Origin of the sequence: Colwellia asteriadis (assembly GCF_039523295.1) — a bacterium.
Taxonomy (GTDB): Bacteria; Pseudomonadota; Gammaproteobacteria; order Enterobacterales; family Alteromonadaceae; genus Colwellia; species Colwellia asteriadis.
Map to the genome: position 1 here is coordinate 178730 of NZ_BAAAFA010000001.1, position 57671 is coordinate 236400.

49 protein-coding genes and 1 pseudogene (2 of these 50 running past the window's edge) are annotated in these 57671 nt (G+C 37.9%); 20 read left to right on the forward strand and 30 right to left on the reverse strand.

Annotated elements, in window-relative coordinates; genetic code table 11:
- A protein-coding gene (gene glnE / locus ABD005_RS00730; RefSeq protein ID WP_343813751.1) for a bifunctional [glutamate--ammonia ligase]-adenylyl-L-tyrosine phosphorylase/[glutamate--ammonia-ligase] adenylyltransferase crosses the window boundary here: on the reverse strand, positions 1-101 show its 5' portion. It extends 2755 nt beyond the left edge of the window; 101 of the gene's 2856 nt are visible here — the first part of the coding sequence; the start codon lies at positions 99-101; its stop codon lies beyond the left edge, outside the window.
- A 210-nt stretch (positions 102-311) separates the two neighbouring features.
- On the opposite strand from glnE, the gene ABD005_RS00735 reads away from it, so the two are divergent.
- The 8 genes from ABD005_RS00735 (at position 312) to ABD005_RS00770 (ending at position 6814) form a co-directional block, all read left to right on the forward strand.
- On the forward strand, positions 312-1286 hold the full coding sequence (locus tag ABD005_RS00735; RefSeq protein WP_215979623.1) for a hypothetical protein: 975 nt from the start codon (positions 312-314) through the stop codon (positions 1284-1286).
- Positions 1287-1308: 22 nt separating this feature from the next.
- On the forward strand, positions 1309-2211 hold the full coding sequence (locus ABD005_RS00740; protein ID WP_215979624.1) for a DUF350 domain-containing protein: 903 nt from the start codon (positions 1309-1311) through the stop codon (positions 2209-2211).
- Positions 2212-2359: 148 nt separating this feature from the next.
- Positions 2360-4051 (forward strand): polyamine aminopropyltransferase, encoded by a 1692-nt coding sequence (locus ABD005_RS00745; protein WP_343813756.1) that lies wholly within the window; start codon positions 2360-2362, stop codon positions 4049-4051.
- Between the two features lie 168 nt (positions 4052-4219).
- Positions 4220-4633 (forward strand): YjfI family protein, encoded by a 414-nt coding sequence (locus ABD005_RS00750; RefSeq protein ID WP_215979626.1) that lies wholly within the window; start codon positions 4220-4222, stop codon positions 4631-4633.
- Positions 4634-4682: 49 nt separating this feature from the next.
- Complete coding sequence (locus ABD005_RS00755; RefSeq protein WP_215979627.1) at positions 4683-5375, forward strand: PspA/IM30 family protein; 693 nt, start codon at positions 4683-4685, stop codon at positions 5373-5375.
- A 47-nt stretch (positions 5376-5422) separates the two neighbouring features.
- Positions 5423-6064, forward strand: a complete 642-nt coding sequence (locus tag ABD005_RS00760; RefSeq protein ID WP_343813763.1) for a hypothetical protein — start codon at positions 5423-5425, stop codon at positions 6062-6064.
- A gap of 83 nt (positions 6065-6147) precedes the next feature.
- On the forward strand, positions 6148-6480 hold the full coding sequence (locus tag ABD005_RS00765; RefSeq protein WP_215979629.1) for a hypothetical protein: 333 nt from the start codon (positions 6148-6150) through the stop codon (positions 6478-6480).
- Between the two features lie 94 nt (positions 6481-6574).
- A complete protein-coding gene (locus tag ABD005_RS00770; RefSeq protein ID WP_343813767.1) occupies positions 6575-6814 on the forward strand; it encodes an LPP leucine zipper domain-containing protein in 240 nt (79 codons plus the stop codon).
- A gap of 92 nt (positions 6815-6906) precedes the next feature.
- On the opposite strand, the gene ABD005_RS00775 is transcribed toward ABD005_RS00770, so the two are convergent.
- Positions 6907-7830, reverse strand: coding sequence for a L,D-transpeptidase family protein (locus ABD005_RS00775; RefSeq protein ID WP_343813770.1), 924 nt, complete (start codon positions 7828-7830; stop codon positions 6907-6909).
- A 27-nt stretch (positions 7831-7857) separates the two neighbouring features.
- Positions 7858-9504, reverse strand: coding sequence for a CYTH domain-containing protein (locus tag ABD005_RS00780; RefSeq protein ID WP_343813773.1), 1647 nt, complete (start codon positions 9502-9504; stop codon positions 7858-7860).
- 136 nt (positions 9505-9640) lie between these two features.
- Here ABD005_RS00780 and ABD005_RS00785 point away from each other — a divergent pair, with 136 nt between their 5' ends.
- Both ABD005_RS00785 and ABD005_RS00790 read left to right on the forward strand, forming a co-directional pair.
- On the forward strand, positions 9641-10240 hold the full coding sequence (locus tag ABD005_RS00785) for a TIGR04211 family SH3 domain-containing protein (RefSeq protein ID WP_215979633.1): 600 nt from the start codon (positions 9641-9643) through the stop codon (positions 10238-10240).
- Positions 10241-10302: 62 nt separating this feature from the next.
- Complete coding sequence (locus ABD005_RS00790) at positions 10303-11388, forward strand: glycosyltransferase family 4 protein (protein ID WP_343813778.1); 1086 nt, start codon at positions 10303-10305, stop codon at positions 11386-11388.
- A 60-nt stretch (positions 11389-11448) separates the two neighbouring features.
- On the opposite strand, the gene ABD005_RS00795 is transcribed toward ABD005_RS00790, so the two are convergent.
- A complete protein-coding gene (locus ABD005_RS00795) occupies positions 11449-12495 on the reverse strand; it encodes a CDP-glycerol glycerophosphotransferase family protein (protein WP_215979635.1) in 1047 nt (348 codons plus the stop codon).
- Positions 12496-12746: 251 nt separating this feature from the next.
- On the opposite strand from ABD005_RS00795, the gene ABD005_RS00800 reads away from it, so the two are divergent.
- From ABD005_RS00800 to leuD, 5 genes are all read left to right on the forward strand, one after another.
- Positions 12747-14282 carry a capsule assembly Wzi family protein gene (locus tag ABD005_RS00800; protein WP_343813782.1) on the forward strand — a complete coding sequence of 512 codons (1536 nt, stop codon included), beginning with the start codon at positions 12747-12749 and terminating at the stop codon, positions 14280-14282.
- A 434-nt stretch (positions 14283-14716) separates the two neighbouring features.
- Positions 14717-16279: a 2-isopropylmalate synthase gene (gene leuA / locus ABD005_RS00805; RefSeq protein ID WP_215979637.1), complete on the forward strand. Its 1563-nt coding sequence runs from the start codon at positions 14717-14719 to the stop codon at positions 16277-16279.
- A 33-nt stretch (positions 16280-16312) separates the two neighbouring features.
- Positions 16313-17416: a 3-isopropylmalate dehydrogenase gene (gene leuB / locus ABD005_RS00810; protein WP_343813787.1), complete on the forward strand. Its 1104-nt coding sequence runs from the start codon at positions 16313-16315 to the stop codon at positions 17414-17416.
- Complete coding sequence (gene leuC, locus ABD005_RS00815; RefSeq protein WP_343813790.1) at positions 17417-18832, forward strand: 3-isopropylmalate dehydratase large subunit; 1416 nt, start codon at positions 17417-17419, stop codon at positions 18830-18832. It abuts the gene before it with no gap.
- A gap of 74 nt (positions 18833-18906) precedes the next feature.
- Positions 18907-19518, forward strand: coding sequence for a 3-isopropylmalate dehydratase small subunit (leuD, locus tag ABD005_RS00820; protein ID WP_215979640.1), 612 nt, complete (start codon positions 18907-18909; stop codon positions 19516-19518).
- Positions 19519-19654: 136 nt separating this feature from the next.
- Here leuD and ABD005_RS00825 read toward each other — a convergent pair whose 3' ends face one another.
- From ABD005_RS00825 to ABD005_RS00835, 3 genes are all read right to left on the reverse strand, one after another.
- A complete protein-coding gene (locus tag ABD005_RS00825; RefSeq protein ID WP_215979641.1) occupies positions 19655-21871 on the reverse strand; it encodes a bifunctional diguanylate cyclase/phosphodiesterase in 2217 nt (738 codons plus the stop codon).
- The gene (locus ABD005_RS00830) at positions 21864-23903 is read right to left on the reverse strand and encodes a sensor histidine kinase (RefSeq protein WP_215979642.1); all 2040 of its coding nucleotides are present in this window, start codon (positions 23901-23903) and stop codon (positions 21864-21866) included. The genes ABD005_RS00825 and ABD005_RS00830 overlap by 8 nt, the downstream gene beginning before the upstream one ends.
- Before the next feature lie 159 nt (positions 23904-24062).
- Positions 24063-25718 (reverse strand): AAA family ATPase, encoded by a 1656-nt coding sequence (locus ABD005_RS00835; RefSeq protein ID WP_343813795.1) that lies wholly within the window; start codon positions 25716-25718, stop codon positions 24063-24065.
- A gap of 289 nt (positions 25719-26007) precedes the next feature.
- Here ABD005_RS00835 and ABD005_RS00840 point away from each other — a divergent pair, with 289 nt between their 5' ends.
- The 3 genes from ABD005_RS00840 (at position 26008) to ABD005_RS00850 (ending at position 30327) form a co-directional block, all read left to right on the forward strand.
- Positions 26008-28170 (forward strand): TonB-dependent receptor, encoded by a 2163-nt coding sequence (locus ABD005_RS00840; protein WP_215979644.1) that lies wholly within the window; start codon positions 26008-26010, stop codon positions 28168-28170.
- Positions 28171-28361: 191 nt separating this feature from the next.
- Entirely contained in the window at positions 28362-29609 is a 1248-nt protein-coding gene (locus tag ABD005_RS00845) for a multifunctional CCA addition/repair protein (protein WP_343814846.1), read from the forward strand.
- 136 nt (positions 29610-29745) lie between these two features.
- Positions 29746-30327, forward strand: a complete 582-nt coding sequence (locus ABD005_RS00850; RefSeq protein WP_343813800.1) for a hypothetical protein — start codon at positions 29746-29748, stop codon at positions 30325-30327.
- On the opposite strand, the gene ABD005_RS00855 is transcribed toward ABD005_RS00850, so the two are convergent.
- The 3 genes from ABD005_RS00855 to ABD005_RS00865 all read right to left on the reverse strand — a co-directional run bounded on the left by ABD005_RS00855 (position 30324) and on the right by ABD005_RS00865 (position 31749).
- Positions 30324-30512 (reverse strand): hypothetical protein, encoded by a 189-nt coding sequence (locus ABD005_RS00855; RefSeq protein ID WP_215979646.1) that lies wholly within the window; start codon positions 30510-30512, stop codon positions 30324-30326. The genes ABD005_RS00850 and ABD005_RS00855 overlap by 4 nt on opposite strands.
- A 153-nt stretch (positions 30513-30665) precedes the next feature.
- A complete protein-coding gene (locus ABD005_RS00860; protein WP_343813803.1) occupies positions 30666-31298 on the reverse strand; it encodes an alpha-ketoglutarate-dependent dioxygenase AlkB family protein in 633 nt (210 codons plus the stop codon).
- 43 nt (positions 31299-31341) lie between these two features.
- Positions 31342-31749 (reverse strand): VF530 family protein, encoded by a 408-nt coding sequence (locus ABD005_RS00865; RefSeq protein ID WP_215979648.1) that lies wholly within the window; start codon positions 31747-31749, stop codon positions 31342-31344.
- A gap of 316 nt (positions 31750-32065) precedes the next feature.
- On the opposite strand from ABD005_RS00865, the gene ABD005_RS00870 reads away from it, so the two are divergent.
- On the forward strand, positions 32066-32647 hold the full coding sequence (locus tag ABD005_RS00870; RefSeq protein ID WP_343813808.1) for a bacteriohemerythrin: 582 nt from the start codon (positions 32066-32068) through the stop codon (positions 32645-32647).
- 74 nt (positions 32648-32721) lie between these two features.
- Here the strand turns inward: ABD005_RS00870 and ABD005_RS00875 are convergent.
- A pseudogene (locus ABD005_RS00875) lies at positions 32722-32907 on the reverse strand (hypothetical protein); the annotation flags it as partial.
- A gap of 103 nt (positions 32908-33010) precedes the next feature.
- On the opposite strand from ABD005_RS00875, the gene ABD005_RS00880 reads away from it, so the two are divergent.
- A complete protein-coding gene (locus tag ABD005_RS00880) occupies positions 33011-35140 on the forward strand; it encodes a lipoxygenase family protein (RefSeq protein ID WP_343813814.1) in 2130 nt (709 codons plus the stop codon).
- Between the two features lie 72 nt (positions 35141-35212).
- Here ABD005_RS00880 and ABD005_RS00885 read toward each other — a convergent pair whose 3' ends face one another.
- From ABD005_RS00885 to guaB, 19 genes are all read right to left on the reverse strand, one after another.
- Positions 35213-40240, reverse strand: a complete 5028-nt coding sequence (locus tag ABD005_RS00885) for a diguanylate cyclase (protein ID WP_343813817.1) — start codon at positions 40238-40240, stop codon at positions 35213-35215.
- A gap of 447 nt (positions 40241-40687) precedes the next feature.
- On the reverse strand, positions 40688-41128 hold the full coding sequence (locus ABD005_RS00890; protein ID WP_343813820.1) for a DUF2799 domain-containing protein: 441 nt from the start codon (positions 41126-41128) through the stop codon (positions 40688-40690).
- A gap of 66 nt (positions 41129-41194) precedes the next feature.
- Positions 41195-42577, reverse strand: a complete 1383-nt coding sequence (locus ABD005_RS00895) for a tetratricopeptide repeat protein (protein WP_343813823.1) — start codon at positions 42575-42577, stop codon at positions 41195-41197.
- 5 nt (positions 42578-42582) lie between these two features.
- Positions 42583-43269 carry a hypothetical protein gene (locus ABD005_RS00900; RefSeq protein WP_343813826.1) on the reverse strand — a complete coding sequence of 229 codons (687 nt, stop codon included), beginning with the start codon at positions 43267-43269 and terminating at the stop codon, positions 42583-42585.
- A 4-nt stretch (positions 43270-43273) separates the two neighbouring features.
- Positions 43274-43681, reverse strand: coding sequence for an ExbD/TolR family protein (locus ABD005_RS00905; protein ID WP_343813829.1), 408 nt, complete (start codon positions 43679-43681; stop codon positions 43274-43276).
- On the reverse strand, positions 43681-44070 hold the full coding sequence (locus ABD005_RS00910; RefSeq protein WP_343813832.1) for a MotA/TolQ/ExbB proton channel family protein: 390 nt from the start codon (positions 44068-44070) through the stop codon (positions 43681-43683). The genes ABD005_RS00905 and ABD005_RS00910 overlap by 1 nt, the downstream gene beginning before the upstream one ends.
- A 27-nt stretch (positions 44071-44097) precedes the next feature.
- Positions 44098-45456, reverse strand: a complete 1359-nt coding sequence (locus ABD005_RS00915) for a MotA/TolQ/ExbB proton channel family protein (RefSeq protein WP_343813835.1) — start codon at positions 45454-45456, stop codon at positions 44098-44100.
- On the reverse strand, positions 45456-46250 hold the full coding sequence (locus ABD005_RS00920) for a DUF3450 family protein (protein ID WP_343813838.1): 795 nt from the start codon (positions 46248-46250) through the stop codon (positions 45456-45458). The genes ABD005_RS00915 and ABD005_RS00920 overlap by 1 nt, the downstream gene beginning before the upstream one ends.
- 346 nt (positions 46251-46596) lie before the next feature.
- The gene (locus tag ABD005_RS00925) at positions 46597-48633 is read right to left on the reverse strand and encodes a RecQ family ATP-dependent DNA helicase (protein ID WP_343813841.1); all 2037 of its coding nucleotides are present in this window, start codon (positions 48631-48633) and stop codon (positions 46597-46599) included.
- A 213-nt stretch (positions 48634-48846) separates the two neighbouring features.
- Complete coding sequence (locus ABD005_RS00930) at positions 48847-49452, reverse strand: DVUA0089 family protein (RefSeq protein ID WP_343813844.1); 606 nt, start codon at positions 49450-49452, stop codon at positions 48847-48849.
- 175 nt (positions 49453-49627) lie between these two features.
- On the reverse strand, positions 49628-51205 hold the full coding sequence (locus ABD005_RS00935; RefSeq protein ID WP_343813847.1) for a protein adenylyltransferase SelO: 1578 nt from the start codon (positions 51203-51205) through the stop codon (positions 49628-49630).
- A 139-nt stretch (positions 51206-51344) separates the two neighbouring features.
- Positions 51345-51809 (reverse strand): EVE domain-containing protein, encoded by a 465-nt coding sequence (locus tag ABD005_RS00940; RefSeq protein WP_343813850.1) that lies wholly within the window; start codon positions 51807-51809, stop codon positions 51345-51347.
- A 152-nt stretch (positions 51810-51961) separates the two neighbouring features.
- Positions 51962-52312, reverse strand: a complete 351-nt coding sequence (locus tag ABD005_RS00945; RefSeq protein ID WP_343813853.1) for a RidA family protein — start codon at positions 52310-52312, stop codon at positions 51962-51964.
- A 3-nt stretch (positions 52313-52315) separates the two neighbouring features.
- A complete protein-coding gene (locus tag ABD005_RS00950) occupies positions 52316-52963 on the reverse strand; it encodes a DUF2959 domain-containing protein (protein ID WP_215979663.1) in 648 nt (215 codons plus the stop codon).
- A gap of 175 nt (positions 52964-53138) precedes the next feature.
- The gene (locus tag ABD005_RS00955) at positions 53139-53276 is read right to left on the reverse strand and encodes a hypothetical protein (RefSeq protein ID WP_215979664.1); all 138 of its coding nucleotides are present in this window, start codon (positions 53274-53276) and stop codon (positions 53139-53141) included.
- A gap of 228 nt (positions 53277-53504) precedes the next feature.
- Positions 53505-54482 carry a methylenetetrahydrofolate reductase gene (locus ABD005_RS00960; protein WP_343813859.1) on the reverse strand — a complete coding sequence of 326 codons (978 nt, stop codon included), beginning with the start codon at positions 54480-54482 and terminating at the stop codon, positions 53505-53507.
- 322 nt (positions 54483-54804) lie between these two features.
- The gene (locus tag ABD005_RS00965) at positions 54805-55227 is read right to left on the reverse strand and encodes a hypothetical protein (protein WP_343813862.1); all 423 of its coding nucleotides are present in this window, start codon (positions 55225-55227) and stop codon (positions 54805-54807) included.
- 162 nt (positions 55228-55389) lie between these two features.
- Positions 55390-56979 (reverse strand): glutamine-hydrolyzing GMP synthase, encoded by a 1590-nt coding sequence (gene guaA / locus ABD005_RS00970; RefSeq protein ID WP_343813865.1) that lies wholly within the window; start codon positions 56977-56979, stop codon positions 55390-55392.
- Positions 56980-57239: 260 nt separating this feature from the next.
- Positions 57240-57671: the 3' end of an IMP dehydrogenase gene (gene guaB, locus ABD005_RS00975; protein ID WP_215979668.1), read on the reverse strand. It continues 1041 nt past the right edge of the window; 432 of the gene's 1473 nt are visible here — the last part of the coding sequence; its start codon lies beyond the right edge, outside the window — the gene reads right to left on this strand; it ends in the stop codon at positions 57240-57242.

Consider the following 57671-nt stretch of genomic DNA (forward strand, 5'->3'; position numbering starts at 1 on the left):
TCTACCGACAACTGGCTATACGCCTCATGATGTTGTTCTTCAAAACGCTGCCAGTTTTTTTGTTGTTGATTTTGTAATCGTGATGATAAAACTAAAGACACAAGCACTCCAAATAAGGTCAAGGGTAAAGCTAGACATAATATGTCATTAATGCTATTAATTGAACAACGCCGATTTTTACTGATGAATACTTCAATAGCACAAAGTATTACTATAAATTAAGGCTGACGCTATGTTTAATCACAAATAACGCATTACTTATTTGCTAACTAATCTGATAACATAGCATTTTTAAGGAGATGATGGCATAAATGCAAGCGCTAAAAACACCTTTTTTATTGCTTTTGATCATAGCAACAACATTTAGCTTGTTTGGCTGTGGTGATCCAATAAAAGACCAAATAGAACAACAACTTCCCATTACTGAACAACGTGTCGCTCAATTAGGTAACGCCCTTAGTAATGATCAAGTCCGCAATGCGACATTAATTAAACAATATGCTCGTAAAGTTGAACAATTAAAACCTCAACTTAGTCCATTAATTAATGAATTTTCTAAAGATGCAACGACACAAGGTCCAATGTATAAAGCGTTGCTAGACCGTATTAATACGGTTAAAACGCAGCCACAGATGTTTGAATCAAGCCAAGCACTTTATAATGAGTTACTTAATATTTATCAAGCTGCAGATCCAGTACTTTATTCTGATGCATTAAGTGACCCACTCAATGTGCTCGCCGATATGTCTGATGGTCAATTACCGCGTATCAACTCATTGTCCAAAGCTCAAAGTCAGCAAGCTAATAACGCACAAGATTTCGGTACTGGTGAACAGCTTATTGGTAATCCTAATTACGGCAGTTGGCAAACGGGTAGTAACGGCATGTCATTTTGGGCATGGTACGGTATGTACTCAATGATGGGCGACTTATTTGGTCGTCGTACTTATTATAATGACTGGGGTCGCTCTCGAAACTATAGCTATTATAATGATTATGGCCGCACACGTTATAGTTCACCTAGCCAACTTAAAAGCCAAACGCAACTCGATACACGCACTAAAAAGTCATTTGCCAGTAAAGGGCAAAAGTACAGTAGCCCCTATAGTAAAAATCGAGCTGGCTCGTCAAGCTTATCAAGCCAGAGTAAAACCGCACAAAATAGCGCTAAACGCTTTCGCTCAGATAACGTTAAAAAAAGCAGCTATGCAAGCAAGTCGACTAAAAGTTCAGGCTTTAGAAACTCAAGTACCAACACATCTCGCGGCTTTAGACGCGGGAAATAGTAAAGACAGGAAATAATTACTTATGAATACATTTATTGAACTCGTTGGTGTAAATCAAGATTTGTTCGCCTACCTTGCTATTGATGTTTCAATTGCTATTTTACTCTTAGGAGCCATGCGCTTTCTATCTGGCTTAAGTGCTAAGGTAAATAGTACAGAAGAACTAGCTAAACAAGACAACTTTGCTTTTGGTATCAGTGTTGCGGGTAGTGTTTTAGCCTTAGGCATAGTGCTTACTGGCGCTATTACTGGTGAGGCAGCAAGTAGCTATGCTATGGAAGCTATTGGTATGTTAGCTTATGGCGGCTACGGCTTAATATTAATAAAAGTGGGCCGTATTATTCACGACAAAGTAGCATTACAGCACTTAGACAAAACCGCACTCATTATTGAAAAGAACCTCACCATTGGCATTATTGATGCTGCAGGTGCTATTGCAACTGCTATTATTATCCGCGCAGTATTATTATGGGTTGATGGTTTAGATATTAGCACTTTCATTGCGATTACCAGCGGCTTTATTGTTGCACAAACCGTTTTAGTAATAATCACCCGTTTACGTGAAAAGCAATACGCTAAGAATAATCAAGAAGACTGTTTACAAGAAGCATTAAGTAAAGGGCAACTCGCCTTAGCGATTCGTTATAGCGGCCAAGTAATTAGCACCGCATTAGCCGTTACTGCTGCTAGCCACTTTCTTATTTACAGCCCAGAAACCTTAGTGGTTAATTTACTCGGTTGGTTAATTTTTGGTATTGCCATGACCTTAATTGTTGCCTTGTTAACAGCACTAGCTAAACACATTGTGCTTTGGGGCATTAATTTAGTTGAAGAAGTTGATCAGCAGCACAACATTGGTGTTGCTAGTATTGAAATGGCAACCAGCATTGCTATCGCACTAATTTTAACGGCGCTGATGGCTTAAATAGTCACAAGTTAAATAAAGATAACGGTAGTGCGTAATACAACCGCTACTGTTATCGCTAATAAAAAACTAACAACGTATTAAGCTAATACAGTATAGCGAACCTCGCTTACTTCCCCTCCCCTAAAATAGTATTCATCATATTAAAATGCTTGCAAAAAATACCCGTATTATTGACGACACATTACTAATTCTCACCATGGCTATCTTGGCTGGCTGTGGACTTATTTATGAGTACTTACTTTCACATTATGCTGGGCGTGTCTTAGGTGTCATGGAAAGCACTATCTATACGATGATAGGCTTGATGATAGTTTCTATGGGGTTAGGTGCTTTTGCTGCCAGAAAAGTACGCAGTGCATACAACGGCTTTGTGTGGCTAGAACTTATTATTGCTTTACTTGGCTCAAGTGCAATCTTAATTATTGGTGGTCTAATTGCCGTCACACAAATATTGCCTGAAATTATTGCCAATATGTTTGCTTTACCACCAGACATGAAACCTCAAGGGGGAATATTTCAACAATTAAGTTGGCTGGCTTTTAATAGCCCTTACTTTTTTGGTGTCTTGTTAGGCTTTTTTATCGGCATGGAAATCCCGCTAATTGCCCGCATTAGAGAAGATATTTATCAAAAACATTTAGCTAACAATCTTGGCACTATTTATGGTGCTGACTATATTGGTGCCGGTATTGGCGCTGCTATTTGGGTCATATTTTTACTGAGCATTGATATCAGTAAAGCCGCAGCCTTAACTGCAAGTTTAAACTTAATTGCTGGCGCTGTATTTATCTTACGCTATTGGTCACAGCTTACCTGGCGTAAAACCTTTGTTGCTTTACACTTAGTATTGGCACTGATTATTGGCTTAATGTTTAACTATGGTAATCAGTGGTTAAACCAAATGAATAGCTTACTGTACTTAGATAAAGTAGTTCACTTCGATAAAACCCGTTATCAGCAACTCACCTTTACCGAGCGCCATATGGGGCTGGAACAAAATAATATCATTAATTTTTATCTCAATGGTCGCTTACAGTTCTCTTCTATTGATGAACACATTTATCATGACTATTTAGTTGCCCCAGTACTGGCAGGCTCAGCAAGGCATGACAACATTTTAATTATTGGCGGTGGTGACGGTTTAGCACTGCGTGATATTTTAAAATACTCTCCTAAAAACATCTCTCTTATCGATTTAGACGGTGAATTAATCGATATATTTAAAGAGCCAAAAGAACACGTAAACCCAAGATTAGCGCGACAAATCAGTCAACTAAATGAAAACAGTCTACAAGATGAACGTGTTACAATTTATCGAGAAGATGCTTTTATCGCAATTAACGCACTATTAAAAAACAAACAAGTTTTTGATGCCATTATTGTCGACTTACCTGATCCAAGTCACCCCGATCTTAATAAACTTTACTCTGTTAATTTTTACGCACGCTTAAAGCTATTACTTGCCGGTGACGGTTTAATTGCAGTGCAATCAACCAGCCCATACCACGCTAAAGCGTCTTTCATCTCCATAGGAAAAACCATGGCGGCAGCAAATTACGCTCATGTAGAGCAATATCACGACAACGTACCTAGTTTTGGTGAATGGGGTTGGACTATTGCAGCAAAAACAGGCGCAAGCCCTTTAGCGAGATTAAATAAGTTATCACACCTACCTGTGCAGCATACGTGGTTAAACTTAGCACTTTTAAAAAATGCTTTTATTTTTCCTAATGACTTTTATAAAGATAAAGACGATATTAGAGTCAACACCCTTGGCAGCCATACTATTTACCAGCTTCATCAACAAGCATGGCAAGATCAACAAGGGTTAAATTAAACAATAATAGAGATACATCACAATAACGTAAAAAGCATGATTACATGAAACACACAAAATAAAGTAAATAATTACTAATTGCTCCTTGACATAATATGTCAAGGTGCTAAATTTAACCAAGTCGACATATTATGTCACTGACACTTTTACATTGAGGATAGGAAATAAATGAATATTCATACTATAGCCGATCATTTAAATAGCCTGGCAGATAATTCAGACACTGGAATGAGCTTTGATTGTCAGCCGATTTCAGGCGAAGTAGATGTATTGCAAATTAGCATCTTAGGAAGAGAAGAGTTACCTATTTTTGTTTCAGTAACCGAAGACCAAATTTTATGCATTAGCTACTTATGGGGCGTTGAAGAAGTTAAACCCGAATGCATAGCACCTATGCATGAAAGCATGCTAGAAATGAGCATTCCAATGCCACTATCATCTTTCTCAAAAATTGGTGATAAATATGTCGTATTTGGCGCTTTATCCATAAGCTCAAGCTTAGCTGATGTAGAACACGAATTAACGGTACTAAGTAATAACGCCGTTGAAGTTATTGATGATATGAGTGACTTTTTACTTTAATACAGTAATTGCACCAATAATTAACTTGTCATCCTATTAGGAGTAAACAATGAGTATTTTTAAAAAAATCATGACCGCAGTACGTGGTGGCGCATCAGAAGCTGGTGAAGCAATTATCGATGCCAACGCAACTCGAATTTTTGAACAAGAAATTCGTGATGCAGAAAATCATTTAACTAAAGCAAAGCGCGATTTAACTGGCGTGATGGCTGAGCAAATGGCAGCAAAACGTGAGGTAGACCGTCTACAACGTGAAATTACTGAGCACGAAGGTTATGCTGGACAAGCCCTTGAAAAAGGTGATGAAACATTAGCCCTTGCCGTAGCTGAAAAAATTGCCGCTTTAGAAAGTGACCTATCAGCACAGCAACAAGCACATGATAGTTTCGCTGGCAACGCTGAGCGTTTAAAAGAATTAGTTAAGAAAAGTGAACGTCAAGTTGCTGAACATAAACGTCAACTCTCTATGGTTAAAACCACAGAAAGTGTACAAAAAGCAACGTCAGCAATTACCGATAACTTTTCATCAAGTAACTCTAAACTGCTTAGCGCTAAAGACTCTTTAGAGCGCATTAAAGCTAAGCAACAAAAATTTGATGATAAAATGAAGGCAGCTGAAGTGCTTGAGTCTGAAAACTCTGACACATCACTTGAAGCTCAGCTTAAAGCCGCAGGAATTGGCAACCAAGATAGCAGTGCCAACTCAGTGCTTGATCGCATTAAAGCGAAACAAAAACAATAGTTAAACCAATGGGCACACTCAGTGCCCATTTTTCGTTAGGAAAGCCGATGAATTTTTTAAAGAAAATATTTAATAAAACAGCTGAAGCACCACGTAAACTTAGCCAAGTTAATCAATTATTAACGGGTGATATTATTGTGCTAACAGACAGTTTTGCTTTACCAGAGTCTCTTCGTGGGCAGCAGTTCCAAGTGAAAGCTATTAACAGCTATGAATTTGAACATAATACACAAAGCGAGTGGGCTTTAGTTGGTGCTAACGACTTGGAAATATTTTTATCTCTCGATGTTGATGACAATACCGAGTTAAAATTTTCTTTAAAAATTCATCATGAAGACATTGAAACTTTATTTAATTTAGATGAGTTTTCGCAAGTTTTTGATGAGCCAGGGCAAGCATTTTTAACCAAACAAAAAGACTCGGCTTTAACTGCTAACTGGAGTAGCGAGCAATACCAGCAAAGTGTATTCGCTAAAGTAGGTTATTTTCATCGTAAAGATCATCGCAGTGAAAGCCTTAGTGCCTATGAGGGACAAGACAGCGGTGAACAGTTTGAGCTATACAGTTTATTTAATGAAGATCAAAGTAAAGGGGTTGATGTTGAAGTATGGCAAGATGGCGACACTGAAGTTTGTTTAACCTTATTTCGCCCATTAAGCGATATTGTTGATATGTACCCTGCAACTTAGCTAGACAATAACTAAGCAATAACTAAGTTAAACACCTATTGTAAAATTATAGAAACACGACTTCGTAATTCGAGGAAGTAGTCATGAGCAGAAAAGTCCCCGACAAATGGCAATCATCCGTCAAGGCAATGAAAGCGGTGCAAGTCGCCTTTGATATGGATGAAAAAATACAACTATCTATTCGTAAAGAAGCATTAGAAGCTGGTTTAAGCCCTTCTGATCAAATACGCGATATCTTAGGTCTCCCTATTAATAAAAGACCTAAACGACCGCGTTTAACTGTGAGTTTAGCGCCGAGTGATTACGAAGTACTAGCGGAAAAATACCAGTTAGCTGCCGATCAACAACTTGAGATTAAGAAGAAGTTGATGGACGACCTAATCAACTACGTGAATCAACAACCATCACAGAATTAACTTTACGGCTCTATCCTTTATTGTAAATATTTGTTGATTATTTATTTTGTGTCATAATGTAAATGAAAAAAACTATCACTACAGGGATATCATTATGTTACTAAAAAAAATAGCTATTGCAGCTTTTGCTGTAGCACTTACAGGTTGTGCAAATACTGACGCTTTAGAAGAGAATATCGCAAATTTAACGAACAAAGTTGACGCATTATCAACTCAAGTTGATAGTTTACAAAGTCAACAAGCGGCATTGAGCCAACAAGCAGCAGAAGCTAAAGCTGCCGCTGAAGAAGCTAATGAACGCATTAATAATGTTGTTGCTTCATACAAAAAATAATTGAGCTTTCTCAATTATAATTAATAAAAAAAGCCTTTAATCATTAATTAAAGGCTTTTTTATGTGTATCGATTAACTGCAGATCGGGTTACTTACTGTGGTCTTTTAACTTCACTAGCTATCGGCTCCAGTTCAACGACCAAGCCTTTAGGTTGTTCGATAAAGGGTAGTAATTGATGCCAATGTGCTCGCTCTGTACCAACAAAACGCTGAACAACATCACTTATTTTAACCGTACTTTTATTGCCATCTTCTTCAGTTAAAGGCTGATGTATTTCAATTAGCTTTTTGTGACCGTTTTCATAAGACACTTTTACCGGTTGGTCAATAATTCTCACTTTAGTGTTCAAGGGAATGTTGTCATAAAGCCATTTAATGTCTTCATCATACATTCTTATACAACCTGAACTCGCTCGCATACCAATACCAAAACGCTTATTAGAACCGTGAATTAAATACTCACTGGTGCCTAAACGTAATGCGTATTTACCAAATGGGTTATCTGGCCCCGCGGGTACAACGTCGGCTAGTTTTTTACCGTGCTCGGCAAAATAGCGCTCATGCATCTCTTTGGTTGGTCGCCAAACAGGGTTTTCACGTTTTTCACTAATATAGCTAGTCGCGACTGGCGTCTCTAAACCTTCACGGCCAATTCCAACAGGAAATACTCGCACAGTCTTTTTATCAGGAGAAAAATAGTATAAACGTAACTCTGGTAAGTTAATCACAATGCCAACACGCCTAATAGGCGGGATAAGCATTGCCTTGGGTATGGTAACTTGGCTATTTACAGGCGGTAAGAAAGGGTCTACATTCGGATTTGCCGCCATTAAGGCTAAAAAGCCAACGTTATATTGTTCTGCTATTTGCTGGAAGTAATCGCCTTTAATGACGGTATGGTATTGCTCATGACCGATAAGTCGAGACTTACCTTGCGGTAGTTGATACTCGGTAGCGTTAAGTGTACCAATGGCCATCAATATTACTAAAGATAAATAGATAACTTTCATTTTCATTAAATTCTTTATAAAGCAGCTAAACGCTTAAAACTGCCAGTAAGGCTTTATTGACTCGGCATTATCACGAGAGTGAGTTAACGCCAGCAATAAGTTCTCTATTTTACTATCAAGCCACTTTTCTAGCTTTTCTTCAGGATGCGATAACACCGCTAACTGTTGCTTTAAAATATATAGCGTTTGTAGCTCGCTTATTCCTTGTTTAATGTCTAGCCAGGCTCTGCGGTAACTCTGCATTTTTTCTCGGCTAACTTCACCATCAAATAAAGTACTAAACCAGCTGCCAGCCAACAAGCTCCTAATTAAGATCCCATGAAGCGACATATATGACTGACAAGCCTCAGTAGTCGGCTCTATAGGCACCAAGCTCATCTCTGTTTTAATTGTCTGTAAGCTATAGGTTAATTTCTGCTGAGCGAAATTAAGTAAGCTACTGTCGTTAGACGTATGAAGTGAAACTAGAGACTCATTATTTAATAAAATATTCAGTAATGATAACTGTAAAAGATTAAAGCGCTCACTGTAAAATAGCGCAATAATTTGTGCTGTATCAGGGTAACGACTTTTTTCTAATTGCAGCTTAGTAATTAGCTCATCGCTGTGGGCTATTTTTTTTCGATAACCGCCACTTTTACTCATTAACTCTTGTAAGTGCTCAGCATTATCAGCCCAATTAATAACACGAATAAAGTAACTTAACTCTTTACGAATCTCAATATAGTCAACTGACAGCTCTTGTTCAAACAACCAAAACCCTTGCCGCAATAACGCTAGCAATTCTGCTATTTTTATTAAAGTACTTACTTTAGGCTCAGAGATATAGCATTCCACGTTACGTTGTAACGAGGTTAACGAGTGTGACACACCATGCTGAAATGCTTGACTAATTGAGGTTACGCCTCGCATAGGAATAACTTCAAGCTGTAACTCGACCGGAGTTGTATCAATATTTTCGTTAATAGCTTTCTTTGTTAGTTTCAGGTTATTTTCTTTTGAGATGTTATCTTTTGAAGCATTAAATTGTGCAGCAAGAGTATAGCCTCTAGCAGCCTTACTTAGTTGCCCTGGTCGCATAGCAAGCGTTGCCAATAGTATTTTAGCTAAACTAAATAATGCTTGCTGCTCACCGCTAACTAACTCTAGTTCAATTTCATAAATAGGTAAGGTTTTATCGTAGCCTTCACAACTAACGCTGCCTTCATCAAAGGCTAATTCAATAACGGAGCCTGCTAGCTCAATTAACCAAGTAGTGCGAGTAAAGTGGGTTTCAAAAAGGCTTTGAATATCTTGCTGTAACTTATCAACATCTCCACCACTATCACGCCAAATATTCTCAGGGAAAAGAGATAAATCGACATGCTTAGAGCTAATATCAACATTATACTCCGGACGCTTATGTAAGCCACCTACAACCTGCCCTGCCGTTTTTATGGTTTGCTCAAACTGTAATGGAGCCTCAGGAGTTTTTATACCGCGCACTCTAAGTCCCATATCTAAATGACGTAATTCAAGATTAGGGGTATCGAGGTAATAATTAGCAAGCTGCTTTTGCTGTTGGCTAAAGCTCAATTGCTCACTTAACAGTATATTGGTTATTTCGGTCGTAATATCTGCTTTTGAGTTGGTATTATTTGTTTCACATAACAAATATTTAAGTTCTATTTCGGTCGCCATTGTATTCCGTATCAGCTTTTATCAAACAAGGAGTAGCATACACTTTGTAAGATCAGATACCAAGAGTATCATTTATCCTTGCCATAACAGGCTCAAACACATAGTATCTTGTATTATTTTACACTACGGCGCTGCTATGAAATATTTGTTTAGTTTATTTATCTCTTTTTCACTCATCACTTTTACCTCATTAGCACAAGCAGAAGAGTCATCGGCTCCCTCAACTGGCTACATTTCAGATGATCTTTCTATTTTCATGCATGCTGGCCCTGGTACTAACTATAAAATTTATGGCACCATCACTGCTGGTGCACAAATAACCATTACGGGTAACAGTGCCAAAGATTATAGTGAAATCGTTGATGAAAAAAACAGAACCGCTTGGGTTGAATCAAAATACATAACTACAACACCAGGTTTGCGCTTCACTGTGGAAGAGTTGAATAATCAAGTGAATAATGCAACAAGCTTTACACAACAGTTAGACGGTGAAGTAAATCAACTGAAAAGTACCATCGCCGATTTAGAGCAACAAAATACTTTACTCACGAAAGACGCTGAAAAACTCAATAAAGCGCTAGCAGACACCAGTAGTAAGTTAAAAGATCAAGACACTAATATTAAAAAGCAATGGTTTTTTAATGGCGCAATTGTACTTGGTTTTGGTTTAGTGCTTGGATTAATTTTACCTAAATTCTTCACTCGTCGTCGTGAAGGTATGGGTAGCTGGAAGTAATATATTACTCCGCTCAACTCTCTTGAACGTAGCATTATTTTACGTAATAAAATATTCCTAAAATGAAAATATTAGTTATCCCTAACAGAGGGCGTTCGTATAACGCGGTTCGCCCTGAGGCTGAGTGTTATATTAGCCTAGCCAAAACAGGTCATGATGTTACCATTATGACTTGTCAAACCAATGCCTATTATCAAGATTACTTGAAAGCAGGCTTAAAGGTAATAGAACTCGCTTCCTTAAAAAAATACAGCTTGGCAGTAATCAAACAAGTACATAATTATATCAAAAAGCACAACATTGATATTATGTATGCAACCGAGTCCAATGGTATACCTAATGCGGCTTTTGCCTGCATTGGAACGAATGCTAAAATGGTTGCTTACCGTGGAACCACTGGTGGTATGTATAAGACAGATCCCAGTAACTATTTATGCACCCTGCATCCAAGAATTAATGGTTATATTTGTGTTTCTAATGCGGTGAAAAAACATGTTCTCACTAAAGTAAGAGCAGGCATTAAACAGCGCGTGAGCACTATTTATAAAGGCCATGATACGGCTTGGTATGATCAGCCCCCCGTTACTTTAGAGAGCCTTAGTACGAATTCAACTAACTTTAATATTGTTTGTATTGGTAGCCCTAGACCCTACAAAGGCATGCAATATATGCTTGATGCTATGGCAGAGCTCAAAAACGTGCCAAACATCAAATTAATTTTAGTCGGCGATAATTTTGACTGCGAGCCGTTTAGCTCTGTAATAAAAGCAACAGGAATGAATAAACATATTATTCAAACTGGTTTTCGAAGCGATGTGCCAGAAATAGCTGCCGCTTGTGATGTGTTAGTGCTTCCTTCTGAACGAGAAGGCTTACCTCGAGTTGTATTAGAGTCACTTGCTAGTGGTACACCTGTCATAACTTCAGCTAATGAAGGCGCAATGGAAATTATTGAAGATAATGTTAATGGTTTTATCGTACCTATCGGCGACGGTACAGCCATTGCCGAAAAAATCACACTACTAAAAGAAAATCATCCTCTGCTTAAGCGTTTAAGTGAGCAAGCAAAACAAACTATTGAAACAAAAATGTCCCACCAAAAAACGGCTCAGGATATGGCTAATTTCTTTCAGTCTTGCCTTGATTAAAATAACAAATGATTAAGCTGTTTAGCGCGAGCTTAGCCGAACTAAACTCGCGTGCTGAGCCTAGCGCCAATAATTTAATCGTTTGCGCATTTTAAATTGACGAAAAAAATCAAACGGCTTACGTTTCAAGTTCAATTTCCCTGAAACCACTTCATCTACCGCATCTAATACGCGCTCTGATGACTTACCATCATGATAAGGGTGGGTATTGGCGGTAAAATCGTTTATTTTTTGCATCAACTGGGCAGGTCTATCAAGCGCATATTCAATTGTTTGCTCTAACATGTCTGGGTCATCAATATCTAACAAGTAGCTATCTGGCGCTATATTGTTGAAGGTAACCACTGGCTTATTCAATAATAAAAACATGATCAACACTGATGAAGTATCACATACCATCACATCAGCTTGCTGTAATAGTGGAATGATATTATCTGTTTCAACAAAAGTTAAATATTCACTCGTTAATGTTTTATATTGCGTGACAATTTCTTGAGGCATCTTGGGATGAAATTGCACTAACCACTGCCATTTTCCTGTAGCGCTTAGCGCCTTCACTTTTTCAAACAAGTGTGGTGCACACGATAATTTTTTAGAAAAAGTAGAACACAATAAAATTGTTTTTTTAGCTTGAGGCTTTACGTCATTAGGTGAATATAAACTGTCTAATGCACACCAGCCCGTTTGCGTTACTTTAAAGTGTTTATGTTGTTGCGCTAGCGCTAAAAATGGCTCCGTTGTACTAGGCCCTTGAGTACAATATAAATCAAAGCAGTTTCTTACTTTAAAGTGATCATTATTACCTTTTTTATCGAGCTTTCCAGCATCAAAACCATGAAAAACGGCAACATTAATACCGGGTAAAAATGTCGGAGCTATATTCGCCGGATAGAAAACCGCAACAGGATTAAAGCTCACCACTTCGTTAACGCTCATTAAGCGCACTTCTTCAGGTAGTAAATAGTCAGGGTTAACTTCATCACCCTCTAAAAACCAAGCAACCTTATCACCGCGCGCTAAAATGGCCGCTTGCAATGGTCTTAATATCGCATAAGAGTAATTCTGAGAAATATACAGTAAATAGTGCTTGGCAAGTTTAGTACTCATTAAAAGGCTATCAGTAGCTGGGGTATACCGCTATGATAACGCTATATAAAGATGATGAAAATAAGTATACTCTCTTTTTTGGCTACCCGAATTAACATTACTGAAAGGTAAGCAAACAGTGTGTTAATAAATTACATTTTTTATACATTTATTTGAACGAAAAAAATCAATAACTGTATGAATATCGGTATACTGCCATGCTTGTCATTATCAATATTAACAAAACGAATTGAGTAAGCTTAAATTTTCCCATGATGATCTCTTCGATAAAAAAAAATGCCTTATTATTGACAACTATTGCTAGTGCTAATTTAGTGATGGTTTTTCCCGCGGTGGCCGAGCCATGGATTGACACCTCTGATATTTATTTAAAAGCTAATATTCAATTACTAGCCGATTCTGGTCATATTGTTACGCCAGTCACTACCTACCCTTTGATGTGGCATGATATTAATCGCGATATTAAGTCAGTGACGGTGAGCCACTTAACTAATAGTCAAAAAGAAGCCTACTACTATATTAAGCACCAATTTAACTTAGCTAACCGTAATCAGACACGTGTTAAAGCGCAACTAGGTATTGAAGACACGCGTTTTACCAGTTTCGGTGATACCTATCGGGATACCAATAGTTTACAAGTACAAACCTCCACCATGATTGGTAACTTTGCAACTAACGTTTCATTTAGTTATTACGCAAATGCCGATGAAAACCAAGATAAAGAACGCTGGGATAATACTTATGCTGCCGCTTTTTTTGGTAATTGGGTTATTGCAGCTGGCAAACAAGACCGTTGGTTTGGCCCAAGTTGGGACAGTAGTTTAAGCTTGAGTAATAATGCGCGTCCAATGACAGCGGTTTCGTTAACCCGTAAATCGGCTGAGGCATTTATTATTCCTTTTACCGAGTTTGACATTCCTTGGACAATCACCACTTTTATGGGAAAAATGGATGATAGTCGCGTTATTGATGACGCGCTTTTATGGGGCTTTCGCTTTAACTTAAAACCATTCAATAACTTAGAAATTGGTATTACCCGTATAGCTCAATGGGGTGGCAAAGACCGACCACAAGATTTAGGCACCTTTTGGAATTTATTAATTGGTAAAGATAACTGTTCAGCTGGCGGTTTAGACTGTAGCGCAGAGCAAGAGCCAGGTAACCAACAAGCTGGCTTTGATGCGCGCTATTCTTTTAACCTTTTTGATACGCCTCTTGCACTTTACGGACAATATTTTGCTGAAGATGGTGATAACTCAAGTAGTTGGAGTATGGTAACTAAAGCTAAATATCAAGGTGGGGTTGATATGCATATCAACTTATTTTCGCTACCAACTACGGCTTATATTGAATATACCGACACCTACCAAATTTGCGAAACCCTCAATGGCAGAGCCGATATTGGCGATTGTTATTACGAACACCATATTTATAAAACAGGTATGCGTTATGAGGGAAGAACATTAGGTAATTTATATGATAACGATGCTAAAACAGTTGTTGTAGGTGCTATTTCTCAATTAGGTGCAAATACTCGTATGACGACTAAATTTCGCTACCTTGACTTAAATTACGATAACCACGATAAAGCCCCAACAAACCCACTTATTGGTAACCCATTAACCGCTGTTTCTGAAAAAATGTATATGTTATCTGGCAACTTACAACATAGCTATCAACAATGGCGTTTCACTTTAGGGATTGATGTTAGTCGTTCAAATTTTGTTGACACCAGTATGAATAATAATGAGGTCAACGCATCTTTAACTATAGAATATAATTTATAACGGCTAATCCGCGCGCTATAAAAGAATATGAACTAAATTAGACGATTAAAGCTATTGACACTTATTGAGTAAATGCGCTATTAATATACCACTGAATAAATCTCTCGCTTTAGCGAATATTTATTAAATTATTTTCAGATTAATTACTTGCTGTATCAATTAACAATAAAAACTAACCAATGACTAGATTAATTAAACATACATCACTCAACCTCTTGCTCGCACTTAACATGCGCGGCTAGATTTTTGTTGTTTATTTACTAGATTCTCTTTCGAGAAATACATACAAGTAAAAAGAAAATAAAAACCCGCGCTAACTAACGCGGGTTTTTTTACGTCTATGCGTTCGTTAGCTTAACTAATACCAAACGGATTAATTAGTTCGATTGGTATAGAGACACACAGTACAGATCAAATATTTTAAAGGACACCAGATGAGCATCATAGAAACACCTAACGACAACGTCATTATTTTTGATACTACGTTACGCGATGGCGAGCAAGCCTTAAATGCAAGTTTATCAGTACACGAGAAACTACAAATTGCCTTAGCCATTGAGCGCTTAGGAGTTGATGTAATGGAAGTAGGTTTTCCAGTATCATCACCTGGTGATTTTGATTCAGTACAGCAAATAGCCCGTACCATTAAAAACGCCCGCGTGTGCGGCTTAGCTCGCGCTGTTGAAGCAGATATTGATGCTTGTGGTCAAGCGCTAAAGGTTGCCGATCAATTTCGTATTCATACCTTTATTTCAACTTCTGATGTTCATGTACAACAAAAACTACGTAAAGAGTTTTCTGACGTTGAAGCTATGGCTGTTCATGCGGTAAAACATGCACGTAAATATACCGACGATGTTGAATTTTCATGTGAAGATGCTGGTCGTACACCAATCGACAATTTATGCCGCATGGTAGAAAGCGCGATTAAAGCGGGGGCGACTACAGTAAATATTCCAGATACCGTGGGTTATACCCTACCTTTTGAGTTTCAAGGTATTATTACGAATTTATTTAACCGCGTACCTAATATCGATCAAGCAGTAATTTCTGTACATTGTCATAACGACTTAGGCTTAGCTGTTGCTAACTCAATGGCAGCAGTACAAGCAGGTGCTCGTCAAATTGAATGTACTATTAACGGTATTGGTGAACGCGCTGGTAACTGTTCATTAGAAGAAGTAGCGATGATCATGAAAACCCGTCAAGCATTATTAGGGGTTTCAACTAACATCAACCATCAAGAAATTGCCCGTGTATCAAAGTTAGTTAGTACGGTATGTAATATGCCGGTACAACTTAACAAAGCTATTGTCGGTGGTAACGCCTTTAGTCATTCTTCAGGTATTCACCAAGACGGCATGTTAAAGGCGAGTAATACCTATGAAATTATGACACCAGAAAGTGTCGGTATTGCTAAAACCAAGTTAAACCTAACCTCTCGCAGCGGTCGCCATGTAATTAAGCACCGTATGGAAAGCTTAGGTTACCAAGAAACTGATTATGACATTGAACAGTTATACGCAGACTTTTTAGCCTTAGCCGACAAAAAAGGCCAAGTGTTTGATGATGACTTAGAAGCGATGTTATTTAAATTACAACAACAAGACTTACAAGATCATTACGTTATTGAGCAAATCAACGTCCACGCTGGTAGTGGCGATTTTTCAACGGCAAGCATTAAATTAGCTTCGGGTGGTGAGTCACAAATTGTTTCGGCAACGGGTAATGGCCCTGTTGACTCATTATACCGCGCAATTAAACAAGCAGTTGATATCGACTTTGAAGTTACAGATTACAAAATTTCCAATAAAGGCTCAGGTGAAGATGGTTTAGGCCAAGCTGACTTAGTCATTACATGGCAAGAGCGAAACTTTCATGGCTACGGCTTAGAAACTGATGTTATTCAAGCATCAGGACAAGCACTAATTCATGCGTTAAATAGTATTCGCCGCGCCATGACCATTGCTGATTTGAAGTCAGCAAAACAAGCATAGTTATATAAAAGAATTAAATAAAAGGTTTTCAAAATGTCCAACATAGCAATTTTAGCCGGTGACGGTATCGGTCCAGAAGTCATGGTTGAAGCAAAAAAAGTTTTAGCTGCAGTCGCCAATAAGTTTGATATTGAAATCAATACTAAAGATTACGATATTGGCGGAGCCGCTATTGATAACCATGGTAATGCTTTACCTGATTCGACCATGGCGGGTTGTGAAGCTAGCGATGCCATTTTATTTGGTAGCGTCGGCGGCCCTAAATGGGCTAACTTACCACCAACTGAACAACCTGAGCGCTGTGCATTATTAGGCTTACGTGGTCACTTCGATTTATTTTGTAATATGCGACCAGCAACCTTACAGCCTGCTCTTTCATCGTTATCAACATTACGTAGTGACATTTCATCAAAAGGTTTTGATGTGTTGGTGATTCGTGAATTAACCGGTGATATCTACTTTGGTGAGCCAAAAGGTCGTAAAGGCGAAGGCGAAGAAGAAACAGGTTTTGACTCAATGTTTTATTCACGCCGTGAAATAAAGCGTATTGCTCACCTTGCTTTTCAAGCCGCGCAAAAGCGTAATAATAAAGTAACTTCAGTTGATAAAGCTAACGTATTAGCTACAAGCCAATTATGGCGTCAAGTAGTAGAAGAAGTAGCCGTTGACTATCCTGAAGTTGAATTAGAGCACCTTTATGTTGATAACGCAGCGATGCAATTAGTTCGTGATCCAAACCAATTTGACGTCATGCTATGTCCTAACCTATTTGGCGATATTTTATCAGACATTTGCGCCATGATTACGGGCTCTATGGGCTTATTACCTTCTGCAAGCTTAAATGAACAAGGCTTTGGCATGTACGAGCCGGCAGGTGGCAGCGCTCCAGATATCGCAGGTATGGGTATTGCTAACCCTATCGCACAAATTTTATCAGCAGCCTTAATGCTACGTTATAGCTTAAATGAAGATGCCGCAGCTAAAGCCATTGAAGATGCAGTAGCAGCAGCTTTAGATAATGGGATTTTAACGGCTGATTTATTACCCACAACACAAAGAAGTAATGCAAAAACAACTAGCGAAGTTGGCGACTTTATTTGCCAACAGATTATCGCCCAGAATAAAGAGGAAGCGTAAATGAGCAACGCCACACCTAAAACCATGTATGAAAAATTATGGCAAACTCACTTAGTCGAAGAAAAAGCGGGTGAAACACCGTTACTTTATGTTGATCGTCATTTAATTCATGAAGTGACTTCGCCACAAGCTTTTGCCAACTTACGTTTTCATAATCGCCCAGTACGTCATCCTGAACGTACTATTGCGACCATGGATCATAATATTTCAACGCGCTCAATTAAAATTGATGCTGCTGGTGAAGGCGCAGCAAATCAATTACGCGCATTAGAAAAAAACTGTAAAGAATTTGGCATTCAACTCTTTGGTATGGGTCATAAAAACCAAGGTATTGCCCACGTTATGGGACCTGAGTTAGGTTTAACGTTACCAGGTACTATTATTGTTTGTGGTGACTCACATACCGCAACTCACGGTGCTTTTGGCGCACTAGCCTTTGGTATTGGTACTTCAGAAGTTGAACATGTTTTTGCTACACAAACCTTGCGTCAAAACAAAGCAAAAACGATGAAAATTCAAGTTAATGGTCACGTTGGTGCAGGCATTAGCGCTAAAGATATTATCCTAGCAATTATCGGTAAAACGGGTAGTGCTGGCGCAACGGGTTATGTCGTTGAATACTGTGGTGAAGCCATTGAAGCGTTAAGTATGGAAGAGCGCATGACAGTCTGTAACATGAGTATTGAATTTGGCGCAAAAGCAGGCTTAATTGCACCAGATCAAACCACGTTTGATTATGTTGAAGGTAAAGAATACGCACCTAAAGGCGAAGTATTTGAGCAAGCCGTGATCGACTGGAAAAACTTACGCTCTGATGCTGACGCTATTTTTGATACGGTAATCACCCTTGAAGCTAAAGACATTAAAGCACAAGTAACTTGGGGAACTAATCCAGGACAAGTAGTTAGCGTTGACGGTAGCGTACCTTCGCCAGATAACTTTAGTGATCCGGTTGAACAAGAGTCTTGTAAGCAAGCACTTGAGTACATGGATTTAAAAGCGGGTACCAAAATAACAGACATCCAAGTAAACAAAGTATTTATTGGCTCTTGTACAAACTCGCGTATTGAAGATTTACGTGCTGCAGCAAGTATTGTGCAACGCTACCAAGGTCAAAAAGTTGTAGCTAACGTTGATGCTATTATCGTTCCGGGCTCATACCGTGTAAAAGAACAAGCTGAAAAAGAAGGCTTAGATAAAGTATTTACTGACGCAGGTTTTGAGTGGCGCTTACCCGGATGCTCTATGTGTTTAGGCATGAACGATGACGTACTTGGCGCTGGTGATCGTTGTGCCTCTACCAGTAACCGTAACTTTGAAGGTCGCCAAGGTCGAGGTTCTCGTACACACTTAGTTAGCCCTGAAATGGCTGCTGCTGCTGCAATCACTGGTCACTTTGTTGATTTAAACGCATAACAATTGTCTTTTTGCTATTTAATTACATCAAATAGCTTTAAGAAATAAAGACTTAAAATTTTTTAGGAAGGCAAATGGAAAAATTTAACACTCATACTGGCTTGGTTGTGCCATTAGATATCGCTAACGTTGATACCGATCAAATCATCCCAAAGCAATTTTTACAAAAAACTGAACGTGTTGGTTTTGGTGTTCACTTATTTCATGAAAGAAGATATTTAGATCATGAAGGTACACAAGTGAATCCTGACTTTGTTATGAACAAGCCAGAATATAAAGATGCCAGCATCTTACTCGCACGTGAAAACTTTGGTTGTGGCTCAAGTCGTGAACATGCGCCATGGGCCATTGAAGAATACGGCTTTAAGGTGATTATTGCCCCAAGCTTCGCTGATATTTTTTACGGTAACTGTATTAACATTGGTATTTTACCTATTCAACTGACTGAAGCTGAAGTTGAAGAGCTGTTTCAATTAGCGCCTAATGCACAATTAACCTTAAAGGTTGATCTACCTAACAATAAAGTAAGTTGTGTACTTGCTGACAACTCTGTAAAAGAGTACGCTTTTTCATTAAGCGAGTTTCAACAATACAGCTTAGAAAATGGCGTAGATAGCGTGGGTTGGACATTAAATAAGCTAGATAAAATTAAAGCTTTTGAAGAGCAAATGCCTGCTTGGCAATAAAGTGTAAGTTAACTGCCTGAGCTCAAGCTTTCTAACGATATCGCTATATCTGTCATAAAGCTATAAATAAACTCCAAGTACAATACTGTTCTTGGGGTTTTATTTTATGCGTTCATTTATTATCAAAACACCGTATTTATAAGGCTTTATCTATAATCTCAAGTACAGGCATCGGCTTGAAGTAGAAAAAACCTTGGGCGATATCAACATCATATTGAGTTAGCAAGTCAACCTGCTCTTGTGTTTCAACCCCTTCTACTACCACCTTTTTACTCAAGTCATTGCAAATTTGCAGCATACCTTTTAGCAATGCTAATGCACTACGATCTTCGGTTATATAGCTGATAAAGGCGCGATCTATTTTGATCACATCAAGCGGTAGCTTTAATAAGTAAGCAAGTGACGAATAACCCGCACCAAAATCATCAAGACACAGTACAAAGCCTAGTTCTTTTAACGAGTTCAAGTGTAAAATAGCCATGTCACTTCGTACTAATGAGTTTTCGGTTATCTCTAACTCTATACGACTCAAGTCGGCACTTTCTTCTTTAATTATTTTTTTCAGCTCATCAATAAAATCATGGTGGTGTAATGAATTAGCTGAAATATTCACTGAAATTGGTTTCGTAATTTGTGGGTAATCTTTAACAATATTTAAAGCGCTACGAAATACGTACATATCCAATTCGAAATATAACCCTGCTTGCTCTACTACTGGAATAAAAGCATTAGGTGGCACTAAACCTTTCTGCGGATGCTGCCAGCGTATTAATGCCTCATAACCAACAACATCACCTGTTTTCATTGATGTTTTCGGTTGTAACATTAAAAACAGTTCATTATAGGCAAGTGCTTTCCTAAACTCGGCTAAAATACCTAAACGATGAATGGTTTCTTCCTCAAATTTAGGTTCAAAGGATTGCGCCATACCGCGTTTACTTTCTTTTGCCACTTTCAATGCCATTTTAGCGTGACGAATAAGCATATCAGCATCAAAATCATCATCAGCATTACAATTAGCCTCACCTAAGGTCACCCCTAAACGCATTGAACTACTGCCTAATACAAACGGTCGAGAACATTCAACAATCAATTGCTTGAGCTGCCATGTTGAGTCAGCTATCAATACGGCGAAAACATCTGAATGTAAACGAGCAATACTGGCATTTTTATAAAAAACTCTTTTCAACACTGAAACCATAGAAATAAGAACATCGTTACCGAATTCAAATCCCAGGCTATCGACAATATCGTGAAAATAATCAATATCAATAATATATAAACTTAAAGAGCTTTTAGCTTTCGAGCGTACTTCTCGAGCAAAGTGAATAAGCCCCTCTCTGTTGTAGGCATCTGTTAATGAATCGTAATAAGCTGACCTGTTTAAGTGAGTAAAAAACTTAGCATTTTCTAAGCCAATCGCAATATTCAAGCAGAAAACTTTAAGTAACTCTTCATCAATATCTGATAGATCTAATGTGCCTTCAATAACAACAACCCCTTGCCAATTTGAAGGCGTCGCTAAATAAAGCGCACTAATTTTATCCTCTAAGATATGATGTTTTTTCTCGAGTGCTTGCTGCGCAAGTTGAGGCGCGACGCCAGATAATTCTTCGTATATATCTTTACCAAACAGTTCATCATATTGGCTTGTTGCCGCAACCACTAGAAAGCTATCATTTGTAGACTTTTCTATCGCAAAAGGACCATTAAGTGGCCTTTGTGAAACACAAAATATCCCTTGAGAGGTGAGGTTAAATAGGGCATTCATTTGCTGTAGAACACCACTAGCAAACTCATGAATAGAGCGTTCTTTCATTAAACTCGCTGAAGCATGAATTACATTTTTCAAACCACTTTTTGAGTCTTCTAATGCTTGTAAGTGACTAAATGATCGTATTGCAGTAGCAATAGATGTAAATAGCTTGTCACGTGTTAACTCACTTTTAGTTTTGTAATCATTAATTTCATACTGGGTAATAATTTCTTCTTCAGGTGCATAACCTGGTTGTCCGGTACGGAGAATTATTTGCAAATTTGTTCGCTTCATTTCATGGCGAATTCGTTGAGCTAAAACCAAACCTGCATCTGAGCTTTCCATAACGACATCCAGTAGAACTACAGCACAATCAGGGTGCTCTTCAAGCAGTTTGTAGCCTTCTTCACCACTATAGGCACTAATAAACTTAACATTTCGTCCTTGAATTTTTGTATTGGCTAAAGCAAGTTTAGTTACATCGTGCACAGATTCTTCATCATCAACTATAGCAATGAGCCAAGAATGCTCACTTTCTGTATTATCAATGCTCTCAGATTCATCGTCATCAATAAGATTTAAAATAAAATCACTCATTGTTATCTTCCTTTTTTTCAGGTGCGATTAATGGTAATTTAATTTCAAATATTGTTCCTATCCTGCTTTCCACGTGAATGCTCCCTCCCATTAAATCACTAATAATACTATGCACGATATTTAGCCCTAGACCTGAGCCGCCTTTACCTAGTTTTGTGGTATAAAAAGGATCAAAAAGCTTTTTAATATTCTCTTTCTCAACGCCATTACCGTTATCAGCAAAAAGGATTTTTACTTCTCTTTTAGCTATGACGCTGAAGCGAATATGAATTTCACCTTCAGCCTTACCCTCAAAACCATGCAATACCGCATTATTAAATAAGTTAGTGATAACTTGCCCTAGTGGACCAGGAAAGCTATCCATCATAATATTTTCAGGTCCCTCTACCGACAATTTAATCCCAGTACGTTTGATTTTATGATGTAACGTCGCAACGATTTCATTAATCGTTTCAAGTAGGTTAAATTCACGTCGTTTACTACTTGTTTGATCAACTGCCACTTGCTTAAAGCTATGAATAAGCTCGGCAGCATCTTGTAAGGAGCTCTCCAATAAATTGACTGATTGTTGAGAGTCAGTTTCAAACTTCTCTAAAATACTTCGACTGAGTACGCCAGTTTTAACTTTGGTTAAGAACTGTTTTAAATTAGCAGACAATGTACTTGCCATCGTCACACTAACCCCTAGCGGCGTATTAATTTCGTGGGCAACCCCTGCCACTAAAGTACCTAAAGAAGCCATTTTTTCAGTAGCAACTAACTTTGATTGTGTTTCTTTTAACTGCTTGTAAGACTGCGTAGCATTGTCTCTTTCAGTAAGCAATTCTGTTTGTATTTTCTGCTCACTTGCTCGCAGTTGATCTAACTCACTTAACTCTATTTGAAAATCTTGTAAACTTGCCAAGATGTCGGTGAGCTCATCTTGACGTGTATAATTTCCAAGCTCAATATTGCGCTCCCCCCTACGTAGCTTATCTATTGCCGTTGTTACTTGAGCTAATGGGGTAAAAATAGTTTTACGCGCATAAAAAATAACACTGGTAATTAAGCCAATAATGAATAACGCCGATATGGCTAAAACTATAGAAATATTTCTCGATATTATGGATAAATCTGTCATCGATAATTGTACTTTTTGACGGGCAGCACTTGATAACGTGTCTAGTATATCCTCTGCTACATTAAAGCTCTGGTGCTCTAAATTATCGATTGCTTTAGTTGCAAGCGCTTTGTTATGAGTTTGGTAATGATCAAATATTTCTTTGCCTCCCTCTTTGAGTTCTAAGAATAAGCGCTCTATTTCATTAAGATAAATAACCTCTTGTGGCTTTTGTTCTAGCGGTTTTAACTTAATTAAGTAACTTTCAAACTGTAAGGCGTTATTAAAAAAACTTTGCTTAGCATTAATATCATCAAGAACAAAGCGATCTAAATCAGCTAGCATGTCCCCAGCCTCGTCAACCAACTCTAAATAGTATTGTACGCCTGGTAAATCATCATTAATTACATCTAAGGGGTTATTGCTAGAGCCGACATCAGCAATTTCATCTTCTTTCATTTTGTCTAGCAATTCTTCTAATGGTTTGCCGACATTAATAAGCAAGTTATTTATTTTTCTAGCCGCATTTCGCTCCTGCTCAGGATGATATACCTCAAAAACTTGTGAAACAGCTTGCTTTTTATGGCCTTCAACCAAGCGCATTACTTTATCTACTTCACCGTTTTCTTTGATATTTTTTGGGATTAAATCTCGGAAACGAATAAACTCCTCATAATTGCCAAAGTATTCCTGCTGCTCTTCTTCTTCTCCTAGTAAGTACTCTAATAAATTAGAGTTCATATCACCCAACTCTTCTAACATAGCTAAGCTATTTAATGCCTCAGGTAAGTCGTAATTAACGACCTTATCGGTTGCACTGCTAATTTGAGAACTAAGGTAAATAATCGTTGCAGAAAAAATAAGAATAACAAAAGAGATACCGACTAAAATAACATTAATTTTAGTCGCAATAGACTGGCGTTTGGTAACCATCAAAAGACCTAATACTGTGTAATTAAATTATTGTTATTAAGTTTAGTTAATGATTGGTATTTTGCTCATTTTTGTAAGTTTTTTTATAAATTAACTTAATTTAACCAAATATTTAGAGCTAAATAATGTTAACACACCTCTCAAGCTAACTACCTAGAATTACCAATGTACTAAAGCTGGCATAGTAAATGTTTGTTCTTGGTAAGTTAAAATAACTTGTTGAGGTAATATTTTTTCAAGTATTAAGCCATTTGCAATACTATCACCCTCATAACGATCTCGACCGTTTACATTAACCCAGCCTTGGCCGTCTGAAGAGTAAATATGTTGCGTAAAATGCAAGCTCGGCAACGATTGTTGAAAACTTGCTGATAATTGCGTTAAAGGCTGAGCCTTTTGATATGCTCTATCGACACTCGACAAATGCTCTGCTGGTTCTACAGGTTTATGATTATTGCCATTAGCGCTTTGCTGCGTTTCTTTAACTGCAGCTTGAAACAATGCTAATAACTCAGGTGATGTTCCATCTACCCCTTCAACTTGATAGTCATCTGCTTTTTCTACAGGCGATGCGTTATCGACTGTAGATTGTTCTTCAGCTTTGGCATTTCTAATGCTTTCGTTGCCGCTTTCATCAACAGGTGCAACATTCGCAATATCAGAGCTCTCCTGCTCAACAGATAATAACGCGGCAATTTCACTACTGTTAGAGCTAGTTGACGAACTTGTGTTTTGCACTGCTGAAGGTTCATTGGCTATGTTTTCATTGCTTTTACTGTGTTCACTATAAACGTTTTTAGTGGCTGTTAGCTCTATTAGCGGCTCAGTTATTGTCGCTTCTTCAATAACGGCTTTGTCACTTAATAATGATGGCGTTACCAATAACGGACTCTCACTTTGGCCCAACCAAAAGCTGACTGCACCAATAGCAATAACTCCAGTTATTACGCTGCAAGTAGCTAAAACGGTACCAAGGCTATTAGATTTTTTTTGTCCCGAATAAAGCTCGTCTCCTAAGGTATGCTCTGCTGCTTTTTGAACGGCTTTTTTACTAACAATCGTATCGTTATTATTATAAGCGTGCATTAATGCGCTATGGCATAATAAGTTGATAAGCCTGGGGATTCCTTGTGATAACTGATGTATTTTAGCTAATGCGCCAGCATTAAATAGCACTCGTTGGCAACCAGCAATATATAAGCGATGCTTAACGTACAGTGCTAATTCAGCCTTGGTGAGTGGCATTAGGTGATAACGAGCCGTTATACGCTGCGCTAATTGTCTTAAATCGCGACGTTGTAATAACTGTTGTAGTTCAGGTTGCCCTATTAGAATAACTTGTAATAGTTTTTTAGTATCCGTTTCTAAATTAGTTAGCAGTCTAAGCTGCTCCAACACTTCTACTTGCAAGTGTTGCGCTTCATCAATAATCAATACCGTATTAATATTGGCTTGATGATTTTGTAATAGCTTTTCAAAAATTTTATCGGTCAGCGTTTTTAGACTTGCCGCTGACTTATCGTAGTTTAGCGTTAGCTGATCACAAATAGTCGCCAACAGCTCCAAGCTTGAAAGTGTAGGATTCAAAATAAAAGCAGTTTGGGTATTTTCCGGCAGCTGTTCAAGTAAACAACGACTAATGGTGGTTTTACCTGTACCAACTTCACCGGTAAGTAATGCAAACCCGCCAGTTTCACTTAACCCATAAGTTAAATGTGCTAGTGCCTCTTTATGCCTATCGCTCATAAATAAGTACTTAGGATTAGGAGATATTGAAAAAGGAAGTTCACTTAACGAGAAAAAATTTCGGTACATAACCCTAACTACAAAATAAAAAGACAGGCTAAAAATACTCACTTGTTATATAGATGTCAAAGCATCACCAATACTTAAGGTGATTATCTTAAATAAATACCCTGGCTCGATGTATGGATTCCTTTTGTTTTGGTCGACACCAATCTATGGGTGTCGATTGGTTGAGTCCATACATCGAATTCCGGTTAAATAGTATTTTAGAGTAAATACACAAACCACCATTGCAAATAAAAACAATTACTATTAACATGCGCGTTATATTTTGTAACAACTTAACGAGAGTAGTAACGTGCTAAAAACAACATTAAGTCTAATTGCTTTATTGGTTGCCAATCAGGTACACGGTGCAAGCACCAACAAACAAGAAGAAGTATTAGATAGTGATAACGATCTAAAAAATATCGAACGTATTATTGTCACTGGCAGCCGAATCGCTGAAAGCATTGATGAAGTACCTGCATCTATCACCATTATCACGCAAAAACAAATTGCCGAACAGCTTAAGGTTTCATCAGAAATTCAGAGTTTATTAGCAAATTTAGTACCTGGGATGGCACCAAGTACAGGTACATCAAGTAATTCCGGTCAAACCTTGCGAGGTCGAGCGCCCTTAATAATGATTGATGGGGTACCGCAATCAACTCCATTGAGAAATGGCTCTTTAGGTGTACGCAGCCTAGATGCCAGTGTAATAGAGCGTATTGAAGTTATTAAAGGCGCAACATCAGTTTACGGTAACGGAGCTGCAGGTGGTGTAATAAACTACATCACTAAAAAAGCAAATAGCGACAAAAAACTAAGTGGTCATGCTAGTGTTTCAAGCCGTTTTAGCGCGGTAGAGCTTGATGATTCAGTAGGTACACGTTTTGAGGGTGGCATTAATGGCGAAGTAAACAATTTTACCTATGTATTAAATGCCAGCTACGAAGAAAATGGCCTACAGCGTGATGCCGATGGCGATATCCTAGGATTAAAATACGGTTTATCTGATGCGGTAATGCAGAACTACTTTACCAAGTTGGGTTATCACTTTGATGATGAAAAATCTCTGCAATTTACTTATAACTTCTATCAATCAAAACAAGATGTCGACTTAATTGATAAAGTTGGCAAACTCAGCTTAGGTGAAAAGACTCAAGCCGTGCCACTTGCCCCTGGTCAAACAGTACAAGGTGACCCTCAAGGGCCTAGTAACCATAACGTTATGGTGAAGTATGTGGACGAGGCGTTATTTGAGCAAACACAATTAGTAATTGACTTATATAGCCAAGAAATAGAGAACATATTTTTCTATTCATCAAACTTAGCAAACCAAAGTGAAGGTTACGATGGTGGGCAATCATTAATTAACTCTGAGAAACAAGGTTTACGCGTTACCCTTAATACCCAAGCCGATTTTACTTTTGATAGTGGCAACACTCTTGATACAACATTCATTTATGGTATTGATGCGCTTAATGACGTCACCTCACAACCTATGGTTGATGGACGAATTTGGGTTCCGGAAATGGATATGAGCAACTTAGCTGGCTTTTTCCAAACTAAATTAATCTATAACGATGATTTAGTGCTTAAAATGGGTATTCGACATGAAAATATTGATTTAACTGTAGACAACTACAGCACACTTAAATTGTGCAAAAAGCCAACGCAATGCTCAGTACCTGTTGATGTTACGGGAGACACCTTAAATTATAAAGCAACAACCTACAATATTGGCTTAAAATACAATGCAATAGAAAAATTCAGCCCATTTATTAGCTACTCTCAAGGCGCTGATATTTCAGATACAGGTAGGTTACTGAGAACCGCCACCGTAACAGATATTTCACTCATTCATACAGAAGCGTCAATCATTGACAGCTATGAAGTAGGCTTCACTTCAGATTTTGAAGAACTTCACTTAGAGTTTTCAGCTTACCGAAGTACCTCTGAATTAGGTACAACTAACAAGTTTGACACAGTAACAGGGATTTACGTACCCGTTAGAGCACCACAAGAAATCTGGGGCTATGAAGCATTAGTAAACTATACGATTAGTGATAACTTAGCCTTAAATGCAACTTATAGCTGGATTGAAGGTAAGAATACTGCTGCTGATGTTTACCTTGGTGCAAAACAAATCAATCCCCCTAAAGCAACAATAAACCTAAACTGGCAACCTATAGATAACGCCAGTTTAGCGATTAACTACCTTTATGTAGGTGACAGAAAACGATTTGACCCCATTGATGGTGAATATGTTGGTGATCAAGGACCTATTGATAGCTACCAAATTGTTAACCTAAGTGGTAATTATGATTTCGCGAAACAATGGTCTGCATTTATCGGGGTAGAAAACTTATTTAATCAAGATTACTACCCAACCAAATCACAAGGCTATACTTATGGTGGTTACAACATTAAAGGTTTAGGTACTACTGTCAATATTGGTGTTAATTACCAGTTCTAAGCTAAGAAAAACCAATTATCTTAACTAAGATCTCCGTTAAAAAGCAGTTACCCCTGGTAACTGCTTTTTTATTACCTACGCGATTTTCTTAAGTTCGGGTACACTTAAATTATGATAAAGTAGTCACTTAACAAAAATATTACCCTCACTGGAGTTTAGTTGAAGGCCTTATGATAAATAAAGATACGTCATTGAATACCTACCTTGTTGGCGGCGCTGTTCGCGATAAACTATTAGAGCGCCCGATCAAAGATAGAGATTATTTAGTTGTAGGTGCGAGTATTGAGCAAATGCTTACCTTAGGCTATCAACAAGTAGGTAATGACTTTCCTGTTTTCCTCCACCCTGAAACCAAAGAAGAATACGCTCTAGCCAGAACAGAGCGTAAAGAAAGCCAAGGCTATACTGGTTTTAGTTGCTACTTTGCTCCTGATGTTACTATAGAACAAGACTTACAGCGTCGCGATTTAACGGTCAATGCCATGGCAATGGATAAAGCTGGCCATATTATTGATCCCTACCATGGACAACGGGATCTTAACGACAGAGTACTTCGTCATGTCAGCGATGCATTTATTGAGGACCCACTGCGTGTCTTAAGAGTAGCCCGTTTCGCGGCTCGTTATCATAGCTATGACTTTACCATTGCCAATGAAACGTTGGAATTAATGACTAAAATAAGCCTAAGTGGTGAGTTAACTGCATTAACCCCTGAACGTATTTGGCAAGAAATGCAGCGCAGTTTAACGGAAGACCACCCTGAAATATTCTTCAATGTTTTACACCAATGTAAAGCGTTAGCCGTACTATGGCCTGAGTTAGATGTATTATGGGGCGTACCAAACCCTGCACAGTGGCATCCTGAAATTTGCAGTGGTATACATACAATGATGGTTGTACAACAGGCGGTATTACTTTCACCGAAAACCTCAGTGCGCTTTGCAGCATTGTGTCATGATTTAGGCAAAGGGATAACGCCCGCAGAGCAATGGCCTAGCCATAGAGGACATGAAAAATCGGGACTACCTTTAGTTGAAAAGATTTGCCGTCAATTAAAAGTACCAACCCATTACAAACAACTTGCCCTTAAGGTATGTGAACATCATTTACATTGTCATAAGGCCTTTGAGCTCCGAGCAAGCACCTTATTACGCATATTTAACCAACTCGATGTGTGGCGTAAACCTGAGGAGTTTGATGATTTTATTTTAGCATGTAAAGCCGACTTTCTTGGTCGTTTGGGCTTTGAAGATAAAGCTTACCCACAAGAGGAGTATTTAAAACAAGCTATGCTTGCTGCAAAAAATATTAATGCTAAAGTGTTTGTTGAACAAGGGCTTAAAGGCATTGCGATTAAAGAGGCAATGGCTACAGCAAGGCTAGCAGCTATTCAAGCCGTGAAGGACGAGCAACCTTCAACAACCCAAAATAATCACTAGATACCATTGAGCGTCAAGTGTAACTTGCCGCTCAATAAAACAACAAATTATTGCCTGTAGTTTACAAAACACAACAACTCTTTTATCTCATCTCGCTTATCCTTTAATCACTACCTAATGTGACTTGGTGACGACAATGACTATTCAAACACTCGCTTCTGTAAATACTCAACACTATCCTGTTGGCCAAAATCAAATATCAACTAATACTATGGTGAGTGCACAGCCTAGTATGCAAGATCTACTATCACCTGAGCAGCAAAACACATTGCAATCGTATACTGAAACAAAACGAGAAGAGCACGTTGAGCAAATAAAATCGAATTATAAAACAGCTAAAGATATTGACCTGACTCGCGCTTATTATGCTCAACAACAAAAGTTATTTGATATTTACATAGAAACGGCAACGGATGGTGAAGTAGACACTGACAATCATGATAAAAATAACGTGAGTGCTATTAGCACGTTAACAAGTGCTTATACTGAGCTGTATGACTTACATAAACAAGTAAAAGGTGTTATAGAACAAGTACCTACTATTAATGATAACGTCAACCCGTTAAAGCATAATGTGTCAAACGCTGCTGTTGGGCTAAATGGTGTCACTAGCGAGACGATGAATCACCAAGGACAATCATTAAGCCAGCAACAAACCAACATTTATAACAGTATTATGATGCCAAGCAGTAACTCATACCTACACTTAAGTGCTTAGTGAAGCTGAATTAATAGCTTAAGCAACGCTAATTCAAGTGATAAAAGCGGCTCTAACCATACCCATAATGTTAGTGCTAGAAGGTAAGCAAGGTTGGCGTCGAAAAATACGCCAATCAAGCTTGAAATATAGATAATAGCGCGATTACCGTTTAATAAATAATGACGCTGCTTTTCAATAGTCATGACAATCCCCTTAGGTCATGCGATGCTTAACGCTAAGTGCTTGGTTGCTATCTAGCAAATAGCCAACTGAATTAAGCTAAACTAAAAGCATCGCAATCTACAATTAAATGGCCGTTATGCAAGCTTACTTATTTGAAGCATTTTTTAAGCCAATTAACGCAGCCTGTCATTCACTATGGCTCTAAAAGTAAGGTTTATTCGAGGAGTATGAACTTTTTTTGTCGGAGGTAAACGATGTAGCCAGTGCTTTTGTGTAATGCCTTTCATCACTAATAAGCTACCCGATCTTAAAGGTAAAGCGACAACTTCTTTCGTTTGCTTATGTTTAAACGCAAATTTTCGTTCAGCGCCAAAACTTAAAGAAGCAATAGCTCCCTGCTCTTTTAAGTCTTTTTCGCCATCGCTATGCCAAGCCATTCCCTCTTCACCATTATGATAAAGGTTCGCTAGGCAAGCATTGTATTGCTCCCCAGTTTCAACTTCGACTAAATTTTTTAGCGCTAATAATTCATCAGGAAAAGGCAGTGATCGTTTGGTAATATTTGAATAGGTGTATTCAAATGCTTGACCATTTAAGGTATCCGCATACCAAGCGACTTTTCTTTTTGTTTCAATCAGTTTACCAAAGATCATTGCTTGATCGCATTGCCACGCTAACAACTTAAGTAGCGCTGAGAAATAATGTTCCGCCTGTTCTAACGCTATAACTTCACCATAGTAATTTACCTCGCCATCATAAGGTAAAAGGTTAATAGGCTGAGTTAGTCGCGGGGAGAATAAGTCCATAAGGTATATTTAAGCTAAACTCGAGAGAATGAAGCTTACTCTACTACTTTTTAAAGTGTGCCCAAGGGTCTGCTGGTGCTCTATCGCGGGCTTTTTCGGCCTTTTTAATACGTAAACGCTCAGCATCTTCAAGGCTTAACTCTTTTGGCGGTCTTTGTTCTAAACCATGTGGCACAATACGATCACGCGGCGGTAATAAAAACTGGTCATCACTCGCTTTAGGTAAACTGTGGTATTGATACATATAAAAAGCTTCAACTTTCTCTTGTGCCCACGTGGTCTTCTTTAAAAATTTGATGCTCGACTCAATACTTGGATTGGTTTTAAAGCAGTTCAAATTTAAATAAGCAAATAAGATTTCCCAGCCATAATGATCAACCAATTCGTTGAGTACTGTTTCTAATTTTGTACCGTGCAGTGGGTTGTTTTTATATATCTCTTTATCGCTCATTTATTTTCCTAGTTCACTTTTTACTTAACTCTTTGGTTCGCTTTTTTGGTTAGCTTTATCACTAACGACTATTGCTTTCGAGTTAACACAGTATGTAAGTAATGAATTATACCACTGTTGCTATAAAAGTTGATGTTTAACTCAAGAATAAACGCCACTGTACATTAGAACCTACAGTCTCTTTCTTATTAATTAAGTTATTAATAAGTTAACTTGATTAAAATCAATAAAGTACCACTATAAAGCAATTAATATAAAGACCACTGTAGAGCATAAGCTCTACTTAAACTATATAAAATACAACAAGGTCAATATCGTGAGTATTAATAGCCGTAATAAATCTCTCAGCTTTATCATTATTGTCAGTTTACTTGTCTCTGCCATTATTTTAGGCCTATGGTCAAGCTTAACAAACCCTGTCCCTTGGATATTAATCGTCGCTTTAGCATTGATGCCGCTACTCAGGCAAAAGCATATTGAACAAATAAAATGGAGTGATGATTACAGTATTGGTATTGAATACATCGACCAAGATCATAAAAAACTCTTACACTTATTGAATCAATTTAGTATTGCTTACGATTATGCTCAGTGTGAAGAATTTGAGCGAGAAGCACTAGAAGAGTTAGTCAGCTACACCAAATATCACTTTAAACGAGAAGAGAAATTGATGGCAGATTATGACTACCCAGGTCTTGCTGAGCATCAAGAAGAACATCAAGCAATGATTGATAAAGTCGAAGAATATGCACATATTTATAATGAACAAGGACACGATTCATTAAAACAAGTGACTAATTTGATAACATTCTGGCTTATTAACCATATTAATGAATCTGATAAGGAGTATAGCCGCTACTTACAACAGCTTGGTGCTGACGAGTTTGATAATAACTAAGCCAGAAACGTCCTTATTAATAAAGTTAGTACTATTGCTAACTTTATTGCTTGCTCCTCGCCATTATTTTCGACTTATTGATTAGGGGTTGTTGAGCTTTCGATATTTTTTTCGCAGCTTTTTGTTGGGTATTTATACAAGGCAGAGCCTTTGTTGTGTGGTTGTTCAGGACAATAAGCTCCTGCATTGTCTAATAAGCAACATCCATACAGCGTCACATAACAATTTGATAACGCAGTAAAAATGACCAACAAACGCTGTTAGAAAGATCAACAGCACCTAGCCACACAGCAATATATTTGCGGCAATTTTTGCCAAAAATAATGTATGCTTGCGACAATAAAAACAAAAAAAAGGCTTATTATGCAGAACAATAACATCCCGACACTTCCTCAACACGACTCAACACCCGAAAAACAACAACGTGAGTTTCAACTCGCTTTAGCCAAAACTAAATACAATTATATGACTTCTTACTTAGAAGGTGTTCCTCTTTCTGCCGACGTACCACAAGGAGAAGAGTTTTCATTACGATATAAAGAAAGTGTTATATCAGTATTTATTCAACTTGCTGAAAACTTTAAAAACAACGTTATAAGGTTATTAGAAAAAGAGCTTTGTGATGATATTGATAGTGACATTTTCAAAGATATTAGCGAGAGTTACCAAACCTTAGAAAGTAAATTAAGTGCGCTTCACCCTAAAAAAGACATTAAGTACATTAAAGACTTTATTCATAGCTTGAGTCAGCTGCCGACAGCTATTGAAGATGCCCTCAATATTCCTAAAGATATTATTAAAATGTTAAAAGGAATTGATCAAGTTATTGAGGAGGTAAAAAAGGAAGGGCCTACGGCTCTACTTAAATCGACACTATATGACTTATTAAATAACGATGGCAAACGTGATTACCTGCAAGCCAATTCGTTAGAAGACTACCAAGCACTCTATGCCTCGTTAGATACCCCTCCTCTAACAGTGTCAATAAAAAGTAAACCATGGATGGAAAAAGAAAAAGCCCTTTATGATCAAGACTGGTACTTTGGTTATTTGCAAACTGCTGGCTTTAATACCACTAACTTAATTGCCGTAAGCGCTAGCGATACAAGTGATATGACTATTTCATTGAGTCAATTACTGCAAAAAATGCCAGTTACTGATCACATATTACAGTCTGTGTTAGCAGACAATAATGTTAGTTTACAAACGGCAGTAGCCCAGAATCGGCTTTACGTTTGTGATTACACAATGTTAGAGGGTAAACAAAGTAATGAGTTACACGGAAAACAGCGTTACGTAGCCGCACCTATCGCCTTATTTTACTCAACGGATAAAACTGCTAACGGTTTTCCTGATACAGGTAGTTACCTGCGCCCAATTGCCATTCAATTAGCACAACAATATAACCCAGACACGGCTCCTATATTTACCCCAAATAACTGCTCAGGCGCAAATGATGGTAATGGACTAAAATGGCAAGTAGCTAAAGCTATTGTGAATATTTGCAGTGCAATACAACATGAAAATGTTGCACATTTAGGGGCTTGCCACCTTATTATGGATACAATAATTATTGCCGCACATAGGCAGCTTTCAGAAAAACACCCTATTTTAAAGCTTTTAATTCCGCATTTTCGCTTTACATTAAACATTAACAATGATGCCCTACACAGTTTAGTTATTCCGGGTGGTGTTACCGCCTGTGACGTAGGGTTAACGACAGGCTCCTCTTTTGAAATGATTGCAGAGGCTAGAAGTGCTTGGCGTTGGGATGAGCAGAGCCCTGAACAGTTATTTAAAGCACGCGGTGTTAATACTGAGTCATTACCAGTTTTTGAGTTTCGCGATGACACCATATTGTTATGGCAAGCCATTAAGACGTTCGTTAGAAATTATTTATCTATTTATTATAATAATGACAATGATGCCGTCGCTAATGATGAAGAATTACAAGGCTTTATCTTTGAGTTAACCTCAACAAAATATGCTGATTTTAAAGGCTTAGATGGATTAGTATCAACAGGAAATAGCGAACGTCCCTATAAAATAGATAGTTTTGACTACCTTGTAGAGCTTATCGCACATATTATCTATATTGCTGGACCTCAGCATGCCGCAGTAAATTATGCTCAGTATCCTTTAATGTCTTTTGCTCCTAGCGTAACGGGTTGTCTTTATCATGAACCTCCAGGAACCAACACGGTTATCAATACCATTGAAGATACTTTAACTTGGTGCCCTCCATTAGATATTGCTTTATATACACTATCTTTTGAGTACTTACTTAGCGGTGTACAATACGATGTTTTTGGCAAATATAGTCAAGACCCACGTATTGCCTACTTTAACGATCCTCAGGTGGAAGAAGTGCTGATTGACTTCCAGTGCCAATTAGCGCAAATAGAAGTAGAAATACATCAGCGTAATAAGTTAAGAGCGATACCTTATACTTTCCAATTGCCGTCAATGATTCCAAACAGCACAAGTATTTAAGTAAATAAAAACGGTACTTAGCGCTCTACGCTTAAGTACCGTAAATAACTAACCTGTTCTCGTTTTTATACGTTATGAAGGTGAAGCAAAGTAGTATGAGTTTCGCCCACTTTGTTTTGCTTTATATAAAGCGACATCGGCAGACTTCACCAGCATAGAGGGCTCTAATCCAGGTAAGCTGGTCATAGTAGATATCCCCATACTAATCGTTATATAGGGTGCCGTTGTTGAAAAGGCATGAAGAATATTCAAACTGCGTATCTTATCTTGGCAACGCCGTGCAATGTTTTCAATTGACTCATGATCTGTGTTTGTCATTAAAATAACAAATTCTTCACCACCATAACGTGCAACTAAATCATTTTTACGTGTAACGACTTCACTTAAAGCTTGTGCAACTAATTTAATGCACTTGTCCCCTTCTGGATGACCATAATTATCGTTATAGGCTTTGAAGTAATCAATATCAATCATAATTAGTGACAGTGATCCACCTTCGCGAGAGCTTCTCGACCATTCTTGCTCTAACCTAAGATCAAACTCACGACGGTTAAAAATTCCCGTAAGTCCGTCTTTAATCGCTAGCAATTGTAGCTCTTCTGTACGTTGTGCTACTTTATCTTCGAGTATTTCATAATGACGAGCATTAATTAACGATACTGCAGCTTGTGCAGCAATAAGTTCTACCGTATCTTTATGTTTAGCGGTAAACGCTTGTTCCGTGACATTGTTCTCTAAATAAACAATGGCAACAAGTCGGCCTTGACCTGTAATAGGTAAACACATCAATGATTTAGGTTGATTCAACTGTAAATAGCGATTACTGGAAAAGCGTGAGTCTTCTTTAGGGTTGTCCAGTATTAATGTCTCCAATGTTTTTTGCGTATAACGTATTAAAGTGTCTGGTAATAATGGGTTACCTTGGGCTTCAAGCTCATCAAGGTTCATATTATAAAACTGGCTATGAATAGCAGCAGCGTGATCACTAATACGGCCAACAATCTCTACCGTTAGTTGCCCATCTCCATAAACAATAATCGCCCCTTGCTGTGCTCCGGCATTTTCCATTAACACTGTCATCATTTTTTCTAGTAATGAGTTAACATGGATTTCTTCTGATAAAAGTTGGTTAGCTTTCAAAAGCGAATGCAAGTCTAACGAATTCATTTGCTCTACCGCTTTACTTGCGTTTGTTGATATTGCACTTCCCTTTGGTAAGTTCACAATATTAGCTGAGTCAAAGCTTTGCTCTGGCCAACGCTCATTAATTTGCTGACACTTGGCAAGCGCTCCCCAGCGAGAATACAAATAAAAAGCATCTTTCATACAGCTAAGTGCAAGCCGTTTTTGGCCTAACGAAAATAAATATTTAGCGTAGCATTCACTGGCTAACGCTTCATTATTAATAAAGCCAGCTTCGTTAGCTGCATTAATGGCTTGCGCATAAAAGTCCATTGCAATAACGGCTAAGCCCTCAACACGAGCTACCTCTGCGCTAAGCAATAAATGTTTATGTAAATAATTTTTAGGACTATCAACTGACCATACTTTAAAGCGCTCGGTAATTTCTTTGGCCTTATCTAACAACACTTCTGCATCATCATGATTGAGTAAAATCAATGCTTGATAAAATAATCCTTCAACCATACTAGGGCTATCAGGAAGAAACATTCCGACAATATCAATATTCTCCAGTGCCTTATTCTGTAACGCTTTATCGTCAATAATAAAGGCATGACGAATAATTGCGCCGGTATAAAAGGCTAAATCCATTGAGGGTGTATTAGCTTTATCACCAAAAAACTGGGTAACATTAAAGTCATCACTATCAAAAGAGTTTATTGAATGTGTTTTACCTTGCAGCGCCAATAACGCTTGATATGTCCCCACTAGTACATAATTCTCAGTCGCTGGCTGCTGCTTTTTACGTAAAAAGGCCAAGCCTTGTTCAATGTCTTCTTGTAATTCATTCAGAGGAACACCCGCAATAAATTTATTACAGGACTTAAAAAGCACGCTATATCCAGAATAAACAAAGTTTATACCCTCTTGCCCCCAAGAAATAACTTGCTCTAAAAATGGATAAGAATTTTCAATAGCTTCACACCAATGCAAATAACTTGATGAAAAGTAACCATAGATCATAGATCTGTGATATTTGCTTTCCCACAAGTCTGAAACACTCTTTGCTAATTTACTCATCTGATAACAAGCGGGATACACTTCTCCCATCATTGACATAACTGTCGCATAAGATGCGTAACCAATGGAGCTTAACTGACATTGACCGTACTTAAGTGACAGTATGACCATTTGACAGGCATTGACAGCATAGGATCTTGTTCGACCCGATAAATATGTCGCCATCGTCATCGCATTGTGCAATTCCATTCGTAACAAGTGCTGTTTGTTAGTCATTTTTTCTGCGGTGAGTATGTCTTGCTCAGAGCATTGAGCTAGTAATTCTTGAGTAGCAATAAAGGTATCTTTCAATTGAGCTTGAGCTACGTCTTCATTTTCTGGAAAGTCTATCTTGAGTATTGCTAAACCGCCGACGAGTAAAGAAATAGCGTCTTGAAACTCCCCCATAGACTGGCACTGCTCGGTTCTTAACAAAATTAATGCTATTTTTTCTTCCTGTGTAGAAACATGAACAATAGTTTGCTCGTATAAAGTTTTAGCTGCCGCTACATTACCAGCCAAGAACTCAACATCAATTAATGCTTTATATATTGAAAAGGTTTGCTCAGCTTCATATTGCCAACTATTAACAGGTAATAACTCAGTAGCTTTACGTAAGTAGGCAACAGCACTTGCATAGGTGGCGGCTCCCTTACTTTTTAAACCCGCTCTATAGTTAAGGGTAGCTAACTGTCTTAACTCATCAACATCATCAATCAGCGCAACACTACCATTGAGCAAGTTAAGTAAAGTAAAAAGGTTAGTTTCAATTTCATCTTCGGTTGAGTCTGCTAACCAGTGACGACCAATATGCAATAACAGTTCATCCCGACCAGCTTCTGGCGTCAGCAAATAAGCAGCTTGCTGCACTCGGTCATGCAAGAATCGGTATTGCGATTTAATTAAGCTACTCTCGTCATCAATATGCTGATAATGCTCATCAAGCGGAATAATAAAGCCAGCTTCAAGTAGTGGCCATAATATTTTTGCTGTGTTATTAGTGTTATATTGGCACGCAGACAAGAGCTGTTTAAAACTAAACCTATGCCCTAAGTGGGCAGCAATAGAGGCAAGTAATTGTGATTTATTATCAAGCTGTTGTAAGCGCATAATCATTAATTCAACAACGTTATCAGTCATATCCCGTTGTTGAATTTGCTCAATATCCCACCACCATTTACCATGCTGATGCTGGTAACTAATGTCTCCTTCCTGATAAAGCGCTAATAAGAATTGATTGAGAAAAAATGGGTTACCTTGGGTTTTATCTAAGCATATTCTAGCTAATGTTTTAGCGTCACTCAGTGAGCAATGTAAGGTATCGGTTAATAACCGCTGTATATGCTGTAGTTTAAGCGGTGTTAAACTCACTTGTATTAACGCATCATTTTTGCTCATGTTACTTAATGCGGTCATTAATGGGTGAGATTCATCAACCTCATTATCGCGATAGGCACCGACAACATAAAGACCAGTAGGATTAGAGTCAGTAACTTCTTGCTGCAACAACTTGAGCGTTGGCATATCTACCCATTGCAAGTCATCTAAAAAGATAACCAAGGGTTGTTCACTTGAGTATAATGCGCCAACAAAATCAGTAAACACCATATTCAATCGTAATTCAGCTTCAGCAGGCGGTAATTGAATTAAAGGAGGAGCGCTACCAATAATAAGCTCTAAAGACGGTAGTAACTCGGTAATGATGGCAGCATTATCACCTAATACTAATTGCAGCTTGTTACGCCAGTTAAATTGACTCTCTTTACTTTCGCTTAATATTTTTTGCAAAAATTGCTGCAATGCATCAATCAGAACAAAGAATGGCTGACCGCTATTGTATTGATCGCATTTGCCGGAAATAAAAACGCCTTCATTGGCAATAATGCTTTTTTGTAACTCATGTACCAATGCCGACTTACCAATACCGGAGTAACCACTTACCATAGCTAACTCTGCACGTTTAATACATGAGCGCTGGTACCCCTCTAAGATAATAGATAATTCTTTATCTCGACCATATAACTTAGGCGAAATGTGAAAGTGTAATGAAATGTCTGATTGAGCCAAAGTGAACAACTCTATCATGTCATTCTTTTGCCATTGTTGATAACACTGGTGTAAATCAACCTGTAACCCACGAGCACTCTGATAACGATTTTCAGGTGACTTTGCCATTAATTTAGCAACTATTGCCGACAGCACCTCTGGAATAGTTTGATCAACCTCACTTAATGGCTCAGCTATACGAGCAATATGGCAATGTAATAAAGTCATAACATTATCTGACTTAAAAGGAACTTTGCCGCTAAACAAGTGATAAAGGGTAATTCCTAATGAGTAAAAATCACTTCGGTAATCAACCTTTAAATTAGTACGCCCCGTTTGCTCTGGAGAAAGATAAGCAAAATCCCCGTGTACGTTATTATGATTTAGCGGTACTTGCCTGTAACTGAGGCGTATTGCTTTAGAAAAATCGCATAACTTAATTTTAAAGCTATCAATATCAACTAAAATATTTGCTGGAGTAATATCTCTATGAATTAATTTATGTCGATGAATATCACCAAGCGCAGAAGCCAGCTGACAAGCAATATGCAAACGCTGGGTAAAGGTTAGCTGATTTTTTTCTATCAGGCTGGCAAGGGTTTCAGATGAAAAGTCTTCGAGTAGTAAAGCATTACTATTTTTGTGTTTTACCAATCCGTAGGCTTTAACCACCCAATCAGAGCTTATCGACTGTAAAATGTTATATTCATTCTTCCAACAAGCGTCTAACGCAATAGAGGGGTAATCGGTATTTTGGTACTTAAGAATTGCGGTATTGCTACTCAAGCTTTCATCATCATTGATCACTTGTGCTACAACTATATTTTCATCAGAAGATATAATCTTCTTGATAGTAGAATTCGATAAATTCATTGAGTATCTTACCTGCGTATTACAACCCCTCTAAAATAGTTTTATATGCTGCTAACAAAGCTCAGAAGCTCACAATGCTAGCGCAGTATGTACTATTATTAATTTAGAGACTTAACATCAATTAAAAAGATAGCCCATTATTGAGAGTTTCATCACCTTTAAAGTCAATTAATTTGAATTTTATGAGATAAGTACTTCAATAAAGAGCATAGCTTAAGAGTATAGAGCAGTTACTTTTTAAAAATAAGTATTCATTAGAATATTATGAAAATAGATAGTAGGGCTAGTTATCAATTTCGTAAGGTATTGGTGACTAGCCTTAATATGTCTTGAGTGAAGAATAGAAAATAGGAAGTTTTATGGGCTTGACGCTAACACGTTAAACCCATTAAGGACTAGAAATAATAACAAAACTACTGAGCTGCAATATGAAGTAACTCAAGTACGTTACTTTAAGCCACCAGACTTTTGCGCCTGGCGAGCATCTGCTAGTTCAGCTTGCTTTCTGACTTGATCTTTTTTCTCAACTAGCGCTCTACCACCTGCAATATAGCCTCGTTCAAATTCTTTTCTCAATTCAAATGGGCATATTTGATTATCAGGCAAGCCCGACTCAGCTCTATCAAAACCTTTTTCGTATGTGCAATACTCAACAATACCTTTGGTGTAACCATCAAGGTAATTAGACTTCGCTGTTTCTGTTAAGGCTGACTGACACTGCTCTTCATAACGGTTAAATGTTCGTACAGATTTACCTGATAAAGCGACTTCATAACCAACAGTATTCCAGTCATTAGTACAATCTATTGTTGTTTGTGTAGTTTCAGTTGTTGACTGACATGCGCTTAAAGAAAGGGCAGCGATAATAGCCACAATTATTTTTTTCATTTTTATTTCCCTAATATTTTATTAATTTATATTGGTGACCTTTAATACTTAACCTAAATCGTAAGTCTAACTCGTTGTTTTACTCTCTGTACGAATAATGCTTTTAATGATTTGCATTTGTTCTGGTAAATAATGAAGATCTGGAAAACGACCATAAGCTTTTTGCAATACGGACAATGCAGCCTGATGCTCTTGTTTGTCTAAATACAGCTGGGCCTTACCTAGTAATGCTTGTTTCGCTTTGGCAGGTAATACTTCTGCTCGATTAAATAATAATTCTGCAATAATAAAGTCTTCTCGCTCTACAGAAAAGAATGCAAAATTAATTAAGGCATCACCATTAGTAGGGTCTTTCTCAAGCGCTGTTTGGTAATAATTTTTAGCCTTTTGATATTGTTTGTTTTGGTTCGCAATTGTCGCCTTATGATTAAAATAGATACTTTGCTCATTAACACTCATTTTATTCACTTTATCAGCCAAATTAACAAGTAGTTTATCGGCTTGTTGCCACATTTTCGCCTGCTTCAACCAAATAAGGTATTCATTTAACATTACCATATCTAATGCAGACTTATCTAAGTGCTGACTTATCAATACTAAAGCACGATCATAGCTGTGCATTTGTAAGTGCAGTTGAGCCGCTGTTTTAAGGTTATTGCCTGTATCATCACCCAGCAAAATAGCCATTTCAATACTCGCAAGCGCTTGCTTCATATTATTAGAGTCTATCGCTAAAACAGCCTGATTAAGCCAAAGCTCTTTATCTGCAGGATTTTTTTCGATTAACTGCGCAAGTAACGCTTGGGCTGACTCATACATTTTGGCTTCAGACAACGCAGTTAATAATCCCTGCTGCCATTGTACTTCTTCAGGCTGTAATGTCATCGCTTGCTGGTACGAAGTAATGGCACTAAATGCGCCATACAGTTTTAAATTTAAATAGGCTAGCTGACCATGCACCATGGCATCATTTGAACCTAAAGCAATCGCTTCAGAAAAGTAATGGCGTGCTAATTTATATTGCTCTTGAATAAGGTAAAGTTGCCCTAAATCACGATGTACACGCACTAGCTGTGGTTTACGTGATAAAACCGCTAAAAAAGTTTTCTCTGCTTTTGCAAATTGCTTTAACGAAAAATAAATTTGAGCTTTCAAGGTTAGCATTGCAGGGCTTAACTCAAGATCATAATAACCTTCAAGCTCTTTAAGTACCTCTGCCTCTTGCCCGTTATCTAACAAGGTTTTTAAACGCTCTGCCGTTTCATATTCTTCAGGGGCGATTGTCGCTTCTCGTTCGCTATAAGGACCGCTAAAGGCGGGTAAAACAAAGGTAGGTTTAGCTAAGGTTATTTTTAAATCGCTTATATTACTACTTGCCATAGTGTTCGTTGTAAAAACGATGCTAAGCAATGAGATAGATATAAATAGCTTGTGTGTTATGTTCAACATATTAACTACCTAGAATAATTAAAGTTAATGGTGTAAAGATACAACGCTTGCACTGGCTTGCCATTTTTTTTCGGGATAGAAAAACGAACATGCTCTATCCAAGTTCTTATCGTTTCAACCATTTCAGGATAAACAGGGTCAACAATTTTCTTAATGTGAGCAATACCTTTTTGATCAATCACAATTTCGACAACCGTTGGTATTCGAGTAATGCCACGTTTAATAATTGACCATGGGGGTTGTATATAACGCGATGAAATAATTTTAGGTAACTCATCTAAGCTTTTCACCTCAACTAAACCAAAATCAACAGAAATCGTTTTCGTTAAATCTAAAGAGCTAACATCAAACTTTGGCAGCGCTACTTTAGCGACTTTTAGTGTCGCTATTTTCGGTTTTTTAGCATAATCAATCGTAGGTCCTGCCCCCATACTTGTTAGGTCAATACTCGGGGTGCTGGCTTCAGTTTTTGTTTGCTCCATTTCAACTGGCGGAGGAGGTGGCGGTAAAGGTAGAGCAACTTCAACCTGTCTTACGGTCACTGTTTCTTCTTGCTCAAAGTCGTTACTTTGCATATAAACCATCATCATCACTAAAGCAGCAACTAGCAGTACACTGAACAGCCACGGTAAAACTTTAAGCAATAACCTACTGAGCTTTTCGCTTTTATTTGCTGCGTTATTAGTTTCCATCGTGCTACTCATTTACCGTAGCAATACTGACATTTTTAATGCCCGCAAGTTTTGCTTGATCAATAACCTGCACCAATAAGTCAGTTGGAACCGTTTTATCTGCCTGAATAACCAAGGGCTTTACTTTTGTTCTAATCGCTTGTGTAATTGTAGAGCGAACCCCTTTGACACCAATATTGTTACTTGCATAAACCACTTCACCATTAGCACTAATTGCAATCATTAAAACCGACTTTTGCAATTGCTTAGTCGAAACGGCTGTTGGTTTATCAACATCAATCCCCGTTTCTTTAACAAATACCGTGGTGACAATAAAAAAGATTAACAAAATAAACACAACATCTAACAATGGCGCTAAATCTAACTCTTGCCCTTTGGCTTCTTCCATTTTGCTTTCAATAAATGATTTCATTAGTTCAACGCCGCCCAGCGATTCATTTTTGCGTGTAAATAAGACAACATCAACAGCCCCGGTATCACCATAATTAACCCAAGTTGCGTGGTGAACATTGCTTCAGCTATACCACCACTGATAACTTCTTGGATATTAAAACCGTTTTCTTGTGACATTCTAAAAAAAGTCGCTAACAAGCCCATTATCGTGCCTAGCAACCCTAACAAAGGTAAAGAAGCCAGTGTAGTTTTGATACAAGTAACCCAATACTGCGTTCGTTTATACCAAATACTACTGGCCTTATTAATGAAGCACAGCTCAATTAATAGGCCGTAACAGAACATTGCTACCGCCAAAATAGCCCAAATAACCGCACTGTCTAGTAAGAATAAATAATCAGCAAGCATCTACCCTACTCCTTGTTAATAACCCCATTATGCAAAATCAATTTTACTTAATTTAATCGCATTGGTTTCTAATTTTGCGGTATAGCTTTTGGTTCTTCGACTTAATAACGCACTAATAATGAGTGATGGAATAGCAACGATAAGTCCTAATTCAGTCGTAATTAATGCTTCAGATATACCACCTGAAACGGTAGAAGCATCGCCCGTACCAAAAATAGTCATCATCATAAATGTGCTGATCATGCCAGATACGGTACCCAGTAAACCTAATAACGGTGCAATAGCAGCACTGGTTGCAACAGCACCAATAAAACGCTCTACTTTATGCTTATATTCCATTAGGTATGCCACAAGTAAATCATCTCGTTCTTGCGAAATAGGCGTTTTATAAGCAATATCGAATAACTTTTGTTGAGCACCTTTGCTTGATAATGCCAAGGCAGATAAGTTTTCTTGTAGGCGGGCATGAGAGATATCATCACTGGCATCATATTCATTGATCAATGATTTGATTTTATCAATTAAAGACATATCAATTTTAGGTAACCTTATCAATTGAACGCCTTTAATAATCGACACTATGAACGACAATAAACCAAAGAATAAAATAGGTAGCGCCCAAACACCGCCTTTTTCTATGTGCCCTAATACACCTTCTTCTTTTTCTAGTAACTTGTAAGCATTACCTAAGGTAGGATCAAAGGTTAATAAACCCGCCCCAGAAGATTGAATAGAACCAAGTTCTTCAATAGCTTGCTCATTAAATATATTAGCTAGCACTCGCGGTTCGCTTGCAATAGCTCGTGAAATTGGGCCACCGGTTAATGCCTTAGTATCATAAGCAACCTCAACAGGCCCAAGTGTTAAACTCATTACTTTTTCAACCGCCCCTGCGCCGCTAATAACCTGCTGTTCTTGCCACGCTGGCATAAGTTTGGCTTTTAATTGCGCTGACATTACGGCGAGTGCCTTAATATCAACAACCGGTTCACCGTTTTTTTGATTTAGTTTATCAAGCGCTAAATTAGAGCTTTCTGCAAAACTGGTCAGTAGTTGCTTTTGATAATTACTTTGAGTTGACCACTGATTAACGCGTTTTTCTAGCTGTGCCACACTCATTAATTGCTCATCTGCAATACGCTGTAAAACAGCAGCTTTCTCACGCAAAGCTTTAACATCATGTTGACGAACAGCTATTTTTTTAGCCAGCGATGTCGCTTTTTTATTTATGCTGTTTTGAGTCGTATCTAATGATTTTTTAGCGATTGTAATACGCTCAACTAACTCCTTCGAAAGATTGTCGTCGGCGTAGCTTGAGTAACTAAAAAGCAGTCCTGATACTGTAAAAACACGAATAAGCTTACTGCGGTTTATTTTATTAAACATTAGCTTACATCCTTTTCTTTTAGCACTTTCACAGGTAATTTAATAAATTCTGCTGAGGTAGGGTTTTCTAAAATATACTTAACCTCTAATAAGTCTTGGGCATTTAATATTCTGCCAAGCTCCGTTGAAGCTGCTTGATTGTGCCACCATTGCCATTGCATCTGATTAGCTCGACCGTAACCGTAATGCAGACCGTCATCACTAACATACCAACCTTGCGATAACCCTAAGTATATTTGAGTAACCAGTAAATTTTGCGCCTCCCCATTAGCAAGCGGTACTTCCATTGATGTGCGGTTTAAAGCGACTTGCTCATCAAACTCATTCGCTAACTTGTATAACGTTAAAATCCGCTCAAGCTTTTCACTGTCGGTTGCGCCAGATTGTGTTAATAACAAAAGCTTTTCTTGCCATTTTTTTTGTAACGGAGGTGGTAAACGATTGATAAATGAGCGACTAAATAAAGTCGCTTGTTGAATGCTTTCTTTAACTTCTCGCTGCTCTTGCTCTAATAGGCTTTGTTGTTCACTTAATTCAAAACGACGCTTATCCACATCACTTTTTTCGGTATCTGTTTTTTTTAATAAACTTTCAAGCGTCGACTTTTCTGAGCCTAATAAGCTATAGGTTTGCTTTAGCTGTTGCTCTCGAGTATTCCAGTCAAGTTGCAACTTTCCTTTTTGACTTTCAATGGTTAACCATTGCTCCATGAGCTTATTTAAACTTTGAGGCTCAGCAGACATCACCGAAAAAGAAAGCAGTCCAATTGATAAAACGCAACCTAAAATCTTCATTGTATATCCTGTAATTCAGTAAGCTTATTTAAATCCTTTAGCACTTATGGAAAGAATATTGAATAACTAAAAGCACCTGACAGCGCTGTCATATTTAAAGACTAATAGAATCAATACGGATTTCTTTCTTAATCTGGAAGTTATATTAAAGACATTATCTAGAAGTAATAAAATTAATCTTCTTATTTATTATAATGATATATGTAACCAAAAAGCTAAACAGAACAAAAAACAAACATTACATTAACATATAATTTTTAATTTAGTAGACAATAAATCAACAAAAAGCAAAAAAATATTTAATTAAATATTGAAAAAGCAATGATGTTCATAAGTGACACAACCTTTAAAGTTGCTTTATTTTTGTACGTATATCTAAATAACGTTGTTGTTCGCACGAAGCAAAGCCTGACAACTGTTTCACTTTATTTCGGCCAAACAGTGGCTCGGTCATACCCGCTAAAAATCGGCAATAGCTTGATAATGAAAGCGGCTGTGAAGTTTTACCTGCTAAACAGCTAGCAAGCGCTTGCATTGAGTTTTTCAACGTTTCATCACTTGGCCAAGGCTTTTTAGCTTGTGAATAGTGCAATTTAGCAACCTGACCTCGACAGACACTACAATGCCCACAACCTTGACTATTAAGTTGCTCCCCCTCAAAAACATTATCATCAAAATAGCGTGATAAATTCATACTTAAGCAAGTATCTAACTCAAAAAAACGAATTAACGCGGCAATGCGTTTTATTTCTTTGTCTTCTTTATCTTTAAAATATGCAGTGAGCTCTTGGCTTAAACTAGGGTTAGCTAATTCATGCTGATTTACTTTAAATACTTCAGTCATGCCTTTGGTTTCAAGTACAATTAATTGTTGCTCTTGCAAATACTCTAACGCGGCAATAACGCGGTTTCGCTCGATTGATTGGTCTTTTAATAAATCATCAAAATTAAGGCTACCCCACACTTTTTTAAAATCAGTAGCGTTAAAAATACGCGTTAAAAACTCTTGCCGTTGTGGGTTAAACAAATTAAGAATGTCAGCTTTGGGTTGCAGTAATTTAATCTTAAAATCAGCGAAGTAGGCATAACGTGGTTCAATAACACCGCACAGCTCTAATTGCACCAGTAATGTTTTTAAAGGTAATTGTTTGATGTTAGCACTATTTGACAACGGCAATAATTGCAACTCCCACTTGCTTTCATAAGTATTACTCACCGTTTCTGCTTTAATGGCATCAAGCACTACCTCAATACTGTTTTGCTCAGGGGTATCGCCATAAACAAAGTTCTCAACGGTATGTAAACCATCTAAATTAGCTAAGGTAATACAGTGCGATAGCTTACCATCTCGCCCTGCTCTGCCTATTTCTTGGCTGTAGTTTTCAATAGATTTAGGTAAGTCGTAATGAATAACAAAGCGAATATCACTTTTATCAATACCCATGCCAAAAGCAATAGTTGCGACAATGACCTGAATATTACCTAACATAAAATCTTGCTGTATTTGTGCGCGGGTATCACTATCAAAACCTGCGTGATAAGCACAAGCATTGATACCTTGTTGCTGTAAATACTGAGCAACCACTTCAGCACTATGTTGCAAAGTAACATACACTATACCCGCACCTTGCTGACTTTTAACTAACTGTTCAAGTGTATTATTTTTTTGAGCTGACGACACCGACACAACACTAAGATCAAGGTTAGCTCGGTAAAAGCCGGTTTGCACTATATGCTCTGGTTGTATGGCAAACTTATTAGCCATATCCAATTTTACTTTTTTAGTTGCTGTTGCGGTTAGTAACAACACCAAAGGAATGTTAAGTGCTTTACAGTAACTAGGTAACTTCAAATAATCCGGTCTGAAATTATGCCCCCACTCTGAAATACAATGAGCTTCATCAACCACCAACATCGACACGGGAACCGATTCAATAAACTGTCTAAAACGTTCATTTTTGAAACGCTCTACAGAAACCATTAATACTTTTATGCTACCGTCACGTACACTTGCCATAACCTCTTGGGCTTCACTACCCTTTAAGGTTGAATCAATACTCGCGGCTTTAATACCTTTTTTTTCCAAAAAGGCCAATTGATCTTTAATAAGCGCTAATAACGGCGAAACCACTAAGGTTAAATGAGGTAATTGCAAAGCAGTTAATTGATAACATAAACTTTTACCTGATCCGGTAGGGAAAATAGCCAGTGACGATTGCCCGTTTAATAACTGCGTTATAGTTTGCTCTTGACCCGGGCGAAAGTGGCTAAAACCAAAATATTGTTGTAATAACGAGGTTAACGGTATCGCTGAATTATTTTGGCTTACTTGGTTTGTTTGATGTTCTTGCGGGTTGTGTTGAGAAGAAGAAGAGTCAGTCATGGTAATATGCACCGAAATGCTATCAGCTAATTAAGTGGCATTATCATACCCTGCTTACGTTAAAAATTCTCAGCTCTGTTCATCTGATAACTTTCGCTAGCCTTATGCTTAAAAAAGCCATAAAAAAACCTTGTGAAAAATCACAAGGCTTCAACTTTTTTATCTAGCATATTCGTTAATTTTATTAATTATTATGCTTAAATAGCTATCTACTTATTTGCTAAAACGGCGTCCAGCAAAGCCTAATAAACCTAGCGCTAAAATAGCTAAAGTAGTTGGCTCAGAAACAGGGGTAGGTGTAGTACCGACACCAATACCACCCACATTTGCTAAATTTTCACCTGAGATATCAAATGAATAGAATGACGTTCTACCATTAAAGTTGTTTTGGTTCGACATAGTCCACTCACCCGTAACCAAATCACCTGATAAAAAATCACTATTAAACTGAGTAAGTACCGCAGTATAAGAGCCTGCATTTAGTACTAATGAAATATAAGAATCCCATGCATTACCACTTGATGCAGAAACAACAGTTGAGCTATCATCATCACTTTGCAATAAAGTACTCGCCGCATCAAAAATGAATAACTGCGGATCAAAACCGCCGTCCGCAACAGTAGTACCAGCAGCATTAACACCACCAGCATAACTATGACTTAAAAAGCTAATAGTTGCGGTATCAGTTACGTCAAATTGAATGTAAAAACGGCTTTCATCGTTATCAAAATTACCGGTAAAAGAGTGCGCACTCATCAAGGTTGCGTTTGCTTGTGTCGCCATAAAGAACATTAGGGCAACTAATAATATTTTTTTCATTGTATTAAATCCATTAATAAGTTGTGTCTAAACCGTTGAATTACGGTAAAAAATAAAAAGCAAAAAACAAGCCAATTAAAATAAACAAATAAAAACAAAGGGTTAAGAAACAACGTATGCGATAAAATAAATATATGTAAAAATAATAGACACTTACAGAAGTTTTGAGGTTCTCTTAAGTACCACAAAAAGTATGATAATTAATATCTCCATCAGCAGGGGCATCTTGATAGTTGACTGTTTCGACTAAATTCACATAAGGCTGACGTAATACGGCTAAAAACTGCTGTAACGCTGTCAAGTTGCCACTTTCTTGCGTTGTTTTTAATACCCGCTCAACATGATGGTTTCTAGGAATAACTAGAGGGTTACTTTTTCCCATCAAGACTTTGGCACCAGCAATATCATCGCCAATACGTGCGTACCAGCGAGCAGTCCAACTGAGCCAATCATCGGTGTCGGCACTTTCATCAGCGGTATCTTTTTTGTGGAGTAACTCATTAACATTTTGAGCAGTTAAATTATTATTTAAGGAGGTAAAAGTGCCCGTATAATCTCTTCCATCACGCTGCATCAATTCAAGTAAGTCATTAATGAGCGTAACATCACTCTCTTGAGGTATGGCAATACCTATTTTTTTGGCCATCATGGCTAAATAGCCTACTTTAAACTGCTCAGAAAATTGCACTAATAATGGCTCTAAAAGTGCAATAGCTTCACTATGCTCATCATCACTGTCTGTAAGTTCAGCCCCTTCGTCAACCAAGCACTTTTCAATAACAGGAATTAAACACTCAGCAAAGCGCGCCATATTCCATTGCATAATGCCAGCTTGTTTACCAAATGCATAACGGCCTCGTCTATCAATTGAGCTAAAAACTGTATCACCATGATAGTGATTCATCATAGCGCACGGGCCGTAATCTATTGTCTCTCCTGAAATGGCAGTATTATCAGTATTCATAACCCCATGAATGAAACCAACCCGTAACCAAGAGAGTACCAGTGTTAACTGTTTATTAAGTACCGCAGATACAAAGTCAACCACCTGTTTTGCACTTAGCTCTCGTTCATCAGGCTTATTATCCTGCGTAATATTTTGTGCTGGTTTTTCGGGTAAAATATCAGGAAAATGACGTTCAATGGCGTAACGGGTTAACTGAATGAGTGAAGCTGTATCTCTGCGGGCAGAAAAATACTGAAAAGTGCCGACCCGAATATGGCTTGCAGCAACCCGAGTAACTACCGCACCTGGTAATGGTTGCTCTCGATAAACAGCTTCACCTGTTGCAACTACTGCCAAACAACGTGTTGTTGGTACGCCAAGCGCATGCATAGCTTCGCTCATGATAAATTCACGCAATGCTGGGCCTAAAGCACAACGCCCATCACCTTGTCTTGAGAAAGCGCTCACACCAGAGCCTTTCAATTGAATATCCCATTGCTTACCCTTGGTATCAGTAATATCACCTAATAAGTGTGCCCTACCGTCTCCTAATTGTGGGTTAAACTGTCCAAACTGATGTCCTGAGTAAGCCTGTGCTACTGGCTGACTTCCCTCAACGAGTTCATTACCTGAAAAATACAATGCAAGCTGCTCATTCTCTTGCTGGGCGTCCACTTCAATAGCAAGTTGTTTTGCTAACGGCTCATTCCATAATAACAATTCAGGCTTTCGTACAGGGGTTGGTAAACTCTGCTGGGAAAAAGCACGACCTAGAGATAAATACGTATTGGAGAGTTTTAATGGCATGAAATACTCACTATAAAATGGATGTTTGGTAGGTAGAAATATTTACCAAGTTGCTCTTGTTTATTGTTTATTGTTTATTGTTTGTTGTTTGTTGATAACTTATTTGCTGAATACGCAATTAATACAATACGACGCCACACTAATGCTGACTATTATCGTACAGTATATGCCACTCAACTTCACTAACGGGCATAATAGAAAGGCGATGACCTTTTTTCACTAAACCAATATCATTAATACCAGCGAGAGATTTTATTTTTTGTAATGACAATATTTCGCTAAACTTTTCTTTTAGCTGAATATCAACCATAACCCAACGTGGATTGTCTGGACTTGATTTAGGATCAAAGTATTTAGACTCAGGATCGAATTGGCTATGATCCGGGTAGCTTTCTTTAACAACTTCGGCAATGCCAGCTATACCAAGCTGCTTACAGCTCGAGTGGTAAAAAAACACTTGTTCACCAAGCTTAACCTCATCACGGAGGAAATTACGCGCCTGATAATTACGAATACCGTCCCAATGTTCCTGTTGGTTTGGTTTTGCGGCTAGATCATCAATGCTAAAAGCATCGGGCTCTGATTTGAATAACCAGTATTTCATAAGGTTTACTCAATATAGAATGATTGAGAGAGGAAAAATAGAGTTAAGTTTAGCCAACATTGAACAGCAAACATTGAATAAACCTAACTTAATCTGACTACATAATAATTTAGCTGATAAATAGATGTTACCCTAGGCTAAATGCAGAAGAATTATTTCTCAGCAGCAACGACTGAAATTTCAACCAATAGTGCATCACGCGCCATTTTAGCGGCAACACAAGCACGTGCTGGCGCATGCCCTTCAGGTATCCATGCATCCCAAACAGCATTCATATCAGCAAAGTAGCTCATATCTTTAACATAAATAGTGGCTGATAAGATATGTTCTCTATCACTCCCTGCTTGTATTAATAAATCATCAACTTTATCAAGCATGGTTTGGGTTTGCTCAGTAATACCTTTAGTTGCATCTGCTGCCACTTGACCACATAAATAAATAGTCCCATTATGTTTCACGATACGGCTCATACGCTGTTTAGTTTCTTGTCTTTCGATAGACATTAATTACTTCTCCAATAAATCAATAAATTTTTGCGATTGCTCTATAGCAACGTTCATATCTTTAATTAGCACACTAACATTTTTTTCAATTGATACCATTTCGCCTTGCAGTGCACCTACAGCTTTAGCATTAAGGTTGTGCTTTAGAAACAAGCTATTATCTTTTAACGCTGACAATACTGGCGCCATTTTGCTTTCTGCTTTTCGCATCGATTTAATTAAAGTATTGTAGCGGCGTTCGGTTTCTTTCAGTTTTGAGGCACTTTGACGTTTTAAGCTACTACTCGATATTTGATCTATTTCTTCTTGCCATTCATCAAATAGAGCGTGTGAAACATCTTCTATTTTTTCTATGCGTGAGCTAACACGCTCTGCTGCTTCCGCCGACTTTTCATATTGCTCCTGAGTGATACTGTATTGCTCTTCCAGTTGGCCGCCATCAAAGTTTATCAACGCAGTCATTTCTTCTAACGCTGATTTAAACTGTGCCTGAGCCTCTTCTTGTGACTCTTTAGCTGCTTCAACACGGTCAACCATAATATCACGCTTGTGAATTCCAACTTTCTCCATTGCAGAATAATAAGCGCTAGAGCAACCCGCCAGTGATAAAACGGTAAACATAATGCACAATGTTTGACTCAATTTTTTCATAATTTACTCCCTCGAATACCATAAAACCTGATACTGATAATATACAGTGTTACTAATAGATAGGTAACACTTCTGTATAATACGTATATACTCGCCACCATTCAAAGTATTGGTTAAATTATATCTAACCATTATGGATGAATATCAATGTTACTTAAGTTAACCGTAAATATAATCACATAGCCAAAGACGTCAATAACAACAAAGGGGCGCAAAATGCTATTGCGTCCAGAATAAGTGCTAAAGATGAATCTATATTAGCTTGCTCTTGTGCAGTTCTTTCGTTAACCCATGTTGAAAAGAATGTATTCATAACTATCTCCATTTGTTACTTATGTAATTTGTTTAGATGTAACTTGTTTAAGTGAAACGACTATAAACATTCAAATGGTAGGTTTGTTAGGTAATGTGCTTAACGGCTAAGAAAAATGATGAGCGGTTAGTATAGGTAATTACTGTGAGCTTTAAGCTGACTCTATCAACGTGTAAAAGCTAAAAAGATCACTAAATAGTGAGCTTTTTAGCATAGTTAACTTACTCGCTATTTTTTATTTAAAGCAGCGAGTTCTTTTTTAGCTAAGAAGTTATCCATTTTTGAGCGTAATAACTTGTACAATAAAATAGAGCCGTCAATTTCTTCTTTACGGTTAGTTAAACTTTCAATATTAAGCCCTAATGGTAAATCGTAAGGTAATACTGCATCTAAAATTTGCTGTAAACTATTCACACAAATACGAATAGATTCATACAAGGGTTTCTCTGCATTTAAAATGCGTAAGCTAGTTGCTTCAGGTACGTTCACCCCTAACCAATCGATAAACTCTAAGGTTTTTTCGCTACCACAAGGTGAAAAAGTTAAAATTAATCGTTGTGGTTTAAGCCCTTGCTTTTGGCATTCAATGGCGTAGCGCGTTAGTAAGTCTATTGTCGCCTGAGGATCATAAATGGCTTGTGAAATGAAAAAACTACACCCTTGTTTATGCTTAGCAATTAAACGCTCATGCTCATCTTTTTTACTAGCATGACGCTCAGCAATGGTTACTCCACCAATAAAAAATTCATTAGGATTGTTAACTAAGGTTTTATAAGCGCCAGCTAACGATAATGAAATTTCATTCTTTTTTGACGGGCTGCCAACTAATACAACATCTTTTACGCCATATTCATCCCAAGCTTCATTGGCCCAGTTATTAAAGTCTTCGCTGTTCGATTGCACTACGCTTTTATACGTGATTACTGGTCGATGAGACTTTTTATTGAGTAAAGAAGAGTAAAGGCGCGCATCGTGAGTAGACTTAAACGGAAAAGGTCGAGGCTTACTAATACGTGAATTTTCATCTTGAATGTCATAAACAATCAAACCATCAAAGTCGATATCGCTTACACGCTCAAGTAATTTATCCGCAATGTCAGCGACTTTATCAAGTGGCGTATCACTTTTAGGCGGTGTAGTGCCAATAAAGTAAACACCTCGGTTAATATCGTTATATCTAGCTTTAAGCTCTGATTGTGTAGTCAAAATGCTCTTCTTTAATTTTCTTTAGACGTTTAGATGGCTATATAATCATGCAAATAGTTTATTTTGTCAACCATTGATATTTTATAAGTTATATTCGTCTACTTAACCTGCGCTCATACATCAAGCTCAGGTTACTTAATATTGCTATGCTTGAGCATTGAGTAGTTATGCCCAAGTATTATTATGCTCGATAAAATATTCACTAATATATTTATAACCGCCCATAAAAAAGCCCAGTATTTATGATTTAAATACTGGGCTTTCAAGTAAGTAACCTTATAGCAATGCCGCTATCGATTACTGCCATGTTAATACGGAGCAATTAGCCCTTAAACAAAAGACTAGCGATGATTGTCCAAACACCAAGACATAAACCAACCAAACCTACTTTACCTTGCATTGGTGCAAGTTTAGCAAGTAACTCTTCGCCTTTTTTAGCGCCTTCTTCTGAATTAGATAATACGTACTTATTGATAAGATTGTAGCCTAGCATAAAGCCTAAAATAGCTTGAACGACACTACTTGCTAACCAAGTAATCCACCAAATAGGAGCACTCGTTAATAAACCGAAGTTAACTACGGCAGCAATAATTCCCCATAAACCCCAAAAACAAAATACAACGCCAATCCAACCTTGATAAGGCGCTATTTTTGCTAGCACATCTTTTGCGTCTGGTCTTTTCGACAGAATTAAAGAAGGCACCGCTAATAGGCTCAGTAAGATTAAAGCAATCCCGTAAATCATAATTTTTTCCTTTTAATTATCAATAAGAAGCTGATTGTATGAGTTCATAACAAACTAATCAATTAAAAAATAAGCTATAAACGTATAATAAAAAACCTCACCACTTTACAGTAATGAGGTTTTATAACTAGGCATAATATTTAACGATTAAAGCGTGCTAAATTATTCCCACTCAATTGTTGCTGGTGGCTTGCCTGAAATGTCATACACAACACGCGAAATACCATCAATTTCATTAATAATACGGTTAGAGACTAACCCTAAGAAATCATATGGTAAGTGTGCCCAATGCGCCGTCATGAAGTCAATGGTTTCAACAGCACGTAAGCTAACAACCCAATCATATTTACGTGCATCGCCCATTACGCCAACAGAGCGAACCGGTAAAAATACGGTAAAGGCTTGGCTTACTTTATTATATAAGTCATGCTTGTGTAGCTCTTCAATGAAAATAGCATCGGCGCGACGTAATAAGTCAGCGTATTCTTTTTTCACTTCACCTAAAATACGTACACCTAAACCAGGACCTGGGAACGGGTGACGGTAAAGCATGTCGTATGGTAAACCTAGCTCTAAACCAATTTTACGTACTTCATCTTTAAATAACTCACGTAATGGCTCAACTAAACCTAACTTCATGTAATCAGGTAAACCACCAACGTTATGGTGAGACTTAATTACGTGTGCTTTACCGGTAGCAGAAGCAGCAGATTCGATCACATCTGGGTAAATAGTGCCTTGTGCTAACCATTTTGCGTTTTCTAATTTGTTAGACTCTTCTTCAAATACGTCAACAAACACGTTACCAATAATTTTACGTTTAGCTTCTGGTTCATTCTCGCCAGCTAAACGATCAAGAAAGCGCTCTTCGGCATCAATCTTAATGATGTTTAAACCAAAATGATTACCAAACATATCCATAACTTGTTGACCTTCGTTTAAACGAAGTAAACCGTTATCAACAAATACACAGGTTAATTTATCGCCAATTGCGCGATGTAAAAGCATCGCAACAACAGATGAGTCAACACCACCAGAAAGCCCTAGAATAACCTCATCATCGCCTACTTGCTCTTTCATTTTGGCAATGGCGTCATCAATAATTGAGGCAGGTGTCCATAACTTTTCACACTGACAAATTTCTACAACAAAGTTTTCTAAAATACGTAAACCTTGTTTAGTGTGTGTTACTTCAGGGTGGAATTGCACACCGTAAAATTGCTTGTCTTCATTAGCCATAGCCGCATAAGCACAGCTAGGTGTTTGTGCAACAGTTACAAAACCTTCAGGAATAGCCGATACTTTATCGCCATGGCTCATCCAAACATCTAGTAATGCATTGCCATTGACGCCAATACTGTCTTCAACATTATGAAATAATGCTGATTGTGCAATTAATTCAACCGCAGCGTAGCCAAACTCTTTATGCTCAGAGCTTTGTACACCACCGCCAAGCTGCTCAGCCATGGTTTGCATGCCGTAACAAATACCTAAAACAGGTACACCAGCGTTATAAACATACTCTGGAGCGCGTGGAGAGTTAGCTTCAGTCACTGACTCTGGACCACCAGCAAGAATAATACCTGTTGGGTTAAACGCTTTAATTTGCTCTTCAGTTACATCCCAAGACCAAAGTTCACAATATACGCCAATTTCACGTACACGGCGTGCAATAAGCTGGGTGTACTGTGAACCAAAATCTAATATCAGTATGCGGTGATCATGAATGTCTTTCGTGGTACTTGTCGTCATGAGTTTTGTTCCTATTATCTTCAAAGTTTCTTCAAAATGAAGTATTTACTAATTTTCTAAAATGAACAGGCTGAGCATCTCTATTTATAGATAGTGCTCAGCCTGTTTGAAGTTTTTTTGCTAAACTTATTCAATGTTAAGAATAATTTAGCTCCAAGCTAGTTAACATTAGCGCAAAGAAGGTGCTCGGAGTTGACCTTAGTCAATGAGTACATCCTATGCCGCTATTGTGCTAAATAGCGTGGAAAAAAATTATTCGATTAACCTAAACGGTAGTTAGGTGCTTCTTTCGTAATAGCGACATCATGTACATGCGACTCGCCCATACCCGCAGAAGTAATTTTCATAAACTCAGGTTTAGTTCGCATCACTTCAATGTTTTCACTACCAGTCAAGCCCATTGATGAGCGTAATCCGCCCATTTGCTGATGAATAATAGCAGCAACTGGACCTTTATATGCTACGCGACCTTCAATGCCTTCAGGGACTAATTTATCGGCTTCACCATCAGTCTTTTGGAAGTAACGATCGCTAGAGCCATCTTTTTGTGCCATTGCACCTAAAGAGCCCATGCCACGATAGGATTTGTAGTAACGACCTTGGTAAAGCTCAACCTCACCAGGAGACTCTTCAGTACCCGCTAACATGCTACCAACCATAACGCAGTGTGCGCCAGCAACGAGTGCTTTAGC

What these genes read in the sequence shown, in the direction of transcription:
- ABD005_RS00770 (WP_343813767.1), top strand. Translation starts at nt 6,575, where the DNA reads ATGTTACTAAAAAAAATAGCTATTGCAGCTTTTGCTGTAGCACTTACA.
- ABD005_RS00760 (WP_343813763.1), top strand. Translation starts at nt 5,423, where the DNA reads ATGAATTTTTTAAAGAAAATATTTAATAAAACAGCTGAAGCACCACGT.
- ABD005_RS00750 (WP_215979626.1), top strand. Translation starts at nt 4,220, where the DNA reads ATGAATATTCATACTATAGCCGATCATTTAAATAGCCTGGCAGATAAT.
- ABD005_RS00950 (WP_215979663.1), bottom strand. Translation starts at nt 52,963, where the DNA reads ATGAAAAAATTGAGTCAAACATTGTGCATTATGTTTACCGTTTTATCA.
- ABD005_RS00890 (WP_343813820.1), bottom strand. Translation starts at nt 41,128, where the DNA reads ATGAAAAAAATAATTGTGGCTATTATCGCTGCCCTTTCTTTAAGCGCA.
- ABD005_RS00795 (WP_215979635.1), bottom strand. Translation starts at nt 12,495, where the DNA reads ATGAGTACTAAACTTGCCAAGCACTATTTACTGTATATTTCTCAGAAT.
- leuC (WP_343813790.1), top strand. Translation starts at nt 17,417, where the DNA reads ATGAGCAACGCCACACCTAAAACCATGTATGAAAAATTATGGCAAACT.
- ABD005_RS00780 (WP_343813773.1), bottom strand. Translation starts at nt 9,504, where the DNA reads ATGGCGACCGAAATAGAACTTAAATATTTGTTATGTGAAACAAATAAT.
- ABD005_RS00740 (WP_215979624.1), top strand. Translation starts at nt 1,309, where the DNA reads ATGAATACATTTATTGAACTCGTTGGTGTAAATCAAGATTTGTTCGCC.
- ABD005_RS00790 (WP_343813778.1), top strand. Translation starts at nt 10,303, where the DNA reads ATGAAAATATTAGTTATCCCTAACAGAGGGCGTTCGTATAACGCGGTT.
- ABD005_RS00775 (WP_343813770.1), bottom strand. Translation starts at nt 7,830, where the DNA reads ATGAAAATGAAAGTTATCTATTTATCTTTAGTAATATTGATGGCCATT.
- leuD (WP_215979640.1), top strand. Translation starts at nt 18,907, where the DNA reads ATGGAAAAATTTAACACTCATACTGGCTTGGTTGTGCCATTAGATATC.
- ABD005_RS00735 (WP_215979623.1), top strand. Translation starts at nt 312, where the DNA reads ATGCAAGCGCTAAAAACACCTTTTTTATTGCTTTTGATCATAGCAACA.
- ABD005_RS00755 (WP_215979627.1), top strand. Translation starts at nt 4,683, where the DNA reads ATGAGTATTTTTAAAAAAATCATGACCGCAGTACGTGGTGGCGCATCA.
- ABD005_RS00860 (WP_343813803.1), bottom strand. Translation starts at nt 31,298, where the DNA reads ATGGACTTATTCTCCCCGCGACTAACTCAGCCTATTAACCTTTTACCT.
- ABD005_RS00925 (WP_343813841.1), bottom strand. Translation starts at nt 48,633, where the DNA reads ATGACTGACTCTTCTTCTTCTCAACACAACCCGCAAGAACATCAAACA.
- ABD005_RS00850 (WP_343813800.1), top strand. Translation starts at nt 29,746, where the DNA reads ATGACTATTCAAACACTCGCTTCTGTAAATACTCAACACTATCCTGTT.
- guaA (WP_343813865.1), bottom strand. Translation starts at nt 56,979, where the DNA reads ATGACGACAAGTACCACGAAAGACATTCATGATCACCGCATACTGATA.
- ABD005_RS00930 (WP_343813844.1), bottom strand. Translation starts at nt 49,452, where the DNA reads ATGAAAAAAATATTATTAGTTGCCCTAATGTTCTTTATGGCGACACAA.
- ABD005_RS00905 (WP_343813829.1), bottom strand. Translation starts at nt 43,681, where the DNA reads ATGAAATCATTTATTGAAAGCAAAATGGAAGAAGCCAAAGGGCAAGAG.
- ABD005_RS00945 (WP_343813853.1), bottom strand. Translation starts at nt 52,312, where the DNA reads ATGTCTATCGAAAGACAAGAAACTAAACAGCGTATGAGCCGTATCGTG.
- ABD005_RS00785 (WP_215979633.1), top strand. Translation starts at nt 9,641, where the DNA reads ATGAAATATTTGTTTAGTTTATTTATCTCTTTTTCACTCATCACTTTT.
- ABD005_RS00915 (WP_343813835.1), bottom strand. Translation starts at nt 45,456, where the DNA reads ATGTTTAATAAAATAAACCGCAGTAAGCTTATTCGTGTTTTTACAGTA.
- ABD005_RS00800 (WP_343813782.1), top strand. Translation starts at nt 12,747, where the DNA reads ATGATGATCTCTTCGATAAAAAAAAATGCCTTATTATTGACAACTATT.
- ABD005_RS00825 (WP_215979641.1), bottom strand. Translation starts at nt 21,871, where the DNA reads ATGAGTGATTTTATTTTAAATCTTATTGATGACGATGAATCTGAGAGC.
- ABD005_RS00745 (WP_343813756.1), top strand. Translation starts at nt 2,360, where the DNA reads ATGCTTGCAAAAAATACCCGTATTATTGACGACACATTACTAATTCTC.
- ABD005_RS00940 (WP_343813850.1), bottom strand. Translation starts at nt 51,809, where the DNA reads ATGAAATACTGGTTATTCAAATCAGAGCCCGATGCTTTTAGCATTGAT.
- ABD005_RS00865 (WP_215979648.1), bottom strand. Translation starts at nt 31,749, where the DNA reads ATGAGCGATAAAGAGATATATAAAAACAACCCACTGCACGGTACAAAA.
- ABD005_RS00835 (WP_343813795.1), bottom strand. Translation starts at nt 25,718, where the DNA reads ATGTACCGAAATTTTTTCTCGTTAAGTGAACTTCCTTTTTCAATATCT.
- ABD005_RS00955 (WP_215979664.1), bottom strand. Translation starts at nt 53,276, where the DNA reads ATGAATACATTCTTTTCAACATGGGTTAACGAAAGAACTGCACAAGAG.
- ABD005_RS00855 (WP_215979646.1), bottom strand. Translation starts at nt 30,512, where the DNA reads ATGACTATTGAAAAGCAGCGTCATTATTTATTAAACGGTAATCGCGCT.
- ABD005_RS00910 (WP_343813832.1), bottom strand. Translation starts at nt 44,070, where the DNA reads ATGCTTGCTGATTATTTATTCTTACTAGACAGTGCGGTTATTTGGGCT.
- ABD005_RS00895 (WP_343813823.1), bottom strand. Translation starts at nt 42,577, where the DNA reads ATGTTGAACATAACACACAAGCTATTTATATCTATCTCATTGCTTAGC.
- ABD005_RS00920 (WP_343813838.1), bottom strand. Translation starts at nt 46,250, where the DNA reads ATGAAGATTTTAGGTTGCGTTTTATCAATTGGACTGCTTTCTTTTTCG.
- ABD005_RS00830 (WP_215979642.1), bottom strand. Translation starts at nt 23,903, where the DNA reads ATGGTTACCAAACGCCAGTCTATTGCGACTAAAATTAATGTTATTTTA.
- ABD005_RS00965 (WP_343813862.1), bottom strand. Translation starts at nt 55,227, where the DNA reads ATGATTTACGGGATTGCTTTAATCTTACTGAGCCTATTAGCGGTGCCT.
- ABD005_RS00880 (WP_343813814.1), top strand. Translation starts at nt 33,011, where the DNA reads ATGCAGAACAATAACATCCCGACACTTCCTCAACACGACTCAACACCC.
- ABD005_RS00885 (WP_343813817.1), bottom strand. Translation starts at nt 40,240, where the DNA reads ATGAATTTATCGAATTCTACTATCAAGAAGATTATATCTTCTGATGAA.
- ABD005_RS00935 (WP_343813847.1), bottom strand. Translation starts at nt 51,205, where the DNA reads ATGCCATTAAAACTCTCCAATACGTATTTATCTCTAGGTCGTGCTTTT.
- leuA (WP_215979637.1), top strand. Translation starts at nt 14,717, where the DNA reads ATGAGCATCATAGAAACACCTAACGACAACGTCATTATTTTTGATACT.
- ABD005_RS00765 (WP_215979629.1), top strand. Translation starts at nt 6,148, where the DNA reads ATGAGCAGAAAAGTCCCCGACAAATGGCAATCATCCGTCAAGGCAATG.
- leuB (WP_343813787.1), top strand. Translation starts at nt 16,313, where the DNA reads ATGTCCAACATAGCAATTTTAGCCGGTGACGGTATCGGTCCAGAAGTC.
- ABD005_RS00900 (WP_343813826.1), bottom strand. Translation starts at nt 43,269, where the DNA reads ATGGAAACTAATAACGCAGCAAATAAAAGCGAAAAGCTCAGTAGGTTA.